The organism is Ruegeria sediminis, from assembly GCF_005938215.1.
Classification (GTDB): domain Bacteria; phylum Pseudomonadota; class Alphaproteobacteria; order Rhodobacterales; family Rhodobacteraceae; genus Ruegeria; species Ruegeria sediminis.
This window is the reverse complement of sequence record NZ_VCPD01000011.1, coordinates 1-55,209: the sequence shown is the minus strand read 5'-3', so window position 1 is coordinate 55,209 and position 55,209 is coordinate 1. Positions and strand designations below refer to the sequence as shown.

Here is a 55,209-nt window from a genome sequence, read left to right as displayed (position 1 = left end):
CCCCGGGCGTCTGCGACCAGTGCGGCGGCACCGAGATGGTGCGGCGCGCCGACGACAACGAGGAAAGCCTGCGCACGCGCCTGATGGAATACTACAAGAAGACCTCGCCGCTGATCGGCTATTACTACGCCAAGGGCGACCTGCGCCCGGTCAACGGCCTGGCCGACATCAAGGAAGTCACTGCCTCGATCGAGGCCATTCTGGGCTGATTCAGGGTGGGGGCTTGACGGCAGGTCCAAAAGCCCATATCGACCCACATCCCCAATGGGAATCAACCGCGCATGCGGGATTCGTCCCGTGTGCCAGGACTACCTCGTACAAATGCTGGACCCTCTGGCCACACTGCCACGGTCAAGCGTTGTGAAAAAAGGTTCTGGAGTTACGGAACCGCAACGAAAGGAAAGTGACACGTGGCACGTATTGCCGGCGTAAACATCCCGACTGCCAAGCGGGTACCCATCGCCCTCACCTACATCACCGGTATCGGCAACACCTCGGCCAAGGCGATCTGCGACGCCGTCGGCATCGAGCAGAGCCGCCGGGTCAACGAACTCAGCGACGCCGAAGTTCTGGCCATCCGCGAGCATATCGACGCCAACTACACCGTCGAAGGCGACCTGCGCCGCGAAGTGCAGATGAACATCAAGCGCCTGATGGACCTGGGCTGCTACCGCGGTCTGCGTCACCGCCGCAACCTGCCGGTTCGCGGTCAGCGCACCCACACCAACGCTCGCACCCGCAAAGGCCCCGCAAAGCCGATCGCGGGCAAGAAGAAGTAAGGAGGGTCTGACCGATGGCACGCGAAAAGACACGCACCAAGCGCAAAGAGCGCAAGAACATCGCATCGGGCGTCGCCCATGTGAACTCGACCTTCAACAACACCAAGATCCTGATCTCGGATGTGCAGGGCAACGCCATTTCGTGGTCGTCCGCCGGCACGATGGGCTTCAAGGGATCGCGGAAATCGACCCCCTACGCCGCCCAGATGGCCGCCGAAGATGCCGGCCGCAAGGCGCAGGAACATGGCGTCAAGACGCTGGAAGTCGAAGTTCAGGGCCCCGGTTCGGGTCGTGAATCGGCGCTGCGCGCCCTGGCCGCAGTGGGCTTCAACATCACGTCGATCCGCGACGTGACCCCGATCGCCCACAACGGCTGCCGCCCGCCGAAGCGCCGCCGCGTCTAAGCGACCGAAAAATCAGGCTGGGACCGTGTCTTTGCGCGCGGTCCCGGTTCGCCGTTTTGAAACCTCGGGCGTCTGCACCTTCTCCGGTCATGGGGCGCGGACAGGAATGGAGGGATTACATGATCCACAAGAATTGGGCAGAATTGATCAAACCGACCCAGCTTGACGGCAAGCCGGGCAACGATCCCGCACGCCAGGCGACGCTGGTCGCCGAACCGCTGGAGCGCGGCTTTGGCCTGACGCTCGGCAACGCGCTGCGCCGCGTTCTGATGAGCTCGCTGCAAGGCGCGGCCATCACCAGCGTCCAGATCGACAACGTGCTGCACGAGTTCTCCTCGGTCGCCGGTGTCCGCGAAGACGTCACCGACATCATCCTGAACCTCAAGCAGGTCGCCCTGCGCATGGAAGTCGAAGGGCCCAAGCGCCTGTCGATCAACGCCAAGGGTCCCGCGGTCGTCACCGCCGGCGACATCAGCGAAAGCAACGGCATCGAGGTCCTGAACCGCGATCACGTCATCTGCCACCTGGACGACGGCGCCGACCTGTTCATGGAACTGACCGTCAACACCGGCAAGGGCTATGTCTCGGCCGAAAAGAACAAGCCCGAGGACGCGCCCATCGGCCTGATCCCGATCGACGCGATCTATTCGCCGGTCAAGAAGGTCGCCTATGACGTGCAGCCGACCCGCGAAGGCCAGGTTCTGGACTATGACAAGCTGACGCTCAAGATCGAAACCGACGGCTCGATCACCCCCGAGGACGCGCTGGCCTTCGCCGCGCGCATCCTGCAGGACCAGCTGTCGATCTTCGTCAACTTCGACGAGCCCGAAGCCGCCGGCCGCCAGGACGAGGACGACGGGCTGGAGTTCAACCCGCTGCTGCTCAAGAAGGTGGACGAGCTGGAACTGTCGGTGCGTTCGGCGAACTGCCTGAAGAACGACAACATCGTCTACATCGGCGACCTGATCCAGAAGACCGAAGCCGAGATGCTCCGCACCCCGAACTTCGGCCGCAAGTCGCTGAACGAGATCAAGGAAGTGCTGTCGGGCATGGGCCTGCACCTCGGCATGGATGTCGAGGACTGGCCGCCGGACAACATCGAGGATCTGGCGAAGAAATTCGAAGACGCGTTCTGAGGTTGCGGCGGGGTGAAACCCCGCCCGACCGCCTCTGGGAAGGCGTGTACAAAACGGACATCCCGCCCCGCGCGGGGCGTACAAGTCGGAAGATATGGGCAATCCCGCCCCAAGGAGAGCCTCTGACACGCATCGGAGGCCGGACAAAGCAAAACGCGAAAGAAGGAACTGAAAAATGCGTCATGCACGTGGCTATCGCCGCCTGAACCGTACCCATGAGCACCGCAAGGCCCTGTTCTCCAACATGGCCGGCTCGCTCATCGAGCACGAACAGATCAAGACCACCCTGCCCAAGGCCAAGGAACTGCGCCCGATCATCGAAAAGCTGATCACCCTCGGCAAGCGCGGCGACCTGCACGCCCGCCGCCAGGCCGCAGCCCAGTTGAAAGAGGACAAGGACGTCGCCAAGCTGTTCGAGGTTCTGGGCCCCCGTTACGCGGACCGTCAGGGCGGCTATGTCCGTATCCTGAAGGCCGGTTTCCGCTATGGCGACATGGCGCCGATGGCGATCATCGAATTCGTCGACCGCGACATCGACGCCAAGGGCGCCGCCGACAAGGCCCGCGTCGCTGCCGAAGAAGCGGCTGCCGACGAAGAATAATTCCGGCGCCCTTCAGGGTTTCGGATCGACCCCCGCTCCTTGCCGAGCGGGGGTTTTTCTTTGCAGACGGTGGCGTTCCGACCGCGTGCGGCCTACATCGCGTCCATCTCGGCCTTGATCAGCTTTTCCAGCTTCGCGACCGGATGGTTGGTCAGGTCCTTGGGGATTTCGGCAACGACCCTGTTCGTCACTTCCTGGTGCAGCAGGCCGCGCAGCGCGCCCAGCACCTTTGGCGAGGCCACGAGAACCAGATCATCGAAAGCGCCCTTGTGAGCGCGGGAATAGAGCAGACCGGCCAGTTCCGCCGCAAAGCGGTCGCGCGCATCCTCCTGCCAGTGCGGTTCGGTCACCGCCGTTTTCTGGTTCGGTCCCCCGTCCGCGCGCCGGCCCGACTGGCCGGACGGTTTCAGGTCCTCGGCGCCCACGGTCGGCACATGTTCCGCGATGACTTCAAAGCTCGGGGCGGGGTATTCCACCAGGTTGCGCAGCAGCAGGGCCTTGTTGGCGTCGGCAACGACGATCCACGCGCCCTTCGTCAGTTTCACCATGTCCATTCCCCCTTTGCCGCAAATCGTTCTTCGGGTCCGGGTTTTCACGAACCCTGCCCACCATCATCCACAGCATGAGGACTGGGGGCAAGCCGCGAGGCTTCGGCGCGGCGCGGCCCCGCTTGCAATCGCCCCTTTCAGCCCGCATATGAGGGGCCAATCCGAAGGAAGAGACATGTTCCGCATCCTGCTGATCACTCTGGGCCTTGCAGCCGCCCCCGCCCTTGCTGAAACCCGCGTGCCTCAATCGCAGGCCGAGATCTCGTTGGGCTTCGCACCGGTGGTGAAACAGGCGGCGCCGGCCGTGGTCAACATCTACGCCAGGATCATCCGGCCGGGCCGGTCCAACCCGTTGTTCTCGGATCCGTTCTTCCGGGATTTCTTCGGCGGCGATTTCGGAACGCCCCGGCCACGGGTGCAGAACTCGCTGGGTTCGGGCGTGATCCTGTCCGAGGACGGCTACGTGGTTTCGAACTACCACGTGGTCGGCATGGCCACGGAGATCCAGGTGGTCACGACGGACCGCCGCGAATTCACGGCCGAGGTCGTGCTGGGCGACGAAGAAAGCGACATCGCCATCCTGCGGCTCGAAGGGGCCGACGGGCTGCCGCATCTGAACCTGCGCGATTCCGATCACGTCGAGGTCGGAGAACTGGCGCTGGCCATCGGCAACCCCTTCGGGGTCGGCCAGACCGTGTCGTCGGGTATCATCTCGGGGCTGGCGCGTTCGGGTACGGCCACGGGCAATGCGCGCGGCTATTTCATTCAGACCGATGCGCCGATCAACCCGGGCAACTCCGGCGGCGCGCTGATCGACGTGAACGGCGATCTGATCGGCATCAACACCTCCATCCTCAGCCGCTCGGGCGGCTCGAACGGGATCGGCTTCGCGATCCCGGCCAACCTTGTGGCCGAGTTCCTGCGGCAGGCGCGCGCCGGGAACGAGAGTTTCGTGCGCCCGTGGGCCGGCATCGCAGGACAGCCGATGAACGCCGACATTGCCGAGTCGCTTGGCCTGGCGCTGCCCGAAGGCGTGGTGATTTCCGACCTGCATCCGGAAAGCCCGATCGCCAAGGCCGGGTTCCGCGTGGGTGACGTGATCACCCATGTGGACGGCGAGGAGGTAAACTCGCCCTCCGAGATGAAGTTCCGCATGTCCGTCGCCGGGATCGGCGGCGTCACGACCATGACGCGGTTGCGAAACGGCGCGCGCGAGCAGCTTGAAGTGGCGATGATCGAAGCGCCGGACGTTCCCCCGGCGGAAGAGACCGTGCTGGACGACCGAACGGTTCTGCCGGGGCTGACCGTGGCGCGGGCCAATCCGGCGGTGATCTCGCGCATGGGCCTGCCGCTGTCGCTTGCGGGCGTCGTGGTTCTGGATGCCGGGCCTTTCGGCGCACGCGCCGGGTTGCAGCCCGGTGACGTATTGGGTGCAGTGAACGGCAAGGCCGTGGAAAGCCCCGCCGAGGTGCGCGCGGCGTTGACCAATCCGGGCCGCTGGATCCGGATGGACCTGCAGCGCCGCGGGCAGTGGGTTTCGCTGCGGTTCCGGATCTGAGCCATGGCGGACCTGTTCGACACCGGCGCGACGACGCCATCGGCCGAACCGCCCCGGCCCCTGGCCGACCGGCTGCGCCCCAAGACCCTCGGCGAGGTGATCGGGCAGGAACAGGTCCTCGGCCCGGATGCGCCCTTGGGCGTGATGCTGTCGTCGGGCAGCCTGTCGAGCCTGATCTTCTGGGGGCCGCCCGGCGTCGGCAAGACCACCATCGCCCGGCTGCTGGCGCAGGAAACGGATCTGCATTTCGTGCAGATCAGCGCGATCTTCACCGGCGTTCCCGAACTCAAGAAAGTGTTCGAGGCCGCAAAAATCCGTCGCCGGAACGGGCAGGGCACGCTGCTGTTCGTGGACGAAATCCATCGCTTCAACAAGGCGCAGCAGGACGGGTTCCTGCCGCACATGGAGGACGGCACCATCCTTCTGGTGGGCGCCACGACCGAGAACCCGTCCTTTGAACTGAACGCCGCACTCCTCAGCCGGGCGCAAGTGCTGGTGCTCGAACGGCTGGGCCTTGCCGATCTGGAGCGGCTGACCCAGCGCGCCGAAAAGGAGTTGGGCCGCGCGCTGCCCCTGATGCCGGCGGCCCGCGACGCGTTGCAGGAGATGGCTGACGGGGACGGGCGGGCGCTTCTGAACCTCGTCGAACAGGTGGCGGCCTGGAAGGTCGAGGACCCGCTCGGCACCGAGGCGCTGTCCAACCGGTTGATGCGGCGGGCGGCGAAGTACGACAAGTCCGGCGACGAGCACTACAACCTGATCTCGGCGCTGCACAAATCCGTGCGCGGCTCAGATCCGGACGCGGCGCTCTACTGGTTCGCGCGGATGCTGACGGGGGGCGAGGATCCGCGCTACCTGGCCCGCCGGATCACCCGGATGGCGGTCGAGGATATCGGGTTGGCGGATCCTCAGGCGCAGACGATCTGCCTGCACGCCTGGGAAACCTACGAACGTCTCGGCTCGCCCGAGGGCGAACTGGCGCTGGCGCAGGCGCTGGTCTATCTGGCGCTGGCGCCGAAATCGAACGGGGCCTATGTCGGATACAAGGCTGCGATGAAACTGGCCAAGCAGACGGGCAGCGAGCCGCCGCCCAAGCACATCCTGAACGCGCCGACCTCGCTGATGAAGGACCAAGGATACGGCGCGGGCTATGCCTATGACCACGACGCCGAGGACGGGTTTTCCGGGCAGAACTACTTCCCGGACGGCGTGAAGCGCCCGGTGCTCTACCAGCCCGTCGAACGGGGGTTCGAGCGCGAGTTGAAGAAACGGCTGGAGTATTTCGCTAAGCTGCGCGCCCAGAGAAACACCTGAGCCCGCGCGGTCAATCCCCGGTTTGTGGTCCGAAAATCTGCGCACAACTTGACATCCCCGCCCGCCCGCGCGACAGGAGCGCCATGTTTTCTTCGGTTCTGCAAGTGGCGCTTGGCGGCGCGGTCGGGGCGACGCTCCGGTATCTGACGGGCATGGGCGTTTTCCGCGTCCTTGGCCCGCAGGATTTTCCGGTGGCGATCATCCTCGTCAATGTCGTCGGGTCATTCCTGATGGGCATTTTCGTCGTGGCCGCGGCGCATCGCGAGTTGCACCACCTGAGCCCGCTTGTCGTGACAGGGCTGATGGGCGGGTTCACCACTTTTTCCGCCTTCTCGCTAGAAGCGGTGACGCTTTATGAACGCGGCGCCGTGGGATATGCGGCGCTTTATGTTGGATTGTCCGTTGGCTTGTCGCTGGCGGCATTGGCTGCGGGCCTGTTCGTGGCGCGGGGGATTTGGGCATGAGCGGCGTTCAGATGATAACGGTCGGGGCCGAGGACGGAGACCAGCGCCTTGATCGCTGGCTGCGCCGGATGTTTCCGCACGTGGCGCAGGGCAGGATCGAAAAGATGTGCCGCAAGGGCGAATTGCGGGTCGATGGCGGGCGCGTCAAGGCCTCGACCCGGCTCGAGGCCGGGCAGGTCGTGCGCGTGCCGCCCCTGCCGGATGCCGAACACAAGCCTTTGCCGGACAAGCCGCGCGTTTCGGATGCGGACGCGAAGATGATCCAGTCCTGCGTGATCTATCGCGACGATCACGTGCTGGCGCTGAACAAGCCTGCCGGCCTGCCGGTGCAAGGCGGCAGCGGCCAGACCCGGCATGTGGACGGCCTGTCCGAGGCGCTGCGGTTCGGACAGGACGAGAACCCGCGCCTGGTGCATCGCCTCGACAAGGACACTTCCGGCGTGCTGCTGCTGGCGCGGACGCGCGAGGCGGCCAAGGGCTTGACCGCCGCCTTCCGCCACCGCAACACCCGCAAGATCTATTGGGCGCTGGTCGCCGGCGTGCCGACGCCCTACCTGGGCGAGATCAAGACCGGGCTCGTCAAGGCGCCGGGCCACGGCAAGCAGGGCGAGGGCGAAAAGATGATCGCCATTCACCTGAACGAGGTCGACAGCACGCCGGGAGCAAAACGGGCGCATACGCTTTACGCGACGCTTTACCGGGTCGCAGGGCGTGCCGCGTGGGTGGCGATGGAGCCTGTTACCGGGCGCACCCACCAGCTGCGGGCGCATATGGCGGGGATCGGCCATCCGATCATCGGCGACGGCAAGTATGGCGGGTCGGGGCAGGAAAACCTCGGTGACGGCTGGGGGGCGCAACTGGGCGGGATCATCAGCAAGAAGCTGCACCTGCACGCAAGGCGGTTGTCCTTTGAACATCCCGTGACGCGCAAAGTGGTGACGGTCACCGCTCCGCTGCCGGAACACATGAAGGACAGCTGGGACACGTTCGGCTGGACCGAGGATCTGGCCGCCGACGATCCGTTCGAGGAACTGCAATGAGCGCGTCCCAGCGGCTGATCCTGTTCGACGTGGACGGCACCCTGGTCGACAGCCAGGGCAGCATCGTATCCGCCATGTCAGCCGCTTTTGATGGCCTGTCCCTGCCTGTTCCTGAACGCGCACGGGTACTGTCGGTCGTCGGCCTGTCGCTGCCTCACGCGATGGCGCGGCTGGCGTCGGAGCAAGGCGCATCGGTGCAGGGCAGGCTGGTCGAGGCCTACAAGGAAGCCTATCACGCGCAGCGCGTGGCCCAGGGGGCTGCCAGTTCGCCGCTTTACCCGGGCGCGCTTGACGTGCTGCGGGCCTTGCATTCCGAGCCCGGGAACCTTCTGGGCGTGGCGACCGGCAAGTCGCAGCGGGGGCTCGACGCCCTGCTGGAGGCGCACGGGCTGGAGGGGTATTTCGTCACCCGGCAGGTTGCCGATCACCATCCGTCGAAACCGCACCCGTCGATGATCGACACGGCCCGGGCCGAGACCGGGGCCGAGCCGGCATCCACCGTCATGATCGGCGACACCAGTTTCGACATGGAAATGGCCAAGGCCGCTGGCGTGACGGGGATCGGTGTCAGTTGGGGATACCACAGCACGACGGCCCTGGCGGATGCGGCCTCGATCATCGATGCGTTCGACCAGTTGCCCCCGGCGCTGGAGAAACTCTGGAACTGAAAGAATGAGCGACTGGAAACCGAAACGCTTCTGGAAGATGAGCGCCGTCGTCGAGACCGACGAGGGCTTCACGGTCGAACTTGACGGGCGCCGCGTCAAGACACCGGCCAAGGCGGCGCTGACCCTGCCCACCCGCGCCTTGGCCGAGGCGATCTCGGTGGAGTGGGGCGCGCAGGAAAAGGTGGTCGATCCGGGCACCATGCCTTTCACCCGGTCTGCCAACGCGGCGATCGACAAGGTCCGGCACCAGCATTCCGAAGTGGCGGAAATGCTGGCCGCCTACGGCGATTCGGATCTTGTCTGCTACCGCGCCGAACGCCCGGCTTCCCTGATCGAACGGCAGACCGAACAATGGGACCCGGCGCTTGATTGGGCGGCCGAAGCCTTGGGTGCAAGGCTTTTCCCTGTGGCGGGCGTCGTGCATCAACCGCAGTCCCCGGCAGCCCTGGCCGAATTGCGCCGCCGCGTTCACGAGATGAGCGAATTTCAACTTGCCGCCTTTCACGATCTGGTCAGCCTGTCGGGCTCGCTGGTGCTCGGCTTCGCCGCGGCGCAGGACTGGCGCGATGCGGACGAGATCTGGCGCATGTCGCGTCTCGATGAACTCTGGCAGGAAGAGCAGTGGGGCGAGGACGAAGAGGCGAGCGCACACGCGGAAATAAAGCGCCGGGCCTTTTTGCACGCCAAACGTTTCTTCGACATGTCACAATGAAATGCGATTGGCGCAATTGATGGGTGACCAAGGGTAAGCGCCGTGCGGGGGATTTTCTATTTCCCTGATACTGCTCTTGACGTTTGTTTGTGATTGCGCCCAAACTTGGGGCCACGAAAGGGGAGACACCTTTTCGGTAACCTTTCCGGCATGAGGGAATGCCGGCAGAACCGTTTCTTTCAAGGACGGAAAATCAGGAAGAGGTAAAAATGAAAAAAACCGTATTTTTGGGCGCGGCCACTGTTGCCGGTCTTGCAGCAGGGGTTGCTGCGGCTGGAACGGCGGACGACGTCAAGGCACGTGGCAAGCTGAACTGTGGTGTGACCACCGGTCTGGTCGGCTTTGCTGCGCCGGATGCGAATGGGGAGTGGAAAGGTTTTGACGTGGCCGTGTGCCGCGCAGTTGCAGCGGCCGTTCTGGGCGATGCCAACGCAGTCGAGTTCGTGCCGACCACGGGCAAGACCCGCTTCACCGCTCTGGCCTCGGGCGAGGTCGACATGCTGGCGCGCAACACCACCTGGACCTTCAGCCGCGACGTGGACCTGAAGTTCGAATTCGTGGGCGTCAACTACTACGATGGTCAGGGTTTCATGGTTCCCAAGTCGCTGGGCGTGTCCTCGGCCAAGGAACTGGACGGCGCGACCGTGTGCATCCAGACCGGCACCACCACCGAGCTGAACCTGGCGGACTTCTTCCGCTCGAACAACATCAGCTACGAGCCGGTTCCGATCGAAACCAACGCCGAAGCGCAGCAGCAGTACCTGGCCGGTGCATGTGACGTGTACACCACCGACGCGTCCGGTCTGGCCGCAACCCGCGCCACCTTCGAAAACCCGGGCGATCACGTGCTGCTGCCCGAAATCATCTCGAAAGAGCCGCTGGGCCCGCTGGTCCGGCACGGCGACAACGAGTGGGGCGACGTGGTTCGCTGGACCCTGAACGCGCTGATCTCGGCCGAAGAGTACGGCATCACGTCGGCCAATATCGACGAGATGGCCGCTGGCACCGACAACCCGGAAATCAACCGGATCCTCGGCACCGAAGGCACGCTGGGCGAAATGCTGGGCCTCGACAACCAATGGGCCATGCGCGCCATCAAGGCGGGCGGCAACTTTGGCGAGATCTTCGCACAGAACATCGGTGAGAACACTCCGATCGGTCTGGCGCGCGGTCTGAACGCCCAGTGGACCGATGGCGGTCTGCTGTACTCGCCGCCGTTCCGCTAAGAAACCCGCGAAAAGGGCGCAGGGCAACCTGCGCCCTTTTTGCATCCTTACAAACAACAGACCCGGTCTGTGGGAGCGGGGGCAAACCCCGCCCGAGAATGAACCGGGATGTCACGGGGATATACATAGGTCATGACGACTTTTTCTGACCCGCCGAAGGAGCAGTTCCGGCTGTCCATGCTCCTTTACGATACGCGGTACCGGTCTGCGACCATTCAGGTCATAGCACTGATCGGTTTCATGCTTCTGGCAGCCTGGATCATCAGCAACACAATCCAGAACCTCGAGGCGCTGGGCAAACCGGTCGAGTTCGGCTTTTTCGGAGAACCGGCCAGCTACGACATCAACCAGCGCCTGCTCGAATACACGTCGCGCGACACCCATCTCAGGGCCGCTTTCGTCGGATTGCTCAATACCCTGGTTGTCGCGGTTCTCGGCTGCATCACCGCAACCGTTCTGGGTGTGGTGATCGGCGTGCTGCGCCTGTCGCACAACTGGATCGTCGCGCGCCTGATGACCGTCTACGTGGAAATGTTCCGCAACGTGCCGGTTCTTCTGTGGATCGTCTTCATCATGGCGATCCTGATCGAAACGCTGCCGGCGCCCCGGGCATTCAGAGGAGACAACCCCGAGGCCAGCATGGTCCTGGGCGAAGCCGTCGCCGTGACCAACCGCGGCGTCTACGTCCCCGAACCGCTGTTTTCCAACAGCCTGGGCAACATTCATCTGTTCGGTGAGTCCAGCCTGCGTTTCGACGTCAGCCTGGACCTGATGGCGATCCTTGTCGTTCTTGGCGTCAGCATCTGGATCTCCAACTGGATCAAGCACCGCGCCGACGCCATTCAGGAAAAGACCGGCGATCGTCCGGTGACGTGGTGGCAACGGCTGGGCGTGGTGGTCGTTCCACTGGCCCTTCTTCTTGCGCTGCTGGGTTTCCACCTCGGCTATCCCGAACTCAAGGGCTTCAACTTTTCGGGCGGCACGCATTTGCGCAACTCGCTGATCGCGCTGTGGCTGGCCTTGTCGCTATATACGGCGGCATTCATCGCCGAAATCGTACGCGCCGGCATCATGGCCATCTCGAAGGGCCAGTCCGAGGCTGCGGCGGCGCTGGGTCTGCGTCCGAACCGGATCATGAGCCTCGTGATACTGCCGCAGGCGCTGCGGGTGATCATTCCGCCGTTGATCTCGAACTATCTCAACCTGACCAAGAACTCGTCGCTGGCGATCGCCGTGGGCTACATGGACATCACCGGCACGCTTGGCGGCATCACGATGAACCAGACCGGCCGCGAACTGGAATGCGTTCTGCTGCTGATGCTTGTGTACCTGTCCATCTCGCTGACCATCTCGGCGATAATGAACTGGTACAACGAATCCGTAAAACTGAAGGAGCGTTGAGATGTCTGACATTGGATATGTCCGTACCGAGATGCTCCCCGAGCAGGAGCCGCCCGTATCCGAAGTGGGCGCAATCGGCTGGGTAAGGCACAACCTGTTCTCGAACTGGTTCAACAGCCTGCTGACGGTTCTGTCGCTGTACTTTATCTTCAAGGTACTGGCCGGTCTCGTCCCGTGGGTGATCTCGCCGACCTGGGATTCGGGCTCGCTGGCGGAATGCCGCGAGATCCTGCACGCGCTGGGCCGCGAAGGACACTACGCCGGCGCCTGCTGGGGGGTGATCCACGAACGCTGGATACAGCTGATCTTCGGCTTCTACCCCGAGCATCTTTATTGGCGTCCCATCGCGGCCTTCGTCCTGCTGGGCGTGGCGCTGGCACCGGTGCTGTTTTCCGACAAGGTGCCCTCGAAACTGCTGATCTTCTCGGCGCTCTACCCGTTCATCTTCCCCTGGCTTCTTTGGGGCGGAACGATCTGGGCACCCGTCGCGGCGCTGTTGGGCTTCGTTCTGGGTTGGGCGGCATTCAACGCGGTCAGCAAGGCGATGAGCACCCTGCTGGGTTTCATTGCGGGCGCTCTCGTTGCGTTGATCTGGTGGCTTGTCCTGTCCAGCTACTTTGTCGGAGCGATGGACTCCATCGCGGCCATTGGGATCGAACCGGTCGAAAGCCGCAAGTTCGGGGGCTTCATGCTGTCGATCACCATCGGCGTCGTCGCCATCGCCTGTTCGCTGCCGCTGGGCATCGTGCTGGCGCTGGGGCGCCAGTCCGATCTGCTGATCGTGAAATATATCTGCGTGGGTTTCATCGAGTTCATCCGGGGCGTTCCGCTGATCACGTTGTTGTTCGTGGCATCGACCCTGCTGAACCTGTTCCTGCCGCCCGGGACCAATTTCGACATCATCCTGCGGGTGCTGATCATGGTGACGCTGTTTGCCGCGGCCTACATGGCCGAGGTGATCCGCGGCGGTCTCGCCGCCTTGCCGCGCGGCCAGTACGAGGGGGCGGACTCGCTCGGCCTCAACTACTGGCAGTCGCAACGGCTGATCATCATGCCGCAGGCGCTCAAGATCTCGATCCCGGGCATCGTGTCGACCTTCATCGGGGTCTTCAAGGACACCACGCTGGTCTCGATCATCGGGCTTCTGGACCCTCTGGGCCTGTCCAACGCAATCCGCGCGGACGCCAACTGGAACGGCATCGTCTGGGAACTCTACGGCTTCATCGCCCTGCTGTTCTTTGCCTTCTGCTTCGGCATGTCCCGCTATTCCATGTATCTGGAGCGCAAGCTCCACACCGGCCATCGCTGAGGAGGGCCCAATGTCACAACTTTCCGTAGAACGCGAAATCGACCGATCGAAGATGCAGGTGAGCGACGAGGTCGCCATCGAAATCAACAACATGAACAAGTGGTACGGGGCCTTCCACGTGCTGCGCGACATCAACCTGACGGTCAACCGGGGCGAGCGGATCGTGATCGCCGGCCCGTCGGGCTCGGGCAAGTCCACCCTGATCCGCTGCATCAACGCGCTGGAGGAACACCAGCAGGGCAAGATCGTCGTCGATGGAACCGAGCTGTCGAACGACCTCAAGAACATCGACAAGATCCGGTCCGAGGTCGGGATGGTGTTCCAGCACTTCAACCTGTTCCCGCACCTGTCCATCCTGGAAAACTGCACGCTGGCCCCGATCTGGGTTCGCAAGACGCCCCGCAAGGAGGCCGAGGAGCGCGCAATGCACTTCCTGGAAAAGGTGAAGATCCCGGAACAGGCCGACAAGTACCCCGGCCAGCTGTCCGGCGGTCAGCAGCAGCGCGTGGCCATCGCCCGGTCGCTCTGCATGATGCCCCGCATCATGCTGTTCGATGAACCGACCTCGGCGCTGGACCCGGAAATGATCAAGGAGGTGCTCGACACCATGATCGAACTGGCCGAGGAAGGCATGACCATGCTTTGCGTGACGCACGAGATGGGTTTCGCCCGTCAGGTCGCGAACCGCGTGATTTTCATGGATGCCGGCCAGATCGTGGAGCAGAACGAGCCGGAAGAGTTCTTCAACAACCCGAAGAGCGAACGGACCAAGCTGTTCCTCAGCCAGATCCTGGGTCACTGAAGCAGGATGGGGCCAAGCCCCTAAGCTGCAGAAAGAGTGAAGGCGGGGACTTGCCCCGCCTTTTCTATTTCAGAAGTTCGCGCGGGATGACGAAATCCACCGCCTCTCCGCTGTGCCACTTCACATCCCGCCAATCGTCGATGTCGAACCGGATTACGGCCGTCGCGCAGGTCGGGAAATCGAAGAACCGCGCGTGCATCGGTGCTTCGTCCACGATCTCACCCGCGAATTCGGCGAAACCGGGATTGTGACCGAGCAGGAGAACCGTATCGCCTTTCGCTTCAGAAAGCAGCGACAACGTCTCCTCAGGCGAGGCGTGGTAGAGATCGCCGGTGAAGGTGACCTTGTCCACATCCAGCGCCATCCTCGCCCAGGTTTCCCGCGTGCGGACGGAGGTCGAGCTTAGAACCTCGTCCGGCAGCCATCCTTTCCGTTTCAACCAGGCCCCGATCGCCTCCGCCGACCTGCGGCCGCGCTTGTTCAGCGGGCGGTCATGGTCGTCCAGAGTCAAGTCGTCCCAACTGGACTTTGCGTGCCGGATCAGGATCAGAGTGCGGGGCATGACGGATGAAAGGCCTTCATGTGGTGGGCGGATTGCTCGGGGTGGCGGCCCGCACCCGCACTGACCGGGCAGGCCAGGCGGGCGGCGCAGCCGCCGGTCATGCAGGAACTGCCCTCGGGCGTATCCAGATGGCGATGGCAGGCCGCGACGTCATAGAACGAATCCGCATTCAGCGCCCCCACCGGACAGGCCGTGGCGCAGGGCTCGGAACAGGCCAGGCAGGGCGAGGCAGCGTCGGTACGAGGTATGACGAATTCATCCGCGAAATGCAGCGCGCCCCGGTATGAGATCATCATCCCCACGGTGTCGTGCACCATGGCTCCGACCGGGCTGAGGAAGGCGCGGCCGGATTTCAGCGCCCAGTCGATGAACGGATCATAGGGAGGGCCACCGAACGGAAAGCGCGCCTCGGCGCCAAAGGCCGCGGCGATGGAACCCACGACGCGGCTGGACCAGCGGTCGACGGGATCGGGCTTGCCGTCGCGCCACTCGGGCGCAGCCTGAAGAATGGGCCAAAACCCGGACCCGGCGCCAAGCAGGATCAGGGTGCCGCCTTTCAGCCCCCTGGCGCCGCTTGTCCGCGGATGCAGCGCGCCCATCACGATCAACCCGGCCCCTTTTGCGGCCGCCTCGACTTCGCCGTAACTCATTTTTTTCGGAACGGCAGCGACAGGCTCCACCCCAGCCGCGTCGGGCGGTCATCCTGCCATTCAAGGCCAATGGTCATGTCGTCATGCCCCTTTCCCGGTTGCGCCACGTAGGTTCCCATCATCCGGTCCCAGATCGACAATGCAAAACCATAGTTGCTGTCATGTTCCTTACGCAGCAACGAATGGTGCACCCGATGCATGTCCGGCGTCACCAGAATCCTACGCAACACCGCGTCCACGGCAAGGGGGAGTTTCAGATTCGAATGGGTGAAGAGAGCGGTTCCGTTCAGCACGATCTCGAAAAGCACGACGGCAAGCGCGCTGGGACCCAGCAGGTAGACCAAACCGATCTTCAAAAGCATGGATAGCGCGATCTCGACCGGGTGGAACCGAACCGCCGTGGTCACGTCCATGTCGCGGTCCGCATGGTGCACCCGGTGCAACCGCCACAGTATCGGGACCTTGTGGGTGACCAGATGCTGCGCCCAGATGGCGAAGTCGAGGATCAGGACCGACAGCGTGACCTCGATCCAACCGGGCCAGTCCAGATGGTTGAAAAGGCCCCAACCCTTCTGCCCTGCATCGATGGCAGCGCCGACAGCCAGCAAAGGAACGCCTATCGCCATCGCCCTGAGCGTCAGCGTATTCAAGACAGTGATCGACAGGTTGGTGAGCCAGCGACGGCGCCGGTCATATTGGCGAGGCCGGCGCGGGGAAAAGGACTCGGCCACCGCGAAGACGGCGAACAGACCCAGAAATACGGCCAGGCGAATGACGGTTTCTTGCTCCATACATTCACAGTTGGGCATGTGACATCAAATCACAAGCCCGCGCTTGTCACGAAGGCGTCAGTCGGGCCGGATCAGCGAACCGGCGCCGTGTTCGGTGAACAGTTCCAGCAAAACCGCATTCGGCGCGCGCCCGTCCAGAATGACCACGGCCCGAACGCCGCTGTGCAGCGCGTCCAGCGCGGTTTCGGTCTTGGGGATCATGCCGCCCGCGATCGTGCCCTCACGGGTCATTTCACGGATCTGTCCGGCCTTGAGTTCGGTCACGACTTCGCCGGCGGCATTCTTGACGCCGGACACATCGGTCAGCAGCAACAGCCGGTCGGCCTTGAGCGCGGCGGCGATGGCGCCGGCGGCGGTGTCGCCGTTGATGTTGAAGGTTTCGCCGTTCCGGCCCGCGCCCAGGGGGGCGATCACCGGGATCACGTCATGCGCGAAGAGGTCCTGCAGCAGTTTCGGGTTCATCTCGGACGGGGTGCCGACAAAGCCCAGCGAACTGTCCGTCTGATCGCAGATCATCAGATTGGCGTCCTTGCCGGACAGACCCACCGCGGTGCCGCCCTGCGCGTTGATCGCCTGCACGATGCGCTTGTTGACGACGCCCGAAAGAACCATCTCGACCACCTCGACCGTGGCCTGGTCCGTCACCCGTTTGCCGTTCACGAATTCCGACTGGATGTCCAGCTTCTTGAGCATCGCGTTGATCATGGGGCCGCCGCCGTGCACGACCACCGGGTTGACGCCGACATGCCGCAGCAACACGACGTCGCGGGCGAAGCTTTCCATCGCCTCGTCGCTGCCCATGGCGTGACCGCCGAGCTTGATGACAACGATTGCCCCGTCGTAACGCTGCAGATAGGGCAGGGCGCTGCTCAGCGTGGCAGCAGTGGCGATCCAGTCCCGGTTCATGTCCTGTGTCTTCATGGCTGTGTCCCTTTGACGACCCGTGTTAGGGCCTTTGCGCGGAACTGCCAAGTCCGGATCGGGCGAAATGCGTCGCTTGGCTGCGGCGGGAACAGCGACCGGTTATTCCAGATGGGCGATGATCGACCTCAGCGTCGGAATGCCGTCGCCCTGTTCCGAAGAGGTCAGGACGATCTCGGGGAAGGCGGCCGGGTGTTTGGCCAGCGCCTTTCGGACCTGGTCCAGCACCTTTTCACGTTCCTTGGCTTTCACCTTGTCGGCCTTGGTCAGCACGCATTGAAAGGTGACCGCGCTGCTGTCCAGCAGTTTCATGATCTCGTCATCCACCGCCTTCACGCCGTGACGGGAATCGATCAGCACGAAGGCGCGGCGCAGGGTCTGCCGACCGCCGAGATATTGCTTCAGCAGCTTTTGCCATTTCTCGACCACCTTGACCGGCGCGTTGGCGTAGCCGTAGCCGGGCAGGTCGACCAGGTAGAGGCTTGGGCCTTGGGTGAAATAGTTGATCTCCTGCGTCCGCCCGGGCGTGTTGGAGGCGCGGGCAAGCCCCTTGGTGCCGGTCAGCGCATTGATGAGGCTTGATTTGCCCACGTTCGAGCGGCCGGCGAAACACACCTCGAGCCGGTCGGGAGCGGGCAGGCCGGACATGGCGACGACGCCCTTGACGAACTCGGACTGGCCGGCGAACAGCTTGCGCCCGGCTTCGAGCGCCGCCGCATCGGGTTCTTCGGCTATGGGAAAGGGCAGAGTGGTCATAGTGGTTCCACCTTGTCACCGACGCGGATTTCACCGCCCTGGACTACTTCGGCCTTAACGCTGAAATCCTGATGGCCCCAGGTCTCAAGCGTTGCCAGCGTATCGACATCGCGGAGCCCGGTTTCGGGATTGGCCGCGGTGGCCAGGCACCGTGTCGTGCGCTCGCGAACCCGGAACACCGCCCCGCCGATCCGGATGTCCCGGCCGATCCAGTCGAACTCCTCCCAGACCGGCAGGCCGTCGAACCAGATGTTTCCGCGCCAGCGATGGATGGAGAGCGGCAGGCCCGCTTTCTGTTGCACCGCCCGGTGAGAGGCCATGTTGCAGAGCGTCACCGAAGGCCAGTCGCTGTCCGTCATGCCGACGCCCGGGACACGGAGGATGCGGGCAGGGGCCGCGCGTCCCTCGGGCATCAGCGGGGCGACCCAATCAAGAAACGACCGCGTGTCATGATCGGGGTTGAAGGTCAGGTCCGGACGCCCGGGATGCATCAGGACGATCCGATCGCCGTCGGTACGGGCGGAGATTGCCATGAGTTGCGGCGATCCCGCCGCGCGCGTGAAATTGGTGCAGCGTTCCCATTGCATACCGTCCGCATCCGATTTCTCGTGCGCGACCGCCCAAACGCGATCCCCGGGCATGGTCTGCCCGGGGGTCATGGTCACCGCCTCAAGTGCCTCGCGGCCATGCGCCTTGATCGGGTGCCGCCAGAGGCCGGTGACCGTCCCGCTCATTTGCCGCCCGTCTTGGGCGTCCGCTTGAAGCCGGACTTGATGTTGCCGAACACGTCGGGCGTGTAGCCCTGGCTGCGCATGATCAGGTACTGCTGCGTGAAGGTGATCGTGTTGTTCGCGATCCAGTACACGACCAGCCCGCTGGCGAAGCTGCCCAGCATGAACATGAACACCCATGGCATCCAAGCGAAGATCATCGCCTGTGTGGCGTCGGTCGGCGCCGGATTGAGCTTCTGCTGCAGCCACATCGAGACGCCCAGCAGGATCGGCAGGATGCCGATGAAGATGGTCGCCATCAGCGAGCCCGGCTCGGGACCGGCCCAGGGCATCCAGCCGAAGAAATTCATGATCGAGGTCGGGTCAGGCGCACTAAGGTCTTGGAAGGGGCCGAACCACGGAGCCTGGCGCAGTTCGATGGTGACGAAGATCACCTTGTAGAGAGAGAAGAAGATAGGGATCTGCAGGAGGATTGGCAGACAGCCCGAAGCGGGGTTCACCTTTTCCTTCTTGTACAGTTCCATCATGCCCTGCTGCATCTTCTGGCGGTCGTCGCCGGCGGCTTCCTTCAGGGCCTCCATCTGCGGCTGCAGTTCCTTCATCTTCGCCATCGAGACGTAGGATTTGAAGGCCAGCGGGAACAGGATCGCCTTGATGATCAGGGTAAGGCCGATGATCGACCAGCCCATGTTGCCGATCAGCTGATTGAGGTTGTGCAGCAGCCAGAAGATTGGCTTGGTCAGGAAGAAGAACCAGCCCCAGTCGATGCTGTCGATGAATTTCAGGACGCCCTCGGCCTGGTATTCGCGGATGGTTTCCCATTCCTTGGCGCCTGCGAACAGGCGCGTGGTGACTTGCGCGGATTCGCCCGCCGGGACGGTCAGCGTCGGCAGCACGGTTTCGGTCTGGTAGATCTTGCGGCGGTCGTCGTATTTCGCCGCCGCCCGGAAGGCCGATCCCGGCTCGGGAATCAGCGTGGTCATCCAGTAGTGGTCGGTGAAGCCGATCCAGCCGTCTTGCTTGACCTGGAATACCTCGGCCTGCGCGCGCTCGTTCGGATGGACGTCGAAATCCCGCACATCGTCGTAGTCTATTTCGGAAAGGGTGCCGTCGGTCATGCCGATGACGCCTTCGTGCAGGATGAAGAAGTTCTTCAGTTCCGGCAGTTCGGCGTCTTCGCCGACGCCGTGGCGCGCCAGGATGCCGTAGGGGGCCATGCCCACTTCGGCCTGCGTCGCGTTCTCGACCGACTGGGTCACGGTGAACATGTAGTTTTCGTCCACCGAGATGGTGCGGCGGAAGGTCAGGCCGTTGCCATTGTCCCAGACCAGGGTGATGGGGCTGTCCACGCCAAGGGTTTCGCCCTGTTCAAGGCTCCACAACGTGTTGGGGCCTGGCACGTCGGTGGCCTTCAGACCCGCACCGGGCGCCCAGCCGTACAGGGCGTAATAGGCGGATTGCGAACCGACCGGCGACAGAAGCTCGACGATCTTCGAGTCCTTGGCCAGCGACACGCGGTAATCCTTGAGCGACAGCTTGTCGATCCGGCCACCCGACAGCGACAGGCTGCCGGTCAGGCGCGGCGTGTCGATCTGAACCCGCGGCGCCTGGGTCTCGGGCGCGGCTTCTGCCGTGACAGGAGCGCTGCCGCCGCCTTCGGCGGGTCCAACTGCTTTCGGCGTCTGAACCGTTTCACCTTCGGTGGCGCTGATCGTGGTGTCCTCTGCTTGGGTGCTCGGTTCCGGGGGAGGGAACAGCACGAACCAAACAAGGATCACGAGAAAGCTGAGCGCGGTTGCGAGGATGAGATTCTTGTTCTGATCGTCCATCTGGGACAGCCACCTTCTGCATTGGAAGACACCGGTGGGTTCAACAGAGTGCAGCCCGAAAGGTCAAGCAGATTCAGCCCCGAATTCCGGTGTAATTGGCGTTGTCCGCCCGCGGAACGGCATAAATCAACCCGTCTTGTGTCCGATCGACGGCGTCCTGCCAAGGTTTTTTTCGTGTTCCGCAATCCAGTGGAGGGTGTGTTCGAACGGCATCGGGCCTGCGATCCCGAACCCCTGCACATGACCGCAGCCCAATTGCGCCAGCAGCGCATGTTCGCCGGTCGTTTCAACGCCTTCGGCCAGCGTTTCCAGGTTCAACTGCTCGGCCATCGTCAGAATGGCGCCGACAAGCTGTTGCTGTTTCGGGTCCCGGTCCGCCCGCTTGACGAAGGACCGGTCGATCTTGATCCTCGAAACGTCGAAACGCCTGAGCGAGGCGATCGAAGCGTGGCCGGTCCCGAAGTCGTCCAGATCGATCCGGCACCCCGATGCGGCCAAACCGGCAACATTTCGGGCGATGACGTCGTCTGGCGCCTTGTCGAAGACGGTTTCGAGAATCTCGACGCATAGCCGATCCGGGCGCAGGTCGACCCGGTCGAGTTCCCACTGAATGCGATCGACCAGCCCGGGACTGCGCAACTCCTCCGCCGCGAAATTCACGCTGACCCGGGGAATGCGCATCCCGGCCTCGTCCCAGGATTTCAACGCGCCCAGCGCGTGGTGGCGAATGACCTGGCCAAGGCGCTCGACCAGGCCGGTTTCCTCGACGATTTGTAGAAACGTGTCCGGCCCAAGCACGCCGCGCGTGGGATGGACCCAGCGGGCCAGCGCCTCGAATCCCGTCACCTTGCCGGTATCGGTCGAAACCTGCGGCTGGAACCAGGGTACGATCTGCCCCGTATCAAGAGCATTGCGGATGTCGTTGCGCAGATCGGTGCGGAGGCGTCCGGCGCGGCGCGACGCCGCGGAATAGGCGCGAATGGTGGAGGGGCCGATCTGTTTCGCATCTCCCAACGCGGCAAGCGTCGCGTCCAACCAACCGTCGGCGTCGTTGCCGGGCGCACGGCCGTGCAGGCAGAACCCGACCGAGCAGGAGACATAAACGGTGATCCCGTTCAGGATGATCGGGTCCTCGATCGCGGCCTGGATTCGGCCGGCCAGTTGGATGCAGTGCTCAAGCTCAAGCTGGGGCACCGGCGAAAGGCAGACGGCAAACCGATCGTGATCGAAACGGGCGGCGATGTCGCCACGCCGGACTGCGGCGGTAATCCGTTCGCTGCTGCGTTGGGCGATCATGTCCACCGCCAACTGCCCGTGCCGTTCTTCTATTTCGCGAATCTGGTCCAGCGCGATGACGAAACAGGCGGAACGCTGCCCTGAAACGGCCGCTTCGCGGTGCAGGCGGGTCATTGCCGTCAAAAACTCGTCCCGCTGAATCAGGCCGGTGACCCTGTCGCGCGTCGCCCGGCCCGAGGCGGGCCAAATGTCCAAGGCGCCGACGGCCGCGAACAGCAATGGCAACCCCAGCGCCGTCAGCAGCAAGGCGGTTTCACCACCAAGCCAGAAGGCGCCCAGCGAAACGGCGGGAAGAAAGGCGAGGATCGGCGGCCCCGTCAGGATGGGGACGAACCGGTCACGAAATCGGGTGAACAGCGAGATGTTCCGCATCGGTCTCATGGGCCTTTGGTTGGGCGAGGATCGCTCGGACCAACCCTAGGGGCCTTTCGTGAGCCGGACGTTAACGCAACTGCGGAATTTCTGCGGATTTCTCGGAACTTTTGCCGGGACCAAGGGTCAGCCCCTGGAAATCGAAAAGCTTCGGGTCAAGCAGATGCGATGGCCGCGCATTCGTCAGGGCGCGGAACATGACCTGACGGCGGCCCGGCGCGTTCTTCTCCCACTGATCGAGGATCTGTTTCACCTGCTGGCGCTGCAACCCGTCCTGACTGCCGCAGAGGTCGCAGGGTATGATGGGATAGTTCATCGCGCTGGCGAATTTCTCGCAATCCGCTTCGGACACATGCGCGAGGGGGCGATAGACGAACAAGTCGCCCTCTTCGTTCACCAGCTTGGGCGGCATGGTCGCCAGTCGGCCGCCGTGGAACAGGTTCATGAAGAAGGTTTCCAGAATGTCGTCGCGGTGATGCCCCAGGACCACCGCGGTACAGCCTTCTTCGCGTGCGATGCGGTACAGGTTTCCGCGCCGCAGGCGCGAGCACAGGGCGCAATAGGTGCGCCCCTGCGGAACCTTGTCGACCACGACCGAATAGGTGTCCTGATACTCGATCCGGTGCGGCACGCCCATGCGTTCGAGGAACTCGGGCAGCACGGTCGCCGGAAACCCCGGCTGGCCCTGGTCGAGGTTGCAGGCCAGAAGTTCTACCGGCAGCAACCCGCGCCATTGCAGCTCGTGCAGCACCGCCAGCAGGGTATAGCTGTCCTTGCCGCCCGACAGGCAGACGAGCCAACGGGGTATGGGCGCATCCTTGTCCTGCACTCCACGATCGACCATGCCATACTGCTCGATAGCCTCGCGCGTATGGCGCACGATGCGCTTGCGCAGCTTCTTGAACTCGGTCGTAGAGGGCGCGCCGGCAAAGAGCGGGTGGATATCGTCGGGTTCGTCGAACATGGCCCGCCTCTACAAGAGTTCCCCCGACCGGGCAAGGGTCAGGACGCGGGGCCAAGGCGCGCGAGAATGCCGCTTACGTCACCTGCGCCGAGCGATCCGCTGATCCGGCCGCTTTCGCCTGCGATCCGGGTGGCGATGAAGGCGTCGGCGACCGCGGCGGGCGAACGGCGCAGCAAAAGCGAGGCCGTCAGCAGCAGCGCGGTGCGTTCCGCGAACCAGCGCGCCTCGGCCTCGGGCGGCAGGCTTGACCAGCGGTCCTCGTGAGCCTTCAGCGCCGCGTCATAACGATGATCGGCACCGGCCGAAGCCCGCAATTCGGCGCGCAGGGTATCGGCGGCCAGGGGATCGCGGGCGAGGCTGCGCAGGATATCCAGACAGATCACGTTGCCCGACCCTTCCCAGATCCCGTTCAGCGGCGCCTCGCGGTAGATCATGGGAAGGGGGGTATCCTCGACATAGCCCATGCCCCCCAGAATCTCCATCGCTTCGACCGTCACGACGGGGCAGCGCTTGTTGGCAAGAAACTTGGCCAGCGCCACGCCGATGCGGGCAAAGGCGCGCTCTTCGGCGGTTTCGCTGTCAAAGGCCTGCGCGACCCGTAGTCCAAGCGTGAGCGCGCCTTCCCAGTCCAGCACGAGGTCTGCCAGAACCGAGCGCATCAGCGGTTGGTCGATCAGACGGCGCTGAAAGGCGCTGCGGTGGCTGACCCAGTGATGCGCCTCGGCAAGCGCCGCGCGCATCAATCCGGCGGGCGCCAGGGCGGTGTCGAGCCGGGTATGATGCACCATTTCGATGATCGTGCGTACGCCCGCGCCTTCGTCGCCGAGCTGATAGGCCAGGGCGTCGTGAAACTCGACTTCGGACGAGGCATTGGACCGGTTGCCCAGCTTGTCCTTGAGCCGCATCAGGTGGATGGCGTTGCGCTCGTCATCCAGCCAGCGGGGCAACAGGAAACAGGTCAGCCCGCCGGGAGCCTGCGCCAGGGTCAGGAACCCGTCGGACATCGGAGCGGAACAGAACCACTTGTGGCCTTTGAGCCGCCAGTGATCGCCGTCGCGCACGGCGACCGTGGTATTGGCCCGAACATCCGAGCCGCCCTGCTTTTCGGTCATCGCCATACCAAGCGTCGCGCTTTGCTTTTCCGCTATGGGCCGGATCGAGGGATCGTAGCTGCGGGCCATGAGCTTCGGTTGCCAGGTTGCCGCAATCTTCCGGTTGGCGGCGAGCGCGGGAATCGCCGCGTAGGTCATGGTCATCGGGCAGCAATGACCGGGCTCAACCTGGCTGGCGAGGTAGATCATGGCGGCATGGGTGACGTGCCCGCCCGGGGCACCTTCCCATGCCACGGCGGCATAACCTGCGGACTGGCTGACCTCCATCAGGCGATGGTAGGCCGGGTGAAACCGGACCTCGTCGAGCCGCCGCCCGCCACGGTCGAAAAGCTTCAGTTCCGGAAGATGCCGGTTCGCGTCCCTTCCGGCCTCGCGCATCTCGGTACGCCCCAGGGTGGCGCCATAGATGGCAAGCGGTTCCGCCTGACCGTTCGCGGCGGCGACATTCGCCCGGAGTACCGGGTCGGCCGCCCACAGGTCGCAATCTCCGCGTTCCGGTGGCTGGTTCAGGACCTCGTGCGTGGGCAGCGTGTTTCGGGCTGATGACGGCATGGCGACCTCGAGATTGCTTGACCGAAGCTTTCGGGCTCAGGCAAAGCGGGTCAAGACTGACGGGTCGTCACAAACGGAAAGGAAGCCGAAAGTGCGGCGTCAACCGGGTTTGCCGGAGCGCGTGCCGCTATCGGGATCGGGGACCGGGTCGTACCCGTCGCCGCCCAGGGGATGGCACCGCCCGATCCGCCTGGCGGCCAACCAGGCGCCCTTGACCGCGCCGTGTTTCTCCAGCGCTTCAAGCGCGTAGGCCGAGCAGGTCGGCTGATAGCGGCAGTTGAAGCCGACCCAGGGGCTGAAGACCAGCCGATAGGCGCGGACCGGCAAGGCAAGGATATGAGCCAACAGTGTCATTTCCGGTCGCCGTGCAGCTTGCGAAGGGCGTAGCGGAGATCGTCGAGCAACGCGTTGAACGGGCGCTCGGCGGTGGCCCCGGCCTTGCCGATCAGAACGTAGTCCCAGCCGGGCCGGCCGTCGCGTGGCAGTACCGCGCGCGCCGCTTCGCGCAGGCGGCGCTTGGCGCGGTTTCTGGCGACGGCGTTGCCGACCTTCTTGGAGCAGGTGAAGCCCACGCGGATGCCCTCGGCCTCATCCCGATCGCGTCTGCGCGCCTGCACCATCATCGATGCGGTGCCTTGGCGCCGCGCCCGGGCGGCCTTGAGGAAATCGGACCTCTTTTGCAGGACCGTCAGGGAAACGGGCGCGCAAACGGACGCCGCCGGGGGCGTTTCCCCGGGCTGGTCAGTGCCATCCACAGAGGCCTCCGGCGGCGTCATAAACGTCAGAACGTGTCGGTGGGCGGCTTACGCGCTCAGCGACTTGCGGCCGCGTGCGCGGCGAGCGTTCAGGATCTTGCGGCCGGCCTTGGTGGCCATGCGCGCGCGGAAACCGTGGCGGCGTTTGCGAACCAGGTTCGAAGGCTGATAGGTGCGTTTCATCGCTCCGTCTCCAATCTCTTGCGGTCGGGGTGCGGCGCGGATTCGCCTGCCCGTGGTGTTCGAAGCCCGTCCTCTACTGGCAAGTTCGGGGTAAGTCAAACCCCCTGAACGGTGTTTCACCACGTTTTGCAACAAAAACAGCGCGCATGGCAGCGCAAAGGTTTCAAAACTGTTCCTGGCGGGAGGAAACACTCACATTTGACGGGGCGGACTTCAACCCGTCGTGAAGTCACTGTTGCTTGGCGTCGGCGCGGCGCATGTTGAAAGCAGGATGGACCCGGACGAGCAGAACACGAAAATGAGCGACATGACGCACACGCCCCGGCGCGGGCTGGCCCGCCACATACCGCTGACGGTGATTCTCGTCGTCGCCGTCATCGGGTTCTTCACGCTCGGGGATTACCTGACCTTCGAAATGCTGCGCGACAACCGCGAGGCGCTTCTGGCCTGGCGTGACGTCAATTACTGGGCCCTGGCGGGATCCTTCATCGTCACCTACATCCTGATCGTCGCATTCTCGCTTCCGGGCGCGGCCGTCGCTTCGATGACCGGCGGGTTCCTCTTCGGCCTGTTCGCGGGCACTTTGTTCAACGTGACTGCCGCCACCGTCGGGGCCACGCTGATATTCCTGGCCGCGCGCGCCGGTCTCGGCGAAGTTCTGACGGCGCGTCTGGAGGCGTCGGAAGGAACCGTGAAGAAGCTCAAGGACAGGTTACGGGAGAACGAAATTCCGGTTCTGTTCTTGATGCGGCTGGTGCCGGTCGTGCCCTTTTTCGTTGCCAATCTGGTGCCGGCGCTGGTCGGGGTGAAGTTCCGCAACTTCCTGCTGACCACCGCGCTGGGCATAATCCCCGGCGGCATCGTCTACACCTGGATCGGCGTCGGGCTGGGCGGCGTGTTTGACCGGGGCGGTACACCGGATGTGTCGCTGTTGTGGGAACCCTTTGTGATCGGCCCGATCCTGGGGCTTTGTGCGCTGGCGGCGTTGCCGATCGTCGTCAGGATCCTGCGCGGCCGGAACGGGGTTTGAGCGATGGAACGGATAAGAACCGACATCCTGGTCATTGGCGCCGGGTCAGGGGGCCTTTCGGTCGCTGCGGGCGCAAGCCAGATGGGCGCCGACGTTGTTCTGCTTGAAGGCAGCGAGATGGGCGGCGATTGCCTCAACTACGGCTGTGTTCCCTCGAAGGCGCTGATCGCCAGCGGCAAGGCCGCTCATGCCCAGGCTCATTCCTCGGTGTTCGGTGTGGCGGGCGTGACGCCGCAGGTGGACTATGCCGTCGCCATGGAACACGTGCGGGACGTCATCGCGCAGATCGCACCGATGGACAGCCAGGAACGGTTCGAAGGATTCGGCGTGCGGGTGGTCCGCGATTACGGGCAGTTCATCTCGCCGACCGAAGTGCAGGCGGGCGAGCACGTGATCTCGGCCCGACGCATCGTGATAGCGACGGGGTCTTCCCCCATGGTGCCGCCGATCCCCGGCCTGGACGCAGTACCCTACCTGACCAATGAAACCCTCTTCGACCTGCGCGAGAAGCCGGAACACCTGTTGATCGTCGGTGGCGGCCCCATCGGGATGGAGATGGCGCAGGCGCATGTCCGGCTGGGGTGCCGGGTCACGGTCATCGAAGGGGAAAAGGCGCTTGGGCAGGATGACCCCGAGGCGGCGGACGTGGTTCTGCAGACTTTGCGTGACGAGGGCGTCGAGATCGTCGAAAAGGCCATGGTCGCCCGGATCGGCGGTCAGGCCGGCTCGGTCGAAGTTGCGACGAAGGACGGGCAGGACTTCGCGGGCACGCATCTGCTGCTGGCGGTGGGGCGCAAGCCGAACATCGACCGGCTGAACCTGGAGGCAGCGGGTATCGAGACGACCCGGACGGGGATCCGGGTTGACGCGTCGCTGCGCACGACGAACCGCCGGGTCTATGCGATTGGCGACGTAGCCGGTGGGCTGCAGTTCACCCACGTTGCGGGCTATCACGCCGGGATCGTCATCCGCTCGGCTCTGTTCGGTCTGCCGTCAAAGGCCAGCACCGGCCACATCCCCCGCGCCACCTATACCGATCCCGAACTGGCGCAGGTGGGCCTGACTGAGGCCGAGGCGCGCGCGCGGCATGGCGACGGGACCGAAATCGCGCGTTTCGACTATCAGCACAACGACCGGGCGGTGGCCGAGCGTATAATACCCGGCTTCATCAAGGTCATGGTCGTCAAGGGGCGCCCGGTGGGCGTCACAATCGTGGGGCATCAGGCCGGTGAACTGATCAACTTGTGGTCGCTGGCCTTGGCCAATAATCTCAAGATGAGCCAGATCGCGGCGATGGTTTCGCCCTATCCGACGGTCGGAGAGCTTAACAAACGCGTGGCGGGCGCATATTTCTCGCCGAGGCTGTTTGAGAATCAAATGGTTAAACGAGTGGTCAGGTTCGTCCAGCGCTGGGTTTCCTGACCGGGAAAGGAGCCGATGCTGAACACGCTGTCAGGCCGATTCCTGATCCTGACCACGGTCTTCGTGATGTTGGCCGAAGTGCTGATCTTCGTCCCGTCCATCGCCCGTTTCCGAGAGGATTTCCTGCTCGATCGGCTGGAACGCGCCCAGATCGCCTCGCTGGCGCTGTTGGCCGACGACATGCTGGCCGATGAGCTCGAGGCCGAGCTGCTGGCGAATGCGGGGGTCTACAACGTGGTGCTGCGGCGCGACGAGGTGCGGCAATTGATGCTGGCCTCGCCGATCCCGGGCCAGATTTCGGACACGTTCGATCTGCGCAGGGCATCGCCCTGGGTCCTGATCCGCGATGCCGTGAAACAGTTCTTCACCCCCGGAAACGAGATCGTCCGGGTGATCGGCGAGCCGGTTCGTGGCGCCGGCCTTCTGATCGAAGTGACGATGGAGACCGAACCGCTGCGCGCGGCCATGTTCGACTATGGCGTGCGCATCTTCTGGCTGTCGCTGGTGATCTCGGTGATCACCGCCTTTCTGCTGTTCCTCGCCGTGCGGGCCTTTCTCGTGCGTCCGATCAAGGGCGTCGTCGGCTACATGCAACGCTATGCCCGCGCCCCGGAGGATGCGCGCGGCATCATTCAGCCCCGCGCCGGGGTGACCGAACTGCGCGAAGCCGAAGAGGCGCTGCAGTTGCTGCAGACGGAACTGACACATGCCCTGAAACAGCGCGAGCGGCTGGCGCAGTTGGGCTCGGCCGTGGCCAAGGTCAGCCATGACCTGCGCAACATCCTGACTTCGGCGCAGCTCTTTACCGACCGGATCGAGGCGAGCGAGGACCCGCTGGTGCGCCGCATGGCGCCCAAGCTGGTCAGTTCGATCACCCGGGCCGTGTCGCTGTGCGAGAGCACGCTGGCCTTCGGAAGGGCCGAGGAACCGGCGCCGACCCTGACCATGGTCCGGTTGCGCGACGTCGCCCAGGACGTGCTGGCCAGCGAGAGCCTGGCGCTCGACAGTTCGGACATCGAGTTCGTCAACGAAGTGCCCGACGAGATGGTGGTGCGCGCGGACCCCGAGCAGCTGTTCCGCGTGATCATGAACCTGGTCCGGAACGCGCGGCAGGCTCTGGAGGTCACCAACATACCGGGTCAGATCACCGTTGCGGCCGAGGATCAGGAGACCGCCTGGTGCATCGAGGTGCGCGATACCGGGCAGGGCCTGCCGCCCAAGGCGCAGCAAAACCTATTCACCCCGTTTCAGGGCGGCGTCCGCAAGGGCGGCGCGGGGCTGGGCCTTGCCATCGCGTCGGAACTGGTGCGCGGCCACGGTGGCGAATTGCTGCTGAAACGGACCGGACCAGAGGGAACGACCTTTGAAATAAGGCTTCCCAAAGGCGACTGGACTTTTTGAAAGAATTTTGAAGAATCGGGTTGCGCCCCCCCTGCGCTGCGTCTAAATAGCCCCTCACCAAGCGGACCGATAGCTCAGCTGGATAGAGTACTTGACTACGAATCAAGGGGTCGGGGGTTCGAATCCTCCTCGGTCCGCCACTTGGTACTGAAATCATCGGGTGAAACCATGCCCGATGTCTTTCCCCTCCGAACAGTTCCGACTTTTGCCGTGCGCGGGTCCGGTGGTCCGTTTCATGATCTGTGTCAGTGTGTTCGCCCGCCGCAAGTGTGAATAGTGGTCCCGACAGGTGCCTGAGATGCATGTCGTCAGGCGCAACAGCGATCAATTGCGGCGGTTCCGGATGAAAAACGGCGGCACTACAGACGGAGATCACGCCAACACAGCCTACGTGCGGTCGAAGGAGTGGGTGCTCGACGCGCTACGGGTCGACCCGGAGCAAGGGCTTTCCGAAAACGAAGCCGCCGTTCGGCGCGCCGAGTACGGAACCAACGAGATCGGCACGTGGCGGCGGACCTCGTATTGGCGGATCCTGGTCAACCAGTTCCGCGGCGCCGTCGTTTGGCTCTTGTTTGCCGCCGCGGCCCTTTCCTTCTGGCTGGGCGACGTCGCAGAGGGCGTCGCGATTGTTGTGGTCCTGGTCATCAACACATTGATCGGTTTTTTCACCGAGGCGCGCGCGGCGACGTCGATGGACGCGCTGCGCAAACTCACGCGGACGACGGCTCGGGTCCGCCGGGCGGGGCGCGAGATCCGCGTCGACGCCGACGATCTCGTTCCGGGGGACATCGTGCTGTTGGAAGCGGGGGATGTTGTTCCGGCGGATCTGCGGCTGCTCTCGTCGGTGGATCTGCACACCGATGAGTCGACGCTGACCGGGGAGTCGGTTCCAGTCGCCAAATCGACCGAGGCCATCGGGCGGACGGTTCCGCTTGCCGATCGCCGCAACATGGTCTTTCGCGGCACTTCGGTGACCAGGGGCAACGCCGTCGCGATAACCGCCGCGACCGGCAGCCGGACCCAGCTTGGCGAAATCACGGAAATGGTTGCTGGGGCCGAGGCCGAGAGCAGCCCACTGGAAGAGCGGCTGGCGCAACTGGGGTGGCATCTGGCCTTGGCCGCTCTGGCGGTTTCGATCGCTATCGCGGCGGCCGGCGTCTTCACCGGCCGCCCGCTGTTCGAGATGCTGGAAACCGCGATCGCGCTGGCCGTTGCAGCGGTGCCCGAGGGCCTGCCGATCGTCGCCACGCTTTCTCTGGCGCGCGGCATGTGGCGGATGGCGGCCCGGAACGTCCTGATCAACCGGCTTTCGGCCGTCGAGACGCTGGGATCGACCAACATCCTCCTGACCGACAAGACCGGCACGCTGACCGAAAACAGGATGAGCGTCGAACTGCTGCTGTTCTCCGATGGCGAGATCCGGACTGAAGAGGTGTCGGAAAAGAAAAAACCACCGCAGGTCGAAGCCGCGATCAGAACGATGGTTTTGTGCAACGACGCGGTTCTTGGCCCGTCTCACGATGACAGTGAAGGCGATCCGATGGAGGTCGCGTTGCTGCGCGCCGCAAATGACATGGGGTTGGATCCCGTGGCCGTTGGTCGGACCTGCCCGCGGCAAAGAAGCATCGCCTTCGATCCGGACATCAAGATGATGGCGACCGTGAATGCCGACGAGGCCGGGACGAGGGTGCATGTCAAAGGGGCGCCCGAGGCCGTGCTGGCGGCATCGACCCGTGTCCTCGGCGCTAACGGGGAAATCAAGTTGACGTCGGATCTGCGGCGCGACATCGAGGCGCGGATCGAGGCGGCAGGCGCGACCGGATTGCGGATGCTGGGGCTTGCCCAGCGTGACGATGCGGATGACGAGCAAGTCTATTCGGAACTGACGCTGATCGGGTTCGTCGGGCTACAGGATCCCGCAAGGCCGGAGGTCCCCGCAGCGATCGCCGACTGCCTGCGGGCCGGGGTCCGGGTGATCATGGTGACCGGCGACCACAAGGAGACCGCCCGCAAGATCGCCAGCGAGGTCGGGCTCGTCAAAGGGCATGATGTTCACGTCTCGGACGGGGTCGAACTGGCCCAGGCGCGCGAGTTGCCCGAGGCCGCGCAGGAACTGCTCGGGATCGACGTCTTCGCCCGGGTTCCGCCGCGGGAGAAACTGACGCTGGTTGCCTTGCACCAGCAAAACAACTCGATCGTCGCAATGACCGGCGACGGGGTCAACGATGCGCCGGCGCTCCAAAAGGCCGATATCGGCATTGCCATGGGCAAGCGCGGAACGCAGGTCGCGGCGGAAGCCTCGGACATCATTCTGCGGGACGATGCCTTTGGGTCGATCGTCGAGGCGATGCGGCAAGGCCGCATCGTCTATTCCAACATCCGGATGTTCGTGCGCTACCTGTTCACCTGCAATCTCAGCGAAATCGCCCTGATCGCGGTTGCGATGCTTGCCGGTGTGCCGATGCCGCTGACGCCCTTGCAGATCCTGTTCCTGAACCTGATCACCGATATCTTCCCCGCAATTGCCTTGGGCATGGGCGAAGGGGCGCGGGACGTGATGCGCGTTGCGCCGCGGCGGCCGGACGAACCGCTCGTCACCCGGCGCCGGTGGAAAGGGATTGTCGCCGAGGGCGCCCTGATCGGCCTGTGCGCTTTCGGTGCCTTCCTGATCGAACTGGTGCGGTCGGGGGTTGAGACAGCGACCGGGGTGGCGTTCCTGACGATCTGCATCGCGCAGCTTCTGTTCGTGTTCGTCATGTACCCGCGCGGCGAGGCGCTGTTCTCCAGCGAAATCACCCGGAATGGCTATGTCTGGTTCGCCGTGTTCTTCAGCACCGGATTGATGCTGGCCGGAACCTACCTGCCGCCACTGTCCGACGTTCTGGGCATCCAGCCGCCCGATCTGGAAGGGTGGGCGACGATCCTGGTTGCGGGCAGCGCGCCAGCTGCTGTGATCCTCGTGACCAGACGACTGTTCCTGCGGTAAAGTGCATCTGACCGCGGCCGGTCGCAGCCCGGTGCAGAAAGGGGAAACAGCATGGGCACCATGCGCGCGATGCTCCTGACGGAGCAGGGGCAGCCGCTGATGTTGTCCGAAGTTCCGCGGCCGGATCCTGCGCCGGGCGAGGTGCTGATCCGGATTGACGCCTGCGGTGTATGCCGGACCGACCTGCATGTCATCGACGGCGATCTGACCGAGCCGAAACTGCCCCTGATCCTCGGGCATGAGATCGTGGGAAAGGTCGTGGAAAGCAACGCCGCCGACGCACTTGCGCCGGGACTGCGCGTCGGGGTGCCGTGGCTCGGACGAACCTGCGGCTGTTGTCATTATTGCCTGCACGAGTCCGAAAACCTCTGCGACGCACCGCTGTTTACCGGCTACACGCGCGACGGGGGGTATGCCGAATATTGCGTTGCCGATGCCCGTTACGTATTCGCGATGCCCGATGGGCCGGACAGCGCCGAATTGGCGCCGCTGCTGTGTGCCGGGCTGATCGGCCACAGGTCATTGCGCTTTGCCGGAGATGCGCAAACGATCGGGATCTATGGCTTCGGTGCCGCGGCCCATATCGTCGCCCAGGTGGCCAAATGGGAAGGCCGCCGTGTCCTGGCCTTTACCAGGCCCGGCGACGCCGAGGCGCAGTCCTTTGCCCTGCGAATGGGGGCCGACTGGGCGGGGGGCTCGGATCAGCCCGCGCCGGAGCCTCTGGATGCGGCGATCCTGTTCGCGCCCGTTGGAGGATTGGTGCCCGCCGCCCTCCGCGCGACGCGAAAAGGGGGCGTGGTCGTCTGTGGCGGCATCCACATGAGCGACATCCCGCAGTTTCCTTATGACATCCTCTGGGGAGAGAGGGCCGTGAAATCGGTCGCGAACCTGACCCGCAAGGATGGCGAAGAGTTCTTCCGGATCGTCGCCAGCGCCGGTATCCGGACAGAAATCGAGAAGTTCCGGCTGGAAGACGCCAACACCGCCATTGACAGATTGCGACAGGGCCGGTTGTCTGGGGCTGCGGTGCTGGTCAATCGCTAGGAGGCCGCGGCGCTGCGTTCGCCAATGCGTCTTACGGCCGGACGGCTTTTTTGAGATTAACCTGCGCGAGCATCGCCCGCTGCTTTTTGGGAACGGCCGTCGCGATGGACCCAGGCAGCACCTCGCGTTACCAATCGATCCCGAGAACAGGACCCAATCTATCCAACTGACAGACGATGCCGAACACGCAATGCGACGACGCGCCATGAACCGCCGCTATCCAAATCCCAGATTCCGGCTGCGCATCGTGTTCAGCGAGGATGAGATGATCGGGCCGGGAAAGGCCGAGCTTCTGGAGCGCATTTCCAACACCGGCTCGATCGCCGCGGCGGGCCGCGAGATGGGGATGAGTTACAAGCGCGCGTGGCAATTGGTCGAGACGATGAACGCGATGTTCAACGAACCGGTGGTACTCAGCACGCGGGGCGGCGCCAGCGGTGGTGGCGCAACGTTGACGGAAACCGGCAAAGCGGTCCTGTCCGGGTATCGCAGCCTCGAGGACGAGGCGCAAAAGGCTGCGGAAGAACACATCGCGCGGCTTCAGGGCATGTTGCGGATACGCGGCGATGAAAATTAGACCTTGCCTGTAGCCATGCGGTTTCGATATTCCCGAAGAAACATAACGATGTCTCTGGATGCCCCATGATGTTCTCCCGCGCCAGCCGCTTTTGCGCCGCCGCGCTTGTCGTTTTTGCCCTTCTGGCCGCTCCGGCGCGGGCCAGCGCCGACGAGGTTCTGGTATTCGCGGCGGCCAGCCTGAAAACGGCTCTGGACCGGATTGCGGCGGAGTTCGGGGCGGCGAGCGGGCATGAGGTCACGGTGTCCTATGCGGGTTCCTCGGTTTTGGCGCGCCAGATCCAACTTGGCGCTCCGGCGCATCTGTTCCTTTCTGCCAATCGGGAATGGATGGACGTGCTCGAGGCGGACGGGAGGATCGATCCGGGAACCCGGGTCGATCTGCTGGGCAACAGCCTTGTCCTGATCGGCGGGCCGAACGCCGATCCGGTCGAAACGATGGGACCCGGCTTCGACCTTATGGCGCGGCTCGGCGGCGGTCGTCTGGCAATGGCTCTGGTGGATGCGGTCCCGGCGGGTATCTATGGCAAGGCGGCGCTGGAACACTTCGGGCTGTGGGCAAAGGTGAAAGACAGCGTGGCCCAGACGGACAATGTGCGGGCGGCGCTGGCGCTGGTCGCCAGCGGCGCCGCGCCTCTGGGGATCGTCTACGCCTCGGACGCGATGGCCGAAGGCCGTGTGCAGGTCATTGGCCGGTTCCCGGCCGGCTCGCACCCTCCCATCGTCTATCCTGCGGCTGCTATCGTGAACGGCCCGGCCGCCGCGCTGGAATTTCTGGCTTTTCTGCAGGGCGATGCCGCCCAGGATGTGTTTTTGGAGCAGGGTTTCACCCTGCCCGGGGAGTGAGAGCATGGGCTGGTTGGGACCCGAGGAGTGGAGCGCGCTCATGCTGTCCTTGCGCGTGTCGTTCTGGGCTACGGTCGTGTCGCTGCCCTTCGGCGTCTTCGTCGCCTATGCGCTGGCGCGCTGGCGGTTTCCGGGGCGGCCCATCCTGAACGGGCTGGTGCATCTGCCGCTGATCCTGCCGCCAGTGGTGACGGGGTACCTGCTGCTCATGACCTTCGGCACGCAAGGCCCGGTGGGCAGCCTGCTGGCGCAGGTCGGCATCGTGTTCGCTTTCCGCTGGACCGGCGCCGCCCTGGCCGCGGGCATTATGGCCTTTCCGCTCATGGTCCGCGCCATCCGCCTGTCGATCGAGGCAGTGGATCCCAAGCTGGAACAGGCGGGGGCGACGCTCGGAGCGCCGCGTCCTCTGGTGTTCCTCACCGTGACGCTGCCGATGATCCTGCCGGGCATCATAGCAGGGGGTATCCTCGGCTTTGCCAAGGCGATGGGGGAGTTCGGCGCGACCATTACCTTTGTATCCAACATTCCGGGCCAGACGCAGACGCTTCCTTCGGCGGTCTACGCCTTTTTGCAGGTGCCGGGCGGTGAACCCGCCGCGCTGCGCCTCGTGATCGTTTCGATCGTGGTCGCGATGGGCGCGCTGTTGCTGTCGGAGGTGGTGGGACGCCGCGCCGCGGCGCGGGTGGCAGGCACATGAGCCTGTCGGTAAAGCTGTCTCACCGGCTTCCGGACATGGAGCTGGACGTGGCCTTCGACGCGCCACCAGGCGTCACGGTGCTGTTCGGCCGGTCCGGCTCTGGCAAGACAACCATCGTCAACGCCGTTGCCGGGTTGCTGAGGCCGGATGCCGGGCGGGTGGCCGTCGGAGACTGGGTTCTGTTCGATACCGAACGGGGGCGCTGGTTGCCGCCGCATCGGCGCCGTTTGGGCTATATCTTTCAGGAAGGACGTCTGTTTCCGCACCTGACCGTCCGCCAGAACCTCGCATATGGCGGCTGGTTCGCGCCGCGCGGCGCGCATCGTGAAAACCGCGACAAGGTCGTCGAGATGCTGGGCATCGGACATCTGCTGGACCGACGGCCCGCACTGTTGTCGGGTGGGGAAAAGCAGCGCGTCGCCATTGGCCGCGCGCTGCTGGCCAGCCCGCAACTGATTCTGGCGGACGAGCCGTTGGCGGCGCTTGATGATGCCCGCAAGGCCGAGATCCTGCCCTATTTCGAGCGCCTGCGCGACGAGGTCTCGGTTCCGATCCTTTACGTCACGCATTCGGCGGCCGAGGTGGCACGGCTTGCGACTTCGGTCGTGGCCCTGCAGGACGGCAAGGCCGTCCGGCATGGCCCGGCGGCCGAGGTCCTGTCCGATCCGGCAGTTGCCCCTGCGGGCGTGCGGGCGGTCGGCGCCGTGTTGCAGGCGCGCGTCCACGCTCATCACGCCGACGGCCTGACCGAGCTTGAGGCCGGGGGCGATCACCTGTTTTTGCCGCGTATCCCGCACCGACCAGGCGAAACGGTGCGGATCCGCATCGCCGCGCAGGAGGTCATTCTGGCGAACCGAAAACCCGATGGATTGTCCGCGCTCAATGTCCTTCAGGGCACGGTTCTGGGCATACGCTCCGGCGAAGGCCCCGGCGCCATCGTTTCGGTGCAGACGCGCGCGGGGATGATCCTGGCGCGCATCACCAGACGTTCGTCCGAGGCGCTGGGATTGCGGCAAGGCATGAAGTGTCATGCCGTGATCAAGACCGTGGCCATCGCACCGGAAGACATCGGTGGCCGGGTCATCGACACCTGAACGTGACCGTTGCTCTGATCGATGATCAGCGGCGGTTCATGGTTCACGCCAATGTCCCGGCCTCGAACTCTCGCAAGATCATCCGGGTGGCCTTCGGTCCGTCATGCCTTCCTCGCACAGTCGCCCATTTCGTCTGAACCGAATGAAACACGGTTAAGGTCCGTAGGAGCGTAGCCGCAACATGGGTCTGGCCTGACCGCACAACTGGCCTATTCTATACTGCAAGAGCAAAGGATTTTCGGGAGACATTCATGAAGAGCATTGCGAAAGTGGCGGTATTGTCGGCCCTGATCCTCGTGCCCGGCGTGGCTTCGGCGTTCCGGGCGTGGAACCGGGCCCAGGTCTATGATTTGGGAAGCGGCGTCTTCGAGGTGGTGAACTACTTCGGAACCGTTCCAAGGGATTATTGGTGCGGGGCAGGGGATTACGCGATCCGGGTACTGAGAACCCCGGCCACGCAGAGGGTGTATCTGTGGCAGGCGGAAGGTCCATCCGTTTCGGAGCCGGGCCGGAAAGGGGTCAAATTTTCACTGAAGCCCCCGGCGGGTGCGGACACCACGCCGGGTTTCACCGTGACGGTCAAGCGCGTCGGGGACAACATGTCCGCGTCGATGGCGCAGAACTACTGCTATGACAACACCGCCGACGAGATTTGGCTGAAATAGGGCTCAGACCCATTTCGCCAGCGGCGGCAGGCTCATCAGCACGGCGTCGGGATCGTGACCGGTTTCCAGGCCGAACTTGGTGCCGCGGTCGTAGACCAGGTTGTATTCCGCATAAAGTCCCCGGTGGATCAGTTGGGTGTCCTTGTCCCGATCACTGAACGCCTGTACCCGCCGTCTTTCGACCAAGGGCAGGAATGCGGGCAGGAAGGCGCGGCCGATGTCCTGCGTCAGGGCGAAATCCGCCTGCCAGTCGTTCGTGCAGTAGTCGTCCATGAAAATCCCGCCGACGCCGCGCGCGCGCTTGCGATGCGGGATGTAGAAATATTCATCGGCCCATTCCTTTAGGCGCGGATAGTGTCCCGGTCCGTGCGGGTCCAGATGCGCCTTCTGCGTGGCGTGGAAATGGGACGTGTCCTCGGCATACTCGATGCACGGGTTCAGGTCGGAGCCGCCGCCGAACCACCAGGCATGCGGCGTCCAGAACATGCGGGTGTTCATGTGGACCGCCGGGACATGCGGGTTCTGCATATGGGCGACAAGGCTGATGCCCGAGGCCCAGAATCGCGGATCCTCGCGCATTCCAGGGATGCCTTTGCGCGCGGCCATGGCGTTCTGCGCACGCTCGCCCAGAGTGCCGTAGACGGTCGAGACATTCACGCCGACCTTCTCGAACACCCGCCCGCCGCGCATGACCGACATGAGCCCGCCGCCCGCGTCCGAACCGTCATCCGATTGGCGCTTGGTCTCGGTCAGCTGGAAACGGCCCGGTTCGGCGTCGGAAAACGGCCCGGTTTCGTGACTGTCCTCGAGCGCCTCGAAAGCCGCCACGATGTCGTCGCGGAGTTGCCGGAACCAGGCGGCGGCGGAGGATTTTTCGGCGCTATACGGATCGGTCATGTTTCGGGTCCTTCCAGAAGATGGCCTTGCCTTGCGGAGCGCGCTTTGTGGCGATCAATGCGCGGGCGCTGCGACCGGGTCGAGCAGGGTGCGGCCGCCGTCGAGGGTCAGGATCTGGCCGGTCATGAAGCCCGAGGCATCGGAGGCCAGGAATTGCGCGGTCTCGGCCAGTTCGGTCGGCGCGGCGATGCGGGACAGCGGCGTGTGTTTCTCGATGTCCTCGCGAAAGGCGCGGTTGTCCTTGAGGGTGGACTGGAGCGACGCGCTCATGACCGAGCCGAAGGCAATCGCGTTGACGCGGATGCGCTTGGTCGCGAGCGATACGGCAAGCGACCGCGTCATCTGGTCCAGCGCCGAGGTGGATACGGAATAGGCCATCAGATCGGGATGGGTCCGGCGCGCCGCGATGGAGGACAGGTTGATGATCGACCCGCCCGGAGCCTCGTCTCCGTTTGCTGCCTGCTTGATCATCCGTTTCGCGACCAGCTGGCTGAGCCGCAGGGCCGGCAAAAGATTCTGGTTCAGCAGGATACGCACCGAGTCGTCCTCGAGATCCAATGGATCGGACGGAATGACCTGCCTTGCACCGTTCACCAGTATGTCCACCTGATCGAAGGCGTCGATGGTTGCAGAGAGCAGATTGGCGATGGTCAGCTTTTCGCGCAGATCGCCGGCGAAATACCGGACATTCCCGTCTTCGACCTGATCTCCCAATTCATCGACCAGCCGTTTCTCGTCCATGTCGACGAACATGACATTGGCCCCGGCATCCGCAAAATGCCGGCCGATGGCCAACCCGATGCCATTGGCGCCCCCGGTGACGATCGCGGTCTTGCCTGCGATGGAAAAGGACATGTGTTTCCTCCTGATTTGCGGCGCAGGTTAGCCGGGATCACCGGCGGGGGCGAGAGGCGTGAAACACCTTGAACCGATTGTCTCCGGCGACCTCTTCGACGGCACCGAAAGCTTCCGACAAGGCGGTTTCATAGGGCAGGTGGCGGTTGGCGACCATCCAGAGCTGGCCGGCCCTGGTGAGGTTGCGCGCGGCGGCAGCAATGAATCCCTGGCCCAGACCGGGATCGGCGCTGCGCGAGGTGTGGAAGGGCGGGTTCATGACCACCGTGTCCACGGGTTCTGGCGCTTTCCAGGTCAGAGCGTCGGCCCAGTGGAAGTGCGCGCGCGGGTCCTGAACGTTGAACCGGGCGCAACTCAGGGCGGTATGATCCGCCTCGACAAGATGCAGGGTTTCGATTCGCGCGTTCGACTGGAGACGGGCCGACAGGAAGCCCCAACCGGCGCCGAGATCGGCGACGCTGCGGCCAAGCTTGTCGGGAAGTGCGGTCAGCAGCAGTTCCGAGGCCGGATCGATGCCGTCGGCGGAAAAGACGCCGGGCGCAGTCCGGAAACCGTCCACCTGCTGCCGCTCCGGCGCGGCCCAGTCGGCGAAGGCGGCGGCGTCCGATTCGAACCAGAAGATCTTGCCATGCGCCTTCGCGATCGGTCCCTCGACCGAGACGCGCTTGCGGATGTCCCTCAGCAGACTGTCCACGCCATCGGTCTTGGCGCCGTCCACCACGACCGTGCCCGAGGCCCGGGCACAGGCCTGTTGAACCAGCGCGCGGGCGAGCGCCTTGGCACGCGGCAGAAACACGATCGCATCATGGCACGGCTTGTCGGATGCCGCCGTCACGGAGAAGCCCTGCGCCGCGAAGTGATCGTGAAAGGGTTTGAACGGCTGCACCACCTCGGCCGTGCGCGGCAGCGCCGACAGGTCGTGATCGGTTCCCGGCAGCAGAACCGAAAGCGGCTCGGACAGTTCAAGGCCGCTTTCCAATGCGAGGCTCAGGCGAGGGGACATCGGGTGTTCCAGATATTCAGCAAAGCTCGGGACGGTCTCTTTGGCGCGCGTCGCGGTCCGGGATGAAGCGGCAAGCGCCTCAATCCTCCCTTTCCATGGTGCATTGCAGGGGGTGCTGGTGGCGGCGGGCGAAATCCATCACCTGGCCGACCTTGGTCTCGGCGATCTCGTGGCTGAACACGCCCACCACGGCTACGCCTTTCTTGTGGACGGTCAGCATGATCTCGAACGCCTGCGCGTGGTTCATGCCGAAGAACCGTTCCAGCACGTGCACCACGAACTCCATCGGTGTGTAGTCGTCATTCAACAGCAGAACCTTGTAGAGCGGCGGGCGCTTCGTCTTCGGACGTGTCTGCACGAGGACCGAGGTCTTGTCATCCTCGTCCGGGTTGTCCGACATCATCAGGGGTTCTAAGACCATTTTGCGCGATAGTCCGTTTCAGGGTTCGGTTTGTGACGGCGCTTATATAACCTTAGCGCATCGGGTGAAAAGAGAAAGCGGGCGATATCGGGATGGGACAAATGCTCACGACCGTCGGTTTCGATGCCGACGACACGCTCTGGCACAACGAACGCTTCTTCCAACTGACCCAGGCGCATTTCGCGGATCTGCTGGCGGACCACGCCGAAAAGGATCACCTGATGGAGCGTCTGCTGGCGGCCGAGAAGCGCAACATCCGGCACTATGGATACGGGATCAAGGGGTTCACGCTGTCGATGATCGAAACCGCGATCGAGGTGACGCAGGACCGCGTGCCGGCTTCGGTGATCCGGCGACTGATCGAGGCCGGGCAGGAGATGCTGGCCCATCCGATCGAGTTGTTGCCGCATGCGCGCGAGGCGGTCGAGGCAGTGGCGGCCACCCATCGGATCGTCCTTGTCACGAAGGGTGACCTGATCGATCAGGAGCGCAAACTGGCACAATCGGGCCTGGGGGAGGTGTTCTCCGCTGTCGAGATCGTGTCCGAGAAAACGCCCGATGTTTATGCTTCGGTTTTCGCCCGTTACGGCGATGGCGCGGAGCGGGCCATGATGGTGGGAAACTCGATGCGCTCGGATGTCGTGGCCGCGATCCAGGCCGGCAGTTGGGGAGTTTACGTGCCGCACGGGCTGGTCTGGGAAGTCGAGCACGCCGAAGCGCCAGTGGACAGTCGGCGCTATCGCGAGTTGCCGGATCTGGGCGGGTTGGCGGATCTGGTTCGGTCCCTGTCGTGACGGCATCTGTTGCAGTTGCGCGCCACAATCCAGAAATCCTACCGGGCTGCGCCGTTTTTTGGCCATTTTCCTTGGTCTAGCGTCACGCGCACACCGGCGATCAAGATATTGTGGTGTTCAAGGCAAAGTTTGATGGTCCGCCAAGGCAGCTTCCGGTTTCTTTTGTCGCGGCACTATGCTACGGTTCTCCTAATAAATTTGATCAAGCCGACCGGGAAAACCCGGCGGCGCGAGGCAGACAGAGGCAAAGATCGTGCAGGTTCGGCGGACAGTTCCGGCCCGTGTGGGCCTATACCTATTAACTTTCCTGTGGCTTTTCGTTTGGATGCCGCTGGCCGTGGCAGCGGCGCCCTACGCGGCGATGGTGATCGATGCGCGCACGGGCGAAGTTTTGCATTCCCATAACGCCGACACCCGGCTGCACCCGGCGTCGCTTACCAAGATGATGACGCTCTACATCGCCTTCGAGGCGGTGCGGAACGGCGAGATCACTCTGGATACGCCGGTGCGCATCACGCAACATGCGGCTTCCGAACCGCCATCCAAACTGGGTCTGAGAACAGGCCAGACGATCGCGTTCCGCTATCTGATCCGCGCGGCGGCAGTGAAATCGGCCAATGACGCCGCCACCGCAATAGGTATCGCCATCAGCGGATCCGAGGCCGCGTTCGCCCGCCGGATGACGCGGACTGCGCGCGCCATGGGCATGACACGCACCACGTTCAAGAACGCGCACGGCTTGACGGAAGAGGGGCATCTGTCCTCGGCGCGGGACATGACGACGCTGGGACGGCACCTTCTTTATGACTATCCGCAGTACTACAACCTGTTCTCGCGGCAATCGACCCATGCCGGGATCAAGACGGTTCCAAACACCAACCGCCGTCTGCTGGAGGCCTACAAGGGCGCGGACGGCATCAAGACCGGTTACACCCGCGCAGCCGGATTCAACCTGGTGGCCTCGGCCAAGCGCGGCGACGAGCGCATCATCGCGACCGTCTTCGGCGGCAAGTCCGGCGCTTCGCGCAATGCCAAGGTAGCCGAACTTCTGGATCTCGGGTTCCGCAAGGCACCGTCACGGGCCCCGATCCGCAGGCCCGACCGGCCGCTATACGCAGGCAACACGGGTATCGAGGGTGCGACGTCCGACGCAACGCAACTGGCTGCAGCCCCCGAGCGGAGCCTGCGCCCGATCCTGCGGCCGGGCGCCGGAGCGACGGTTCAGGTCGCCAGCGCCGTCGTCGAAACCGCCGCAGAGAACGGCACGCGCATCCAGGCCGGCATCGAAGCGGCGATCGCCGCCGCTGACGTGACGCCGACCGCGCCGCCGGTAGAATCCGCCGACACCCGCCCCGCCTTGCGCCCGGAAAACCTGGTGCTCGCATCGGTTGAGACCGCCGCCCAGCCCGAACCGCAGGCGAAGCCGGAACCCGAACAGGAGGTCGTTACGCGACTATCCACCTCGGGCGGGCATCTGTGGGGAATCAACGTCGGCCGCTACACGTCCCGGTACGAAGCCGAAAAGATCCTGCTGAGAACCGCGCTGGCGGAAATGACCACGCTGGACGGAACGCTGCGCAAGGTGAACCAGAGTTCGCGCGGCTACGAAGCGACGTTCCAGGGCATGACCCGCGAACAGGCCGACCTGGCCTGCCGCCGCCTCATCGCGCGGAACGTGACCTGTTTCATGATCGGGCCCTCCTGAGGCCCGGCACACACTCACGGACTTGCTGGCCGCGCCTCCAAAGCGCGGCCTTTCTTTTCGGTCCTCGAAATCAACCGAAACAATTCCGTCGGTCCCTGATCGCGAATGTCGAAGGGCCCCTTGGCCTCGCGGACAAACCGAACCGGCAGGGCCGCGTCGGTCGCCGCCGAAATCAGGATCTCGCCGGGATTGCAATGCTCCTCGATCCGCGAGGCCAGGTTGATCGTGTTTCCCCAGACGTCATAGGCGAATTTGGTGCGGCCGATGACCCCTGCGACCATGGGGCCCGACGCGATCGCGATGCGGAACCGCAGCTTCGGCAGGGTCGCTGAGTCCCAATTTTCGGCTTCTGCCATCAGGTCGAGGGCGAAATCCGCAACCCGTTCCGCGTGTTCGGGCATTTCGTCCGGCGCACCGCAGACGGCGAAATAAGCGTCACCGATCGTCTTGATCTTTTCCAGCTTCCTGTTGCCGCACAGCTTGTCGATCCGGCTGAAGATCCGGTTGAGCTCGGCGACGACCTCGTCCGGCGGTGTGCGCAGCGCCCATCCGGTGAAACCGACGATATCGGCAAAGACAGCCGTCGCACCGGGAATGTCCTGCGCGATGACCTTGCGGCGGTCCGCCTTCAACTGTGGCACGACCGAGCCCGGCAGGATCGCATGCAACAGCCTGTCGCTGCGCCGTCGTTCCGCGTCGAGTTCGCTTTCGGTTACCTGGATCAGCCAGCGGAAAAACACGGCAACGACGCAGGACAGGAATATCGCGCCGAAGGAATTGACGAGAAATATCCAAATCTGGACGCGTTGGGGCAGCGAGGTGATGCTGCCGGATTGGACGCTCAAACTCACCAACACGAAAAGCACACCGACGGCCACAGCTATCGGCCACACCGAAAACCGGTCGTTTTCGCCCATCAAAAGCGCCAGCACGAACGGCACGATCAGAAGATAACTCAGGGAACCGGATTCCGGACCGAGCATCCACGAGATCACGCCCAGGTGGAACAAGGCGACGCTGACGAGGTACCACATCGCGAAGGTCGCGCGCCCGAGTCGGGTGAAATACAGAACCGAAGTGTAGAGCAAGGCCATCAACGGAAGGAACGCGATCTCCCGCCAAAAATGGCGCCAGTCGTAGACCGCGTAGAAGGAACAGTAGAGCAGCGAGATCAACGCGGCGAGCACGGCAACCGCATTGAGGATCCGCAAGCGCCGATCCTGCGCGAAATCCCGGTTTCGGACGCCAAGATCCAGAAGCCGGCGCCCGCCTTGAACAAGCCGCGACATCTTTGCCCCCAGTTCAGGAAGTCAGATTACCACATGTCGCGGCCGCGTTCCGAAATCGGCGGCGTTCGATCCTGCAAGTCCCTGCTCGGGCGCCGGAATTCGCTTCCTCAGCGCAAGAACTGCGTGACTTCGATCCCGCCGTCGATCAGATGCTTGCGAACCGACCCGGCAATCTGCACCGCAGTGGGCCCATCGCCATGCAGGCAGATCGTATCGATGGATGTTTCCAGCCGCTTGCCGCTTTCGGTGATGATCGCCCCCTCGCGGACCATGTTCAGGATGCGGGGGCCAGCGACTTCGGGATCGTGGATCACCGCGCCAGGCAGGGACCGGTCGACGAGCGTGCCGTCGTCATTGTAGGCGCGGTCGGCGAAAATCTCGCCCACCCATCTGCAACCCAAATCGCGCACTGCTTCTTCCTGCTTGGTCACCGCCAGCACCATGATGATGATGTCCGGATCCACGTCCAGCGCGCCCTGATAGCAGGCCCGCGCCATGCCGATATCGGCCGAGCACATGTTGGCGAGCGCCCCGTGCAGCTTGAGGTGACGGACCTTGGTGCCGACGGCGGCGGCCATACCTCGCGCCGCGCCAAGCTGATAGCGAACAAGGTTGCGCAGGCTGTCATGCGGCACCTTCATGTTGCGCCGGCCAAACCCTTGCAGGTCCGGGAAACCGGGATGCGCGCCGATGCCCACACCGTTTTCCGCCGCCAGCGCCATTGTCTGCGCCATCACGTCCGGATCGCCCGCATGGAACCCGCAGGCGATATTGGCCGAGGTGATGATCTTCAACAGGCTTGCGTCGTCGCCCATCTTCCAGGGACCAAAGCTTTCGCCCATATCGGCGTTCAGATCGACACGGCTCATCTGTGAAACTCCTCAGTCTTGGGCGGAGACCACTCCGCTGATCAATTGGTAGGACAGCAGGTCCGGAATGTCATGGGGCGCGCGCACCAGCGGCTCGACGCGCCGCCGCAGGCTGGCGAGGTCTTGGACGAAGGCCTCCTGAAGGGCGGTCCCCAGGTCGAGGGTGACGAACTGGAACCTGATCGCGCCCCCAGCCGGAGTTTGGGCGGCACGGGGCAGGTCGCAGGGCAGGACGGTGGCGATGCGGGGATAGCCGCCGGTCGTCTGGCACTCGGGCAGGAGGATGAAGGGGCTCCCGGTACCCGTCATCTGGATATCGCCGGGGGTGATGACTTCGGACAGGATGTTGAGCTGCCCCCTGGCCGCGAATCCCGCGCCGTCGCTTTCCAGTTGCATTCCCATCCGGTTGGCGCGCGGTCCGCGCCTGAATTCCGTTCGGGTGAACCGGTCCAGGGTGGCCTGGTCGAAAAGCGAGGTTTGAAAACTGGCGACGATGCGCAGCACACCGCCGGAGAACCGATCGGCCGGCACGAGTTTCCTGCCCGCCTCTCCCTTGTCGGGGCCGTTGGGCAGGGTGTCGCCAGCTTCGACCGCGCGCCCCACCTTTGCCGTCAGATGCACCGAGCGCGAACCGAGGAACGGGTCGGTTGCGATCCCGCCGCCAAGGTGCAGGTAGCCATAGGCACCCTTCAACACCGCGCCGATGGTCAGCCGCTGCCCTTTGGCCAGTCGATGCGAGGCGTTCCAGACCACCGCGCCGCCGTCGATGCTGGCCTGCATCGGCGCGCCGGTCAGGGCGATGCGGATGTCGCCGGCAGCCTCGAACTCACCGCCCATTCCCGCCATTTCCAGCGCGGCCAGATCCGGGTCTTGGCCAAGCAGCGCCGCCCCCTCGTGCAGCGCCAGCAGGTCGGCGGCGCCCGAGCGGGACAGGCCCTGATCCAGATAACCTTGGCGGCCCTGATCCTGGATCGTGCAGGCGGGGCCGATGCGGCGGACGATCAGGCTCATGCCGGGATCTCCTCGCACGTCGCGCCGCCAGTTCCGTCTTCGATTGCCGCTCGGATCCTTTTCAACTCGGCTTGGGTGACCGGCTCGAACAGCATTTCGTCGCCGGGGTTCAGGGCAAAGCTCTGTTCCATTTCCGGGCGGAAGCAGCGAAAGGCGGTCTGGCCGACATGGCGCCAGCCGGTAGGCGTCGGGCCGGAAAACAGAACGAATTGCGATATCGCCAGCACCAGCGCACCTTCGGGCACCATCGGGGTCAATTCCTGCAAGCGGGGAATGTTGAACTCGGGCCCCAGCGGGCCGAGATAGGGTTGGCCCGGGGCAAAACCGATGGTCAGAACGCGCACGCGGGTCCGGCTGAGGCGCTTGATCGCCTCGTCTGTCGAAAGCCCCGCGGCCGCGGCGGCCTCGTCCAGTTGCGGGGCCAGATCGGTGCCATAGACCGTCGGCACGCGCCACAGCTTGCGACCCGGAGGCAGCGCCTCGGCGTACCAGTCGCGCGCGGCCAGAAGTTCCCGCAGGCGGGTCTCGATTTCACCGTGCGGCAGTCGGGCCGCATCGAAGCGCACATAGGCCGAAGCCAGCGAGGTCGAGGTTTCCAGAACGCCGTCCCAACCCGCGTCCTGCAGCGCCCCACGAAAGGCCAGCGCCGCCCGGTTGGACGGTTCGGTCATCGTGTCGGCGAAAGTCACGAGCATTCCGTCCAGACCGACATTGCGCACCATGGGGAAGGGTTCAGCGTGGGTCATAGAGCCTCCGCAACAGGGTCGGGGTCAGATACATCGGGAACTGGTAGCAGCCAAGGAAGATCAGCAGGGGATCGGTCGTCTCGGGCGGCAGCGCCACAAAGAACAGTGCGAAATTGCGGTTGCCGGCAACGATCGCGGTGGGCACCGCATCCTTGCGGCCACGCGCGCGCAAAACGGCAAAGGCGAGCAGTTGCATCCCGAAATTGACGCCGAACGCGGCGGCGAGCCAGAAGGCCAGCTCGAACGGATCGCGTTCGAAGGCAGGACGGATGGCGGACATCAATCCGATGACGATGATGGCCAGCGCGATCACGGTCAGGCCGTCCGTGGCGCGGCGGCCGCGGTCGGTGAGCGTTGGAAAGCCCCAGTGGCGCAAGGCGAACCCCAATGCCGCGGCGGCCAGGATCACGGCAAGCAGTCGCGCGGCGGCCTGAAGGACCGAGGCAAGCGCGCCGAATTGCGGCAGCAGGGCGAAGACGGGGATGCAGGTCAGCGGCAGCACCGCGGTGCCAAGGATCAGCAGGCGCAGGGCCGGGGCGGGGTCATGCCCCAGCAGGATCGCGAAATTTGCCGCGCCGGTAACGGAAGGCGCCGCCAGCATCAGCGCGACCGCAAGGGCAAGCGGCGACAGCGGCAGGCCGATCAAAGCCAGCAGCGCCAGAAAGATCAGCGGCAGGGCGAGTTGCAGAACCAGCGCGGCGGTGGCGGTGCGACGTAGCGCATCGAGGCTTTCGATCGTATCCCGCGGACCGATCCGGAACGCGGTGAGGAACAGCAGAAACGCCACCATTTCGGGGATCCAATACCGCAGAACACCGGCAAGACCGGGCAGGGCGATACCGGCCACGAGGCCGGCAATCAGCCCGAGCTTGCCGTGGCGGGCGACGAATGTGAGCAGAGACAGGATCATCGAACAGCGAGGAGGGGCGGAAGGGTACTGGCCCGCGTCGGGGCCAGTACCGGTCTCAGTTCCCGGGGTTCACCCGCCCGGCCTCTGCCGGATGTTCTCCGGCAACCAGGTGGCGAGTTCGGGGAAGGCGATCAGAACGAACACCATCAGCACCATGATCAGGAACATCGGGATGGCCGCTCGGGCGATGAAGGTCATCTCGTGATGGGTCATGCCCTGCAGCACGAACAGGTTGAAGCCGATCGGCGGCGTGATCTGCGCCATCTCGACCACCACCACGATGAAGATGCCGAACCAGATGATGTCGATGCCGGCCTGACGGATCATCGGCTCGACCACCGCCATCGTCAGGACGACCGAAGAAATGCCGTCAAGGAAACAGCCCAGCACGATGTAGAAGACCAAGAGCGCCATCAGCAGTTCCAGCCGTGACAGCTCGAGGCTGGCGATCAGGTCGGCCAGTCCGCGCGGCAGGCCGGTGAACCCCATCGAAAGTGAAAGGAACGAAGCGCCCGCTAGGATCAGCGCGATCATCGCCGAGGTGCGGACCGCCCCCATCAGGCTGTCGGTGAAAGTGGCCCAGGTCAGCGATCCTTGCGACGCCGCCAGAACCAGCCCGCCGATCACGCCGAAGGCCGCTGCCTCGGTTGCGGTCGCGACGCCCATGTACATCGAGCCGATCACGACCAGGATCAGGCAGATGACCGGGATCAAAAAGCGCGAGTTCCTGAGTTTCTCGGCCAGCGTCATCTTCGGTTCGGGCAGCGGATCGAAGGACTTGGACGCGAAGGATACGACCGCCACGTAGGTCATGAACATCAGCGCCAGCACCAGGCCGGGAAAGACGCCGGCCATGAACAGCTTGGTGATCGATTCGTTGATGGTCACGCCATAGACGATCAGCGTCAGGGAAGGCGGGATCATCAGGCCCAGCGTCGCCGCCCCGGCCAGCGTCCCGATGACCATGGTCTCCGGGTATTTGCGCTTGCGGAGTTCCGGGATCGACATCTTGCCGACCGTGGTCAGAGTCGCCGCCGACGAGCCGGATACGGCGGCAAAGACCGTGCAGCCGACGATGTTGGTATGCACCAGACCGCCCGGAAGGCGCGCCATCCAGGGCGAGAGTCCGCGGAACATGTCCTCGGACAATCGCGTTCGGTAGAGTATTTCGCCCATCCAGATGAACAGGGGCAAGGCGGTCAGCGTCCAGGACGAGGACGAGGTCCATACCTTGGTGATCATCGCGTCGCCCGCAGGTCGAGTGGTGAAAAGGTCCATGCCCACATAGGCCACGCCCATCAGCGCAAGCCCGACCCATACGCCCGAGCCGAGCAGCATGAACAGGACGAAAAGAAAGATTCCGATCGGCAGGAGTTGTTCCATCCTCGCTACTCCGCGTGGCTCTGGTCGACCAGGTCCGAGCGGATGCCGTGATCGCCAAGGAAAACAAGACGGGCCAGATGGTCCCAGAAGGCGATGGCCAGCAGGATCGCACCGATCGCCATGGACAGCTGCGGGATCCAGACCGGGGTTGCATCAAGACCCTGGCTCAGTTCTTCCCAGCGCCACGAGACATAGGTGCCCTTGACTGCATACCAGGCGAACCAGGTGGTGATGACGCTGCCAATGGCAAAGCACCACAACTCGCCCCACCAGCGTTTGCTCCCGAGCGCCGACAGAACCAGCGACACCCGGATATGCGCGCCGTGATTGAGCGCGTAGGCGAAGGCGAAAAACGAGGCACCGGCCATGCAGTAACCGGCATAGTCGGTGGCCCCGGGGAATACCTGCCCTGTCCAGCGTGCCAGCATCTGCAGCACGATCAAGGCCAGGATGGCGATCAGGAACAAGGACGCAATCACGCCGCCGGTCAGGTAAAGAAAGTCGAGAAGGCGCCGGAGCGCGCGGGCTGCCGCCATGTCATGACTCCGTTCGTGGTTGGGAAGAACCGGGTTGGGGTCGAGGCGGGCCGGGTCGTTTTTGCCGGCCCGCGCCCGCGTCACTGGTTCTTGTACGTATCGACGATGGCGCTGCCTTCGTCGCCGGCCGTTTCAAGCCATTCCTGGGTCATGGTTTCGCCGATCGCCTGCAGTTCGCCGACCAGCTGATCGCCCGCGCGGGTGACGGTCATGCCGCCTTCCTTGAGGCCGTCCAGAGTGAACTGCGTGTATTCCTTGGATCGGGTCAGCCCTTCTTCCGCCGCCTTGGCGGCGCAGTCGGTCATCACGCCCTTGGCCGCATCATCAAGCCCGTTCCAGGCGTCCATGTTCACGAACACGGCGTTGCGCGGCAGCCAGGCATCGACTTCGTAGAAATGGGTCAGGTGCTCCCATACCTTTCGGTCATAGCCGGTCGCGCCCGACGAGATGAAGCTTTCGGCCACGCCGGTCGCAAGCGCCTGCGACAGTTCCGCCGCCTCGACCTGGACCGGCAACATGCCGGTCAGTTCGGCCATGCGGGCGGTCGCCGTGGAATAGGAGCGAAACTTGATCCCCTTGAGGTCTTCGACCGAATTCACCTCTTTGTTGAAATACAGACCCTGCGGCGGCCATGGCACCGAGTAGAGGTAGTGCAGGTTGTCCTCTTTCAGCGCCTTCTTCACGGCGGGTTGAGCGATCTTCCAGAGGGCTTCATGTTCGTCGAAGGACGAGACCAGGAAGGGGATGGAATCGACGCCGTAGATCGGGTTCTCGTTCTGATGCGCCGACAGCAGCCGCTCGCCAATATTGGTCTGGCCGGTCTGAACGGCGCGCATGATCTCGTTGCCTGCGAACAGCGAACCCGAAGGATGTGTGACGATTTCGATTGCACCGCCGCTGCCCTCGGTCACGCAGTTGGCGAAGTTCGCGCCGACTTCGGAGTGGAAGTTGGTCGCCGCGTAGGCCATGGGCATGTCCCATTTCTCGGCCATCGCCGGCATTGCCGCCGTGGCGGTCAGCGCGGTTGCGGCCATCAGGTGTGTTAGCTTCTTCATCTTGTTCTCTCCCTTGTTGGTTGTTTCTGTTTACCAGATCTTATTGCCCGGCCTTCGTGTAGCGTGCCGGTGAATAGACGCTCAGGTCAATATTCGGCTGTTGGCCTGAGATGAGTTGGGCCAGAAGGCGCCCGGTTTTGGGGCCGCCCGTCAGGCCGATGTGATGATGGCCGAAGCCGGTATACGCGCCTTTGATGTGGGGCAGTTCTCCGATCACGGGAATTGAATCCGCCGGTGCGGGGCGGTGGCCCATCCATTCCGTGACCTCGGCCGCCTCGAGATTCGGGAAGACCGCCTTGGCACTCTTGCGCATCAGATCGATTGGGGCCTCCGATGCCCCGGCGTCGGTCCCGCCGAACTCGACCACGCCGGCCAGGCGCAGGCGGCCGTCCATTGGGGTGGCGACGAATTTGCGTGCCGCCACCATGACGGGCGATTTCGGCATGACCGACGGATTCCAGAACTCGACATGATATCCGCGTTCGGATTCGAGAGGCACGTTCAGCCCCAGTTTTCGGGCCAGCGGGCTGGACCAGGCACCGGCGGCGATCACCGCGGCGTCGCAGGCGATGTTCTGCCCCGCGGTCCGCACCGCCACGACCTGGCCGTTCTCGCGCACGATGTCCTCGGCATCGGCCCGGACGAGTTGTCCGCCGCGCGACTGGACATGGCCGGCCAGGTCTTTCACATACTGTCCCGGATCGGTGATGCGCCCGTGGTTCCTGAGCCGGGCCGCGAATCCCAGATCGGCGGCAAAGACCGGGTCGTAGTCGTGGAACGCCTGGCCTTCCAACTCGCCCCAGGTGAACCCGTGCTTGCGGCGCAACTCCCAGCCAAAGGCGTCGCCCTGGAAATGAGCGCGGTCGTTGTAGACATACAGGTAGTCCGAGGGCACGATCCACTTTTCCGCGCCGGTCCCTTCGGCCAGCGCCAGATGGTCCTGCAGGCTGTCGCCCACGATCGGCGCCAAGGCCGCGGCGGTGCGGCTGGCGCCCTGTGCATTCGCATTGCCGAGATACTTCACCAGCCAGGGCAACAGCCGAGGCAGATAGCCCCATTTGAGGAACAGTGGCTGATTGGGATCGAACAGCATCCTCGGCGCCTTGAGCAAAAGCCCGGGAACGGTGACCGGCACGATGGAGCACGAAGCCAGAATGCCGCCGTTGCCAAAGGACGTGCCTTCGGCGGGCCCCTTGCGATCGATCAGGATGACCTGATGCCCGTTGCGTTGCAGCCAGACTGCAGTGGACACACCGACGATCCCGGCGCCTATGATGGCTATGGTCTTTGGTCTTTCGGTCATTGCGTCACACGGGCGTCCGGCCACAGAAGCGATTCCTTGCGGGACAGGATGGCACACATTTGCAAAACGTCAACAAATTGTTGACAAGTTGCTAGCGAGTCATAGGATGGTCGCATGTCAAACTCCACGTTCGGCCCGGTCGTGTCCTCGGCCCATCTTGCTGAGGGAACCTTTCCGGAAGTGTCGGAATTCGAATTCGGCTTGATCATAGCCGGCCACGCCTTCGCTCGCTGGACCGTGCGGGCCATGGCCGCGTCGGGCTATTCGGGCCTGTCCTCGCTGGACGTGCTGGTGCTGCATACGGTTAGGCACCGCGACAAGCCCAAGAAACTGGCCGATATCTGCCTCGTCCTGAATGTCGAAGACACGCACACGGTCAATTACGCGATCAAGAAGCTGAGCAAGGCGGGACTGGTCAAAGAGGGCCGCCAGGGCAAGGAAAAGACCGTCGAGGCCACGACCGAGGGCGTGGCAGCCTGCACCCGGTACCGCGAGATCCGCGAGACACTGCTGCTCGACGCGATGCAGGAGATCGGCATCGAACCCGAACAGCTCGGCCGCGTCTCCAGCCTGCTGCGCCTTATGTCCGGCCAATACGATCAGGCCGCCCGCGCCGCCACCGCCTACTGAGACAGCGCGCCTCACGACGCCCTCCTCACGTTGTAATGGTCGAGCTTGCCGACATCGGGCCGCGCACCGAGGCCGGGTCCGTTCGGAACCACGACCTGCCCGTCCCGCACCTGGAAGGGCGTCTCGAGAATGTCTTCTTTCAGGTAATAGGTCGCCTGGTAGAATTCACAGCCCAAGGTGATCTCGGGCGTCGCCGCGATCATGTGGGTGCCGGCAAGATGCGCCAGCCCCGTTTCGAACATGTCACCGCCATAGGCCGTCATCCCGTTCGCCGCGGCCATACGGGCAACGGTCTGGCCGCGTGTCAGGCCGCCGGCTTTCATGATCTTGACGGAAACGCCATCGCAGATGCCCTCGCGGGCGGCGCGCACCATGTCCTCGGGGCCGAAAACGCTCTCGTCGGCCAGTAGAGGCACGTCGGTCACATTGCGCAGCCGCGCCATCACGTCGAAATGGTGATGGCGCACGGGTTGCTCGATGAAATCGGGTTTGAAACGGGCTACGTCCAGTACCTGCGGGATCGCCTGTTCGGGTTCCAGCCCCTGATTGTAGTCCACGCGCACGCGGAACTCTGGAAAATCCTGCGCGATGCGTTCCAGCCGCATGATGTCGAAGGCGTGATCCTTGAACCCGGTCTTGAGCTTGATCAGCCCGACCTTGTCCTCGCGAAGCCGCTGCATCAGCGCGATATCGGCGTCGAAGTCCGGATTGGCGATCGAGCAACTGAGCGGAATGGTGTCACGGCATTTGCCGCCGATCAGCGCCCAGACGGGCTGGCAGGTGATGTGCCCGGCAAGGTCAAGCAGCGCGCTTTCCAGTGCGGCCTTGGCCTCGGTGCAATGCGCCACCGCGCGGGCGGCGTCTGCCATGATCGCGGCACGGTTTCCGACCCTGCGGCCCTGAACCAATGGGCGCAGATAACGGTCCAGAGCTGCATAGCTTGCCTCGGGCGTGCCGGTGAAGACGGACCAGGGCGAGGCTTCTCCGAACCCCTGCGCGCCGCCCTCCGCCGTCAGCCGCAGAACGACGACTTCGCACGTACCTTCGACCCGGCCGATGCCGTGATCGCGTGCCGAGACGACCGGCAGGGCCAAGTGCCACAGGTCGAACCCGATGATGCATTGCCGCAAGTCCACGCCGTCCTCCCCAGAACTTGCCGGTCAGTGTGGGGATGGAATTGCATCACTTCAAATACGAATTCTTTCGAATAGCATCAGGAAAAATGATAATGGGCGATATGATCTCGTATTTCCGCCACTACCAGGCATTTCATGCCATCATCGAGACCGGCACCGTGACGCGCGCGGCGGAACAGTTGGGCGTATCCCAGCCTGCCGTTTCGAATCTGCTGGGCCAGTTGGAGCGCCATACCAAGCTCAAGCTCTTCGAGCGCAACAGGGGCAGATTGCTTCCCACGCCCGAAGCGAAGGTCCTGTTCGACGAGATCGACACCGTGGTTCGCGGCCTCGACCACGTGAACCAGGCGGTCGTGGACCTGCAGAACCAGAAGGCAGGTCAATTGCAGGTGGCTACCAGCCACGCGATGGCCTTTGGCTTCATGCCGGAACAGATTGCCCGGTTCGTGGCCGACAAGCCGAATCTCAGCATCGCCTTCCAGTCGCAATATTCCTCGAAGATCCAGGAATGGGTCGTCGCCGGCCTGTTCGAAATCGGGATATGCGAACCGCCGGTCCGGCATGATGGCCTGGAGCAGGTTCCTTTCTTCTTCGAGATACTCTGTGCCGTTCCCGACGACAGCCCGTTGACCCACCACGACGTGTTGACCCCAAGCCTGCTCGACGATGTGCCCTTCATTGTCATGGGCGCAGATCACATGGTGTACCGGCGCGCGCGCGAGGCGTTTCATCAGGAAGGGGCGAACATGCGCATCCGCTGCCATACCGATCTGTTCCGGAACGCGCTGAACCTCGTGAAGCAGGGGCTGGGCGTGGCGCTCGTCGATCCTTTCACGCTTTCAAGCGATGATCGCCGGGGCTACGTGTTGCGCCGGTTCGAGCCACGGATCCTGTTGGACGTGGTCATCGTCACGGTCCGCGGACGGCCGATTTCGGCCATCGGCAAGCAATTTCTCGATCAAGTCGCTGCGAGCATGGCGAAACTCGCTGTGCCCGGAATTGCCCAAAAGCCGTGAAGGTTGGGTGTCCGGGCGCATGTTCCTTCGTCAAACGTGGATTCGAGCCAGTTGAACGTGGGTTTGGGCTACCAAGCGACTCGCATGTTCGCCGACTCGGGCGACTGCGCTTGTGTGGTGTGCCTTGTAGCCAACAATATGTGGTGTGACGGACCTGTCTGGGCATTGTAAATGGTTCGGGGGCAACGCGGACAGTGCTGTTTCGGTGGCGGTGGAACTCGCTAGTTGTTCATGTAACATTTTGATAAAGCGACGATATTTCGATCTCTGCAAAAAATTCAGCCGGTTCGTGATTTTCCACTTGCGGAGGTCTTTCGTAAAGCCTAGAACGCCCCTCACCGGCGGCGCTGCGGTGTTGCTGGTAGGGTTGAGAGGCCTGGTGGACACGCTGGAGAGACGGCGGCATCTATGGTTTTGAGAGAGGCGGGGGCGCTGTTTGATGCGCGCTGGTCT

At 63.9% G+C, this 55,209-nt stretch carries 57 protein-coding genes and 1 tRNA gene (1 of these 58 only partly in view); 30 read left to right on the top strand and 28 right to left on the bottom strand.

Going from position 1 to position 55,209, the window contains the following annotated elements:
- From FGK63_RS20000 to rplQ, 5 genes are all read left to right on the top strand, one after another.
- Positions 1–209: the final stretch of an adenylate kinase gene (locus FGK63_RS20000; protein WP_138845620.1), read on the top strand. It extends 433 nt beyond the left edge of the window; only the last 209 of its 642 coding nucleotides appear in the window; its start codon lies beyond the left edge, outside the window; its stop codon occupies positions 207–209.
- A gap of 201 nt (positions 210–410) precedes the next feature.
- Positions 411–779, top strand: coding sequence for a 30S ribosomal protein S13 (rpsM, locus tag FGK63_RS19995; protein ID WP_138845618.1), 369 nt, complete (start codon positions 411–413; stop codon positions 777–779).
- A 14-nt stretch (positions 780–793) separates the two neighbouring features.
- Positions 794–1,183, top strand: coding sequence for a 30S ribosomal protein S11 (rpsK, locus tag FGK63_RS19990; RefSeq protein ID WP_138845616.1), 390 nt, complete (start codon positions 794–796; stop codon positions 1,181–1,183).
- Between the two features lie 119 nt (positions 1,184–1,302).
- Positions 1,303–2,319: a DNA-directed RNA polymerase subunit alpha gene (locus FGK63_RS19985; RefSeq protein WP_138845614.1), complete on the top strand. Its 1,017-nt coding sequence runs from the start codon at positions 1,303–1,305 to the stop codon at positions 2,317–2,319.
- A gap of 175 nt (positions 2,320–2,494) precedes the next feature.
- Positions 2,495–2,920 carry a 50S ribosomal protein L17 gene (gene rplQ, locus FGK63_RS19980; protein WP_138845612.1) on the top strand — a complete coding sequence of 142 codons (426 nt, stop codon included), beginning with the start codon at positions 2,495–2,497 and terminating at the stop codon, positions 2,918–2,920.
- A 92-nt stretch (positions 2,921–3,012) separates the two neighbouring features.
- Here rplQ and FGK63_RS19975 read toward each other — a convergent pair whose 3' ends face one another.
- Entirely contained in the window at positions 3,013–3,468 is a 456-nt protein-coding gene (locus FGK63_RS19975; RefSeq protein WP_138845610.1) for a host attachment family protein, read from the bottom strand.
- Between the two features lie 175 nt (positions 3,469–3,643).
- Here FGK63_RS19975 and FGK63_RS19970 point away from each other — a divergent pair, with 175 nt between their 5' ends.
- The 10 genes from FGK63_RS19970 to FGK63_RS19925 all read left to right on the top strand — a co-directional run bounded on the left by FGK63_RS19970 (position 3,644) and on the right by FGK63_RS19925 (position 13,962).
- Positions 3,644–5,026, top strand: coding sequence for a trypsin-like peptidase domain-containing protein (locus tag FGK63_RS19970; RefSeq protein ID WP_138845608.1), 1,383 nt, complete (start codon positions 3,644–3,646; stop codon positions 5,024–5,026).
- A 3-nt stretch (positions 5,027–5,029) separates the two neighbouring features.
- On the top strand, positions 5,030–6,340 hold the full coding sequence (locus tag FGK63_RS19965; protein ID WP_138845605.1) for a replication-associated recombination protein A: 1,311 nt from the start codon (positions 5,030–5,032) through the stop codon (positions 6,338–6,340).
- 83 nt (positions 6,341–6,423) lie between these two features.
- Positions 6,424–6,804 (top strand): fluoride efflux transporter CrcB, encoded by a 381-nt coding sequence (crcB, locus tag FGK63_RS19960; RefSeq protein ID WP_138845603.1) that lies wholly within the window; start codon positions 6,424–6,426, stop codon positions 6,802–6,804.
- Positions 6,801–7,844 (top strand): RluA family pseudouridine synthase, encoded by a 1,044-nt coding sequence (locus tag FGK63_RS19955; RefSeq protein ID WP_138845602.1) that lies wholly within the window; start codon positions 6,801–6,803, stop codon positions 7,842–7,844. The genes crcB and FGK63_RS19955 overlap by 4 nt, the downstream gene beginning before the upstream one ends.
- Positions 7,841–8,512 (top strand): HAD-IA family hydrolase, encoded by a 672-nt coding sequence (locus FGK63_RS19950; RefSeq protein WP_138845600.1) that lies wholly within the window; start codon positions 7,841–7,843, stop codon positions 8,510–8,512. The genes FGK63_RS19955 and FGK63_RS19950 overlap by 4 nt, the downstream gene beginning before the upstream one ends.
- A 4-nt stretch (positions 8,513–8,516) precedes the next feature.
- On the top strand, positions 8,517–9,224 hold the full coding sequence (locus tag FGK63_RS19945) for an ATP12 family chaperone protein (protein WP_138845598.1): 708 nt from the start codon (positions 8,517–8,519) through the stop codon (positions 9,222–9,224).
- Positions 9,225–9,433: 209 nt separating this feature from the next.
- Positions 9,434–10,450 carry an amino acid ABC transporter substrate-binding protein gene (locus tag FGK63_RS19940; protein ID WP_138845596.1) on the top strand — a complete coding sequence of 339 codons (1,017 nt, stop codon included), beginning with the start codon at positions 9,434–9,436 and terminating at the stop codon, positions 10,448–10,450.
- 132 nt (positions 10,451–10,582) lie between these two features.
- On the top strand, positions 10,583–11,851 hold the full coding sequence (locus tag FGK63_RS19935) for an amino acid ABC transporter permease (RefSeq protein WP_138845594.1): 1,269 nt from the start codon (positions 10,583–10,585) through the stop codon (positions 11,849–11,851).
- 1 nt (position 11,852) lies between these two features.
- Positions 11,853–13,160 carry an amino acid ABC transporter permease gene (locus FGK63_RS19930; protein WP_138845592.1) on the top strand — a complete coding sequence of 436 codons (1,308 nt, stop codon included), beginning with the start codon at positions 11,853–11,855 and terminating at the stop codon, positions 13,158–13,160.
- Positions 13,161–13,170: 10 nt separating this feature from the next.
- Complete coding sequence (locus FGK63_RS19925) at positions 13,171–13,962, top strand: amino acid ABC transporter ATP-binding protein (protein ID WP_138845590.1); 792 nt, start codon at positions 13,171–13,173, stop codon at positions 13,960–13,962.
- Between the two features lie 64 nt (positions 13,963–14,026).
- On the opposite strand, the gene FGK63_RS19920 is transcribed toward FGK63_RS19925, so the two are convergent.
- The 13 genes from FGK63_RS19920 to rpmH form a co-directional block, all read right to left on the bottom strand.
- Entirely contained in the window at positions 14,027–14,524 is a 498-nt protein-coding gene (locus FGK63_RS19920; RefSeq protein WP_138845588.1) for a SixA phosphatase family protein, read from the bottom strand.
- Positions 14,509–15,174, bottom strand: coding sequence for a ferredoxin (locus tag FGK63_RS19915; protein ID WP_138845586.1), 666 nt, complete (start codon positions 15,172–15,174; stop codon positions 14,509–14,511). The genes FGK63_RS19920 and FGK63_RS19915 overlap by 16 nt, the downstream gene beginning before the upstream one ends.
- Complete coding sequence (locus tag FGK63_RS19910) at positions 15,171–15,965, bottom strand: sterol desaturase family protein (protein WP_138845585.1); 795 nt, start codon at positions 15,963–15,965, stop codon at positions 15,171–15,173. Before FGK63_RS19910 ends, FGK63_RS19915 begins: the two co-directional genes overlap by 4 nt.
- A 57-nt stretch (positions 15,966–16,022) precedes the next feature.
- Positions 16,023–16,886, bottom strand: a complete 864-nt coding sequence (argB, locus tag FGK63_RS19905; RefSeq protein ID WP_138845583.1) for an acetylglutamate kinase — start codon at positions 16,884–16,886, stop codon at positions 16,023–16,025.
- Positions 16,887–16,988: 102 nt separating this feature from the next.
- On the bottom strand, positions 16,989–17,642 hold the full coding sequence (gene yihA, locus FGK63_RS19900; protein ID WP_138845581.1) for a ribosome biogenesis GTP-binding protein YihA/YsxC: 654 nt from the start codon (positions 17,640–17,642) through the stop codon (positions 16,989–16,991).
- The gene (locus tag FGK63_RS19895; protein WP_138845579.1) at positions 17,639–18,376 is read right to left on the bottom strand and encodes an MOSC domain-containing protein; all 738 of its coding nucleotides are present in this window, start codon (positions 18,374–18,376) and stop codon (positions 17,639–17,641) included. Before FGK63_RS19895 ends, yihA begins: the two co-directional genes overlap by 4 nt.
- A complete protein-coding gene (gene yidC / locus FGK63_RS19890; RefSeq protein ID WP_138845577.1) occupies positions 18,373–20,202 on the bottom strand; it encodes a membrane protein insertase YidC in 1,830 nt (609 codons plus the stop codon). The genes FGK63_RS19895 and yidC overlap by 4 nt, the downstream gene beginning before the upstream one ends.
- Before the next feature lie 126 nt (positions 20,203–20,328).
- Positions 20,329–21,879, bottom strand: a complete 1,551-nt coding sequence (locus FGK63_RS19885) for a putative bifunctional diguanylate cyclase/phosphodiesterase (RefSeq protein WP_342777341.1) — start codon at positions 21,877–21,879, stop codon at positions 20,329–20,331.
- A gap of 61 nt (positions 21,880–21,940) precedes the next feature.
- Positions 21,941–22,834, bottom strand: a complete 894-nt coding sequence (gene ttcA / locus FGK63_RS19880; protein ID WP_138845573.1) for a tRNA 2-thiocytidine(32) synthetase TtcA — start codon at positions 22,832–22,834, stop codon at positions 21,941–21,943.
- A 38-nt stretch (positions 22,835–22,872) separates the two neighbouring features.
- Positions 22,873–24,498, bottom strand: a complete 1,626-nt coding sequence (locus FGK63_RS19875; protein ID WP_138845571.1) for an acyl-CoA dehydrogenase family protein — start codon at positions 24,496–24,498, stop codon at positions 22,873–22,875.
- 99 nt (positions 24,499–24,597) lie between these two features.
- A complete protein-coding gene (yidD, locus tag FGK63_RS19870) occupies positions 24,598–24,852 on the bottom strand; it encodes a membrane protein insertion efficiency factor YidD (RefSeq protein WP_138845569.1) in 255 nt (84 codons plus the stop codon).
- Positions 24,849–25,274, bottom strand: a complete 426-nt coding sequence (gene rnpA / locus FGK63_RS19865; protein ID WP_138845567.1) for a ribonuclease P protein component — start codon at positions 25,272–25,274, stop codon at positions 24,849–24,851. The genes yidD and rnpA overlap by 4 nt, the downstream gene beginning before the upstream one ends.
- 27 nt (positions 25,275–25,301) lie before the next feature.
- On the bottom strand, positions 25,302–25,436 hold the full coding sequence (gene rpmH / locus FGK63_RS19860; protein WP_005980833.1) for a 50S ribosomal protein L34: 135 nt from the start codon (positions 25,434–25,436) through the stop codon (positions 25,302–25,304).
- Between the two features lie 298 nt (positions 25,437–25,734).
- On the opposite strand from rpmH, the gene FGK63_RS19855 reads away from it, so the two are divergent.
- From FGK63_RS19855 to FGK63_RS19805, 11 genes are all read left to right on the top strand, one after another.
- On the top strand, positions 25,735–26,466 hold the full coding sequence (locus FGK63_RS19855; protein WP_138845677.1) for a TVP38/TMEM64 family protein: 732 nt from the start codon (positions 25,735–25,737) through the stop codon (positions 26,464–26,466).
- A gap of 3 nt (positions 26,467–26,469) precedes the next feature.
- Positions 26,470–27,888 carry a dihydrolipoyl dehydrogenase family protein gene (locus FGK63_RS19850; RefSeq protein ID WP_138845566.1) on the top strand — a complete coding sequence of 473 codons (1,419 nt, stop codon included), beginning with the start codon at positions 26,470–26,472 and terminating at the stop codon, positions 27,886–27,888.
- A 15-nt stretch (positions 27,889–27,903) separates the two neighbouring features.
- On the top strand, positions 27,904–29,289 hold the full coding sequence (locus tag FGK63_RS19845; RefSeq protein ID WP_138845564.1) for a sensor histidine kinase: 1,386 nt from the start codon (positions 27,904–27,906) through the stop codon (positions 29,287–29,289).
- A 63-nt stretch (positions 29,290–29,352) separates the two neighbouring features.
- Positions 29,353–29,429: transfer RNA gene (locus FGK63_RS19840), tRNA-Arg, on the top strand.
- A 158-nt stretch (positions 29,430–29,587) separates the two neighbouring features.
- Positions 29,588–32,275 (top strand): cation-translocating P-type ATPase, encoded by a 2,688-nt coding sequence (locus tag FGK63_RS19835; RefSeq protein WP_138845562.1) that lies wholly within the window; start codon positions 29,588–29,590, stop codon positions 32,273–32,275.
- A gap of 51 nt (positions 32,276–32,326) precedes the next feature.
- Positions 32,327–33,319 (top strand): zinc-dependent alcohol dehydrogenase family protein, encoded by a 993-nt coding sequence (locus tag FGK63_RS19830; RefSeq protein ID WP_246044097.1) that lies wholly within the window; start codon positions 32,327–32,329, stop codon positions 33,317–33,319.
- Positions 33,320–33,524: 205 nt separating this feature from the next.
- Positions 33,525–33,896, top strand: a complete 372-nt coding sequence (locus tag FGK63_RS19825) for a winged helix-turn-helix domain-containing protein (protein ID WP_138845560.1) — start codon at positions 33,525–33,527, stop codon at positions 33,894–33,896.
- Positions 33,897–33,961: 65 nt separating this feature from the next.
- Positions 33,962–34,741, top strand: a complete 780-nt coding sequence (gene modA, locus FGK63_RS19820; protein WP_246044096.1) for a molybdate ABC transporter substrate-binding protein — start codon at positions 33,962–33,964, stop codon at positions 34,739–34,741.
- A 4-nt stretch (positions 34,742–34,745) separates the two neighbouring features.
- Positions 34,746–35,438, top strand: coding sequence for a molybdate ABC transporter permease subunit (gene modB, locus FGK63_RS19815; protein WP_138845558.1), 693 nt, complete (start codon positions 34,746–34,748; stop codon positions 35,436–35,438).
- The gene (modC, locus tag FGK63_RS19810) at positions 35,435–36,532 is read left to right on the top strand and encodes a molybdenum ABC transporter ATP-binding protein (protein ID WP_138845555.1); all 1,098 of its coding nucleotides are present in this window, start codon (positions 35,435–35,437) and stop codon (positions 36,530–36,532) included. The genes modB and modC overlap by 4 nt, the downstream gene beginning before the upstream one ends.
- Before the next feature lie 251 nt (positions 36,533–36,783).
- A complete protein-coding gene (locus FGK63_RS19805; protein ID WP_138845553.1) occupies positions 36,784–37,197 on the top strand; it encodes a hypothetical protein in 414 nt (137 codons plus the stop codon).
- Positions 37,198–37,200: 3 nt separating this feature from the next.
- Here FGK63_RS19805 and hemF read toward each other — a convergent pair whose 3' ends face one another.
- The 4 genes from hemF to clpS all read right to left on the bottom strand — a co-directional run bounded on the left by hemF (position 37,201) and on the right by clpS (position 40,373).
- Positions 37,201–38,094 carry an oxygen-dependent coproporphyrinogen oxidase gene (gene hemF, locus FGK63_RS19800; protein WP_138845551.1) on the bottom strand — a complete coding sequence of 298 codons (894 nt, stop codon included), beginning with the start codon at positions 38,092–38,094 and terminating at the stop codon, positions 37,201–37,203.
- 54 nt (positions 38,095–38,148) lie between these two features.
- Positions 38,149–38,949, bottom strand: a complete 801-nt coding sequence (locus tag FGK63_RS19795; RefSeq protein WP_138845549.1) for an SDR family NAD(P)-dependent oxidoreductase — start codon at positions 38,947–38,949, stop codon at positions 38,149–38,151.
- A 37-nt stretch (positions 38,950–38,986) separates the two neighbouring features.
- Positions 38,987–39,952: a class I SAM-dependent methyltransferase gene (locus FGK63_RS19790; RefSeq protein ID WP_138845547.1), complete on the bottom strand. Its 966-nt coding sequence runs from the start codon at positions 39,950–39,952 to the stop codon at positions 38,987–38,989.
- A 79-nt stretch (positions 39,953–40,031) separates the two neighbouring features.
- Positions 40,032–40,373, bottom strand: coding sequence for an ATP-dependent Clp protease adapter ClpS (gene clpS / locus FGK63_RS19785; RefSeq protein ID WP_138845545.1), 342 nt, complete (start codon positions 40,371–40,373; stop codon positions 40,032–40,034).
- Positions 40,374–40,465: 92 nt separating this feature from the next.
- Between clpS and FGK63_RS19780 the strand changes: the two genes are divergently transcribed.
- Both FGK63_RS19780 and FGK63_RS19775 read left to right on the top strand, forming a co-directional pair.
- Positions 40,466–41,167 (top strand): HAD family hydrolase, encoded by a 702-nt coding sequence (locus FGK63_RS19780; RefSeq protein WP_138845543.1) that lies wholly within the window; start codon positions 40,466–40,468, stop codon positions 41,165–41,167.
- Between the two features lie 253 nt (positions 41,168–41,420).
- A complete protein-coding gene (locus FGK63_RS19775; RefSeq protein ID WP_425471884.1) occupies positions 41,421–42,872 on the top strand; it encodes a D-alanyl-D-alanine carboxypeptidase family protein in 1,452 nt (483 codons plus the stop codon).
- 14 nt (positions 42,873–42,886) lie between these two features.
- Here the strand turns inward: FGK63_RS19775 and FGK63_RS19770 are convergent, their stop codons facing one another.
- From FGK63_RS19770 to FGK63_RS19730, 9 genes are all read right to left on the bottom strand, one after another.
- Entirely contained in the window at positions 42,887–44,161 is a 1,275-nt protein-coding gene (locus FGK63_RS19770; protein WP_138845539.1) for an adenylate/guanylate cyclase domain-containing protein, read from the bottom strand.
- Between the two features lie 107 nt (positions 44,162–44,268).
- Positions 44,269–45,030, bottom strand: a complete 762-nt coding sequence (locus FGK63_RS19765) for a LamB/YcsF family protein (protein ID WP_138845537.1) — start codon at positions 45,028–45,030, stop codon at positions 44,269–44,271.
- Positions 45,031–45,042: 12 nt separating this feature from the next.
- Entirely contained in the window at positions 45,043–46,041 is a 999-nt protein-coding gene (locus FGK63_RS19760) for a 5-oxoprolinase subunit C family protein (protein WP_138845535.1), read from the bottom strand.
- Complete coding sequence (locus FGK63_RS19755) at positions 46,038–46,787, bottom strand: 5-oxoprolinase subunit B family protein (RefSeq protein ID WP_138845533.1); 750 nt, start codon at positions 46,785–46,787, stop codon at positions 46,038–46,040. Before FGK63_RS19755 ends, FGK63_RS19760 begins: the two co-directional genes overlap by 4 nt.
- Positions 46,774–47,697, bottom strand: coding sequence for a hypothetical protein (locus FGK63_RS19750; protein ID WP_342777340.1), 924 nt, complete (start codon positions 47,695–47,697; stop codon positions 46,774–46,776). The genes FGK63_RS19755 and FGK63_RS19750 overlap by 14 nt, the downstream gene beginning before the upstream one ends.
- Before the next feature lie 69 nt (positions 47,698–47,766).
- Positions 47,767–49,080 carry a TRAP transporter large permease gene (locus tag FGK63_RS19745; RefSeq protein WP_138845531.1) on the bottom strand — a complete coding sequence of 438 codons (1,314 nt, stop codon included), beginning with the start codon at positions 49,078–49,080 and terminating at the stop codon, positions 47,767–47,769.
- A gap of 5 nt (positions 49,081–49,085) precedes the next feature.
- Positions 49,086–49,616, bottom strand: coding sequence for a TRAP transporter small permease (locus tag FGK63_RS19740; RefSeq protein WP_138845529.1), 531 nt, complete (start codon positions 49,614–49,616; stop codon positions 49,086–49,088).
- An 80-nt stretch (positions 49,617–49,696) separates the two neighbouring features.
- Positions 49,697–50,671 (bottom strand): TRAP transporter substrate-binding protein, encoded by a 975-nt coding sequence (locus FGK63_RS19735; RefSeq protein WP_138845527.1) that lies wholly within the window; start codon positions 50,669–50,671, stop codon positions 49,697–49,699.
- Positions 50,672–50,711: 40 nt separating this feature from the next.
- A complete protein-coding gene (locus FGK63_RS19730) occupies positions 50,712–51,974 on the bottom strand; it encodes an NAD(P)/FAD-dependent oxidoreductase (RefSeq protein ID WP_138845525.1) in 1,263 nt (420 codons plus the stop codon).
- 114 nt (positions 51,975–52,088) lie between these two features.
- Between FGK63_RS19730 and FGK63_RS19725 the strand changes: the two genes are divergently transcribed.
- Positions 52,089–52,604 (top strand): winged helix DNA-binding protein, encoded by a 516-nt coding sequence (locus FGK63_RS19725; RefSeq protein WP_138845522.1) that lies wholly within the window; start codon positions 52,089–52,091, stop codon positions 52,602–52,604.
- An 11-nt stretch (positions 52,605–52,615) separates the two neighbouring features.
- Here the strand turns inward: FGK63_RS19725 and FGK63_RS19720 are convergent, their stop codons facing one another.
- Positions 52,616–53,740 (bottom strand): enolase C-terminal domain-like protein, encoded by a 1,125-nt coding sequence (locus tag FGK63_RS19720; protein ID WP_138845520.1) that lies wholly within the window; start codon positions 53,738–53,740, stop codon positions 52,616–52,618.
- A gap of 101 nt (positions 53,741–53,841) precedes the next feature.
- Here FGK63_RS19720 and FGK63_RS19715 point away from each other — a divergent pair, with 101 nt between their 5' ends.
- Entirely contained in the window at positions 53,842–54,756 is a 915-nt protein-coding gene (locus tag FGK63_RS19715; RefSeq protein WP_138845669.1) for a LysR family transcriptional regulator, read from the top strand.
- The last annotated feature ends 453 nt before the right edge of the window (positions 54,757–55,209 follow it).

Excerpts from the sequence above, each read along its gene's own strand:
- rpsK (WP_138845616.1), top strand. The coding sequence starts at position 794 with ATGGCACGCGAAAAGACACGCACCAAGCGCAAAGAGCGCAAGAACATC.
- FGK63_RS19985 (WP_138845614.1), top strand. The coding sequence starts at position 1,303 with ATGATCCACAAGAATTGGGCAGAATTGATCAAACCGACCCAGCTTGAC.
- rplQ (WP_138845612.1), top strand. The coding sequence starts at position 2,495 with ATGCGTCATGCACGTGGCTATCGCCGCCTGAACCGTACCCATGAGCAC.
- FGK63_RS19975 (WP_138845610.1), bottom strand. The coding sequence starts at position 3,468 with ATGGTGAAACTGACGAAGGGCGCGTGGATCGTCGTTGCCGACGCCAAC.
- FGK63_RS19970 (WP_138845608.1), top strand. The coding sequence starts at position 3,644 with ATGTTCCGCATCCTGCTGATCACTCTGGGCCTTGCAGCCGCCCCCGCC.
- FGK63_RS19965 (WP_138845605.1), top strand. The coding sequence starts at position 5,030 with ATGGCGGACCTGTTCGACACCGGCGCGACGACGCCATCGGCCGAACCG.
- crcB (WP_138845603.1), top strand. The coding sequence starts at position 6,424 with ATGTTTTCTTCGGTTCTGCAAGTGGCGCTTGGCGGCGCGGTCGGGGCG.
- FGK63_RS19955 (WP_138845602.1), top strand. The coding sequence starts at position 6,801 with ATGAGCGGCGTTCAGATGATAACGGTCGGGGCCGAGGACGGAGACCAG.
- FGK63_RS19950 (WP_138845600.1), top strand. The coding sequence starts at position 7,841 with ATGAGCGCGTCCCAGCGGCTGATCCTGTTCGACGTGGACGGCACCCTG.
- FGK63_RS19945 (WP_138845598.1), top strand. The coding sequence starts at position 8,517 with ATGAGCGACTGGAAACCGAAACGCTTCTGGAAGATGAGCGCCGTCGTC.
- FGK63_RS19940 (WP_138845596.1), top strand. The coding sequence starts at position 9,434 with ATGAAAAAAACCGTATTTTTGGGCGCGGCCACTGTTGCCGGTCTTGCA.
- FGK63_RS19935 (WP_138845594.1), top strand. The coding sequence starts at position 10,583 with ATGACGACTTTTTCTGACCCGCCGAAGGAGCAGTTCCGGCTGTCCATG.
- FGK63_RS19930 (WP_138845592.1), top strand. The coding sequence starts at position 11,853 with ATGTCTGACATTGGATATGTCCGTACCGAGATGCTCCCCGAGCAGGAG.
- FGK63_RS19925 (WP_138845590.1), top strand. The coding sequence starts at position 13,171 with ATGTCACAACTTTCCGTAGAACGCGAAATCGACCGATCGAAGATGCAG.
- FGK63_RS19920 (WP_138845588.1), bottom strand. The coding sequence starts at position 14,524 with ATGCCCCGCACTCTGATCCTGATCCGGCACGCAAAGTCCAGTTGGGAC.
- FGK63_RS19915 (WP_138845586.1), bottom strand. The coding sequence starts at position 15,174 with ATGAGTTACGGCGAAGTCGAGGCGGCCGCAAAAGGGGCCGGGTTGATC.
- FGK63_RS19910 (WP_138845585.1), bottom strand. The coding sequence starts at position 15,965 with ATGGAGCAAGAAACCGTCATTCGCCTGGCCGTATTTCTGGGTCTGTTC.
- argB (WP_138845583.1), bottom strand. The coding sequence starts at position 16,886 with ATGAAGACACAGGACATGAACCGGGACTGGATCGCCACTGCTGCCACG.
- yihA (WP_138845581.1), bottom strand. The coding sequence starts at position 17,642 with ATGACCACTCTGCCCTTTCCCATAGCCGAAGAACCCGATGCGGCGGCG.
- FGK63_RS19895 (WP_138845579.1), bottom strand. The coding sequence starts at position 18,376 with ATGAGCGGGACGGTCACCGGCCTCTGGCGGCACCCGATCAAGGCGCAT.
- yidC (WP_138845577.1), bottom strand. The coding sequence starts at position 20,202 with ATGGACGATCAGAACAAGAATCTCATCCTCGCAACCGCGCTCAGCTTT.
- FGK63_RS19885 (WP_342777341.1), bottom strand. The coding sequence starts at position 21,879 with ATGAGACCGATGCGGAACATCTCGCTGTTCACCCGATTTCGTGACCGG.
- ttcA (WP_138845573.1), bottom strand. The coding sequence starts at position 22,834 with ATGTTCGACGAACCCGACGATATCCACCCGCTCTTTGCCGGCGCGCCC.
- FGK63_RS19875 (WP_138845571.1), bottom strand. The coding sequence starts at position 24,498 with ATGCCGTCATCAGCCCGAAACACGCTGCCCACGCACGAGGTCCTGAAC.
- yidD (WP_138845569.1), bottom strand. The coding sequence starts at position 24,852 with ATGACACTGTTGGCTCATATCCTTGCCTTGCCGGTCCGCGCCTATCGG.
- rnpA (WP_138845567.1), bottom strand. The coding sequence starts at position 25,274 with ATGACGCCGCCGGAGGCCTCTGTGGATGGCACTGACCAGCCCGGGGAA.
- rpmH (WP_005980833.1), bottom strand. The coding sequence starts at position 25,436 with ATGAAACGCACCTATCAGCCTTCGAACCTGGTTCGCAAACGCCGCCAC.
- FGK63_RS19855 (WP_138845677.1), top strand. The coding sequence starts at position 25,735 with ATGAGCGACATGACGCACACGCCCCGGCGCGGGCTGGCCCGCCACATA.
- FGK63_RS19850 (WP_138845566.1), top strand. The coding sequence starts at position 26,470 with ATGGAACGGATAAGAACCGACATCCTGGTCATTGGCGCCGGGTCAGGG.
- FGK63_RS19845 (WP_138845564.1), top strand. The coding sequence starts at position 27,904 with ATGCTGAACACGCTGTCAGGCCGATTCCTGATCCTGACCACGGTCTTC.
- FGK63_RS19835 (WP_138845562.1), top strand. The coding sequence starts at position 29,588 with ATGCATGTCGTCAGGCGCAACAGCGATCAATTGCGGCGGTTCCGGATG.
- FGK63_RS19830 (WP_246044097.1), top strand. The coding sequence starts at position 32,327 with ATGGGCACCATGCGCGCGATGCTCCTGACGGAGCAGGGGCAGCCGCTG.
- FGK63_RS19825 (WP_138845560.1), top strand. The coding sequence starts at position 33,525 with ATGAACCGCCGCTATCCAAATCCCAGATTCCGGCTGCGCATCGTGTTC.
- modA (WP_246044096.1), top strand. The coding sequence starts at position 33,962 with ATGATGTTCTCCCGCGCCAGCCGCTTTTGCGCCGCCGCGCTTGTCGTT.
- modB (WP_138845558.1), top strand. The coding sequence starts at position 34,746 with ATGGGCTGGTTGGGACCCGAGGAGTGGAGCGCGCTCATGCTGTCCTTG.
- modC (WP_138845555.1), top strand. The coding sequence starts at position 35,435 with ATGAGCCTGTCGGTAAAGCTGTCTCACCGGCTTCCGGACATGGAGCTG.
- FGK63_RS19805 (WP_138845553.1), top strand. The coding sequence starts at position 36,784 with ATGAAGAGCATTGCGAAAGTGGCGGTATTGTCGGCCCTGATCCTCGTG.
- hemF (WP_138845551.1), bottom strand. The coding sequence starts at position 38,094 with ATGACCGATCCGTATAGCGCCGAAAAATCCTCCGCCGCCGCCTGGTTC.
- FGK63_RS19795 (WP_138845549.1), bottom strand. The coding sequence starts at position 38,949 with ATGTCCTTTTCCATCGCAGGCAAGACCGCGATCGTCACCGGGGGCGCC.
- FGK63_RS19790 (WP_138845547.1), bottom strand. The coding sequence starts at position 39,952 with ATGTCCCCTCGCCTGAGCCTCGCATTGGAAAGCGGCCTTGAACTGTCC.
- clpS (WP_138845545.1), bottom strand. The coding sequence starts at position 40,373 with ATGGTCTTAGAACCCCTGATGATGTCGGACAACCCGGACGAGGATGAC.
- FGK63_RS19780 (WP_138845543.1), top strand. The coding sequence starts at position 40,466 with ATGGGACAAATGCTCACGACCGTCGGTTTCGATGCCGACGACACGCTC.
- FGK63_RS19770 (WP_138845539.1), bottom strand. The coding sequence starts at position 44,161 with ATGTCGCGGCTTGTTCAAGGCGGGCGCCGGCTTCTGGATCTTGGCGTC.
- FGK63_RS19765 (WP_138845537.1), bottom strand. The coding sequence starts at position 45,030 with ATGAGCCGTGTCGATCTGAACGCCGATATGGGCGAAAGCTTTGGTCCC.
- FGK63_RS19760 (WP_138845535.1), bottom strand. The coding sequence starts at position 46,041 with ATGAGCCTGATCGTCCGCCGCATCGGCCCCGCCTGCACGATCCAGGAT.
- FGK63_RS19755 (WP_138845533.1), bottom strand. The coding sequence starts at position 46,787 with ATGACCCACGCTGAACCCTTCCCCATGGTGCGCAATGTCGGTCTGGAC.
- FGK63_RS19750 (WP_342777340.1), bottom strand. The coding sequence starts at position 47,697 with ATGATCCTGTCTCTGCTCACATTCGTCGCCCGCCACGGCAAGCTCGGG.
- FGK63_RS19745 (WP_138845531.1), bottom strand. The coding sequence starts at position 49,080 with ATGGAACAACTCCTGCCGATCGGAATCTTTCTTTTCGTCCTGTTCATG.
- FGK63_RS19740 (WP_138845529.1), bottom strand. The coding sequence starts at position 49,616 with ATGGCGGCAGCCCGCGCGCTCCGGCGCCTTCTCGACTTTCTTTACCTG.
- FGK63_RS19735 (WP_138845527.1), bottom strand. The coding sequence starts at position 50,671 with ATGAAGAAGCTAACACACCTGATGGCCGCAACCGCGCTGACCGCCACG.
- FGK63_RS19730 (WP_138845525.1), bottom strand. The coding sequence starts at position 51,974 with ATGACCGAAAGACCAAAGACCATAGCCATCATAGGCGCCGGGATCGTC.
- FGK63_RS19725 (WP_138845522.1), top strand. The coding sequence starts at position 52,089 with ATGTCAAACTCCACGTTCGGCCCGGTCGTGTCCTCGGCCCATCTTGCT.
- FGK63_RS19715 (WP_138845669.1), top strand. The coding sequence starts at position 53,842 with ATGATCTCGTATTTCCGCCACTACCAGGCATTTCATGCCATCATCGAG.